Raw genomic sequence first — 55,706 nt, 5'->3', positions numbered from 1 at the left:
CCTCGCGCCATCAGAGATGTGTATAAGAGACAGACCGCCACCACCTGGGCGGGCGTGACGGCCGCGAGGCGGTCCCGGTAGCCGTCGAGCCAGTCCGGCTCCAGCCCCGCCGCGGCGAAGCCCGCCAGCGCGCTCGCCTCCTCGGCGCGGGTCGCCAGGGCGAAGCGGGTGAAGCCGGTCGCGTAGGCGCGGGCGCGGTCCACCTCCGCCGGGGACGGGCCCCGGGCGGCGAGCTCCCGGAGGCACCGGGTGATCTCGCCGGAGATCCGGTCCGCGCTGCCCGGTGCTCCCGCGCACTCGATCTCCAGCCAGCCGCCCGCCCCGTTCTCGCGGAGACGGGCGGAGACCGCGTACGCGAGCCCGTGCCGGTCCCGGATCCGACGGCCGAGGCGGGCGGAGGCGTAACCGCCCAGCAGCAGCTGAGCCAGGTGGAACGGGGCGTGCTCCGGGTCGGCGGTGGGGACGGCGGGCCCGACGGCCAGGACGAGAGCCTGGTCGCCGGGTCGGGCCGTACGGTCGCCGCCGACACCGCCGCCGCCCTCGACGACGTCGAGCCCGACCCGCCCCGGCCGGGGATCCTGACGCGTGAAGCGCGGGAGGGTCAGACCCGACGGGCCGCCCGTCCAGGGCGCGAGCCGCTCGTTGGCCAGGCGCAGCACGGTGTCCGGCTCGGCGCCCGCCAGTACGACGAGTGACGACCCGCCGGGCACGACGGCGCGCGTGTGAAGGGCCCCGAGGGCATCGGGCGCCAGGGAGACGACGTCCAGAAGCGGTGCCGTACCACCGGAGCGGGAGGTCAGCGGGTGCGGCCCGAAGCCGTGCGCGAGCGCGGCACGACGCAGCCGTACGCGGCTCGCGGGGGCACGGGGAGCGGCGGCCGCCCGGCGCTGGGCGAGGGCCACCTCCCCCGCCTCGTACCGCGGGCGCACCAGCAGCTCGGCCAGCAGGTCGAGCGCGCCGGGGAGGCCCGGCGCGAGCACGCTGACCGAGAGGATCAGGGACTCGGCGGTGACGACGGTGCTGATCTCGGCGCCGAGGTCGGCGGCCCGGTCGGCGATCTCCTGACGGGTACGGTCCCGGCTGCCCGTCCCGAGGCAGGCAGCGAGGAGCTCCTGGGCGGCGGCGAGGCCCGGTTCGGTGCGCGCGTAGGGGATGACGAGGCGCAGCTCCGCGAGCGGGGCGCCGGGGGCGTGCGTCGCGAGGACGCGCAGCCCGGTGGGCAGGACGGCGGCGGTGGTGCGGTTCATCCGGCGGCGCCTTCCCGGGCGACGAGTTCGGTCACGGTGGTGGGCCCGTCCAGCAGGGCGCGGGCCGCGTCCGCCACCTGCGCGGGAGTGGTCGCCCGCAGCTCCTCGGGGAGCCCGTCGGGCCCGGCGGATCCCGGCAGGAGCAGGGCGGCGCGGCCGAGGGCGACGGCGCGGGTGGGGAGCGAGTCGGTCTGCCGGTGGACGGCGACCAGCAGGGAGTTCACCGCCCGCCGGTGCTCGGCCCCGGAAGGCGGCCGGTCCGCGAGGGTCCGCAGGACGGACCGCCAGACGCCGGCCGCCGCGTCGACGTCGGTGCCGGGCGCCCGGCCGAGCACCGCGAGGGTCAGGTCGGGGGCGGCCGAGGCGAGCCACTGGCCGTGGTAGCCGCAGGTGACGGTCGCGGAGGTGAGGCGATGCCCGTCCCGCGCCGACCGCGCCACCGCCGGCAGCCGGGACCGGCCGAGCACCTGCGCCAGAACGACCTGGGCGAGGTACGCGGGGCGTTCGGCGACCGGGTCGGGGAGACGGTGTCCGACCGCCACGCCGGGCGCGGCGGCGGACACGGGCGCGGTACGGGTCTCCGGGTGCGGGCCGGGGGCCGGAGCGGGCGGCCGGGCCCGTACGGGCGGTTCTCCGGAGCCGTGCGGGGCCGGGGAACCGAGCGGGGCGAAGAGTTCGTGCGCCGCAGCTGAGACGCGCGCGGGATCGATGTCCCCGACGACCGAGAGGACCATCCGCCGGGGCGTGTAGTAGGTGCGCTGGAAGCGTTCGGCCTCGTCGGCGCCGATGCCGTCCAGCTCGGCGGCCGTACCGAAGCTGTCCCTGCTCCCCGGGTAGAGCCCGTCCAGCGCCGCTTCCCAGTACCGGCCGCCGGCCCCCGCCCCCCGGATCTCCTCGGCGATGACGGCGGTCTCGGTGCGGATCACGTCCCGGGTGGGCGCGAAGCCGAGCAGGCGGCGTGCCTCCGCCGCCAGGACGGCCGGCAGGAGGCCGGCGGGGACGGTGGTGTGGAAGACGGTGTGGTCGCGGTGGGTCTCGGCGTTGCAGACCCCGCCCGCGCCCTCGACCAGGGCCGCGTGGCCTTCCCCGTCGCCGGCGCCCGGGCCGGAGCGGGGGAACATCAGGTGCTCGACGAGATGCGCCGTGCCGTGCCGCCCGGCGGGGTCGTCGTCCCCTCCGGCCGCCACGGTCAGGGCGACGGCGGCGAGGCCGCGCCCGTACTGCGGGACCGCCTCCGCGCACACCCGCAGTCCGTTGGCGAGCACGCTCACCCGCCCGGCGGCCGCGTCCGGGGCGGCGGCGGTCGCGTGCGGGCTCATGCCAGCGGCCGGAACACGGACACGCACATCTTCCGGCTGTCGCCCCCGTCGAAGGGCTGCTCGCGCCAGCCCGCGTACCGGCCGACGAGCTCCAGACCGGCGATGGCGCCCAGCAGGTCGAGCTCCCCCGGCCACACGTAGCGCATCACGGTGGTGGCGGACCGGGGTGTGTCGCCGTCCAGGAAGAGCGTGCTCTGCAGCATCATGTTCTGCGAGGCGGGCAGGACGCCCACGGACTCGATGAGCGCCCCGCGCCCGCCGATCGGGTAGGTGTTGACCTCGTTCTTCTTCTGTACGTGGTAGTCGCTCGGGTCGAACGTCTCGATCACCACGTGCCCGTCCGCCGCCACGTGCCGCGCCATCGCGTGCGTCAGCGCGATCTGCTCGTCGACCGCCATCGCGCAGCACAGCACGTTGAAGGGGGCGAGGACCACGTCGAAGGTGCGACCGAGATCGAGACCGGAGAAGTCGCCGTGGACCGGGGTGACCCGGCCCTCGGGGTCCTTCTCCGCGAGGCGGGCCAGCATCCTCTCCGAGGTCTCGACGCCGTGGACGTCGAAGCCGCGCTCCGCGAGCGGGAGCGCCACCCGGCCGGTGCCGACGCCGAGTTCGAGGACGCTCGCGCCGGGCGTGGTGAGGGTGAGCAGGTAGGTGCCGATGTCGTCGAGGTCGGGCGTGCTCGGGTAGATCTCGTCGTACACCCCGGCGAGGGCGTCGCTGTAGGCGGTGGTGATCGCCGCACCGAAGCCGCCCGCCCCGGCGGGGGTTCCCGCGTCGTCGGCCGCTTCCGACGCGTCGGCGGTGGTCGTCGTGTCGGCGGTGGTCGTCGTGCCGACGGTGGCCGTGGTCTCGGCGGTGGTCGTCGTGTCCGTGGTTTCGGCGGTGGTCATCGGGCTCACGCTCCAGCGGTCGTGGTCAGGGTGTCCGCGGCGAGCTCGATCTCGGGACGCTCGGGGTCCGCGGCAAGGTTGTTCTCGGGGTGCGCGGGGTCGATGCCCGCCGCGCGGAAGGCCCGTACGACGTGACCGGCGAGGTCGTCGGCCCCGTCCAGGGCGTGGTCGACGAGCGCGGTGGCCAACGCGAAACTGCGGTGCTGCCCGAAGCTCATGCCGTCGTGTCCGGGGCGCGGGTCCCGCGGGTCCCACGCGGCGGCGACGCCGGGGGCGAGCCGGGCGGTGAAGAGCGAGGTGTCGGCGCCCAGCCCCGGCAGGTCCCGGACGGCGGCCACCACGGCCCGTTCCGCCGGTGCGTGGTCGCCGTGCAGATAGACGACGACGCTGTCGCGACGCGGGTAGTCGTCCTCGTCGGAGAGGACCTTGGCGTGGTAGCGCGCCCCGGCCCCCTCCAGCGCGGTCAGCGCCGCGGCCCACAGCACGACGGCCCCGTCCGCGTCGCGGGCGTGCAGGAAGAGGCGGCGGACCGGGCCCGCGGGGGACGGCAGGGCCCGCGATCCCATGACGTAGAAGAAGCCGGGCGAGAGAGCGGGGCGCGCCGCCTCCAGCGCGACCTCGACCAGCTCGCCGGGGGCGGGCGTACCGGGGGTGATGAGCCGGTCGGCGCCGAGCCGGGCGGTGATCTCCGGCAGCCGTACGACCAGTTCGCCGCCGTCCGTGACCTCGACCAGCCGCCCCGTGACCGGGGTCCTGGCGTGCGGCACGGCCTCGGTGAGGCGGCGCTCCAGCGCGGAGTCGCGCAGCGACCTGCGGGGCGGGGCGTCCGCGTCCCGGCGGTGCGCTCCGTTCCCGGCGTGGAACTCCTCGTACAGCGCGTTGGTGAGCCGGCCGCGCAGGTCGCGCGGGCTGTCAGCGGTCAGCTTCCGCCCGGCGACCTCCGCCGCGAGACCGTCGGCCCGTACGGACACGAGGTCGAGCGCGGCGGTGAGACGCGGTGCCGGGGACGGCTCGGCGGAGCGGGGCAGCGGACGGTCGAGGATCATCGGGGGCTCCCGGACGTGGCGGCGGTGCGGCGTGGTGCGGCGGCGGGTGCGGTCAGACGGAGGGTGGACACGGCCCCGGCCGGATTCAGCAGCAGGGTCCGTCCGATCCCGGCGGCGGCGCGCGCGACCGGGTTGAGGACGGCGTGCGCCTGTGCGGTGGCGATGAGCCGGTCGAACAGGTGCCACCCCGCGAACCCGACGGCCCGCTCCGCCAGCTCCGGGTCCGGGGTCCGGCAGCCGGTGTAGCCCTCCCAGAAGGCCGCGATCCGGGGGATGTGGCGACGCAGCCCGGCGGTGCCGCGTTCGACGATCTCCTGGTGGGTGAGGTCGAAGCCGGGCGCGACGGTGTCCCCGGCGGCGGCCTCGCCCGTCGGCGCGAAGACGGAGTAGGTGGCCTGGAAGAGCCACTCGCCGACGAACGCTCCGACGTCCCGGGCCGGATCGGCCCACCTGAACTCCTCCCAGTCGCAGAGGTAGAGCGAGCCCCCGTGGACGATGAACTGGTCGAAACGCAGGTCGCAGTGGGCCGGGGTGTGCGGCGCCGTCCGCTCCCGCTCGCGCAGCCGGTGGAGCGCGGCGACGACCTCGGTGTCGTCCTGGACCAGCTTCCAGGCGGCGATCTGCGCCATGCTGCGGTCCTGGACCTCGTTCCACGGGAACGCCCGCAGCCAGCGCATCGGCGGCAAGGGGGCCTCACCCGTGTCGATCCCCACCTCCGCCGCGCCGACGGCCGGGGCCTGCCCCGTGCTCGCCGGGCCGCCCACCGGCTCCATGGCGTGCAGGGTGGCGACGGCACGCCCCGCCTCCCGGCACAGTCGCTCGTCGAAGTCGCCGTCCAGCGCGACCTCCGAGCCCGAACGGGCCCCGGGCAGCAGCCGGAACGCGCTGACGGCGGCGGCCCGGTCGGTCCCGAGGTGTTCGGGCGTACGCAGCGGTGACCCGGCCGGGAGACGTGCGGCCGACGCCTCGAAGGCGAGCGCGCGGTCGATCTCGGGACGGCTGCCGTCGGGGGACCGGGCGACCGTCTTGACGAAGACCTGCTGACCGCGGGTCGTCGTCCCGGCCCAGTTGTCGTTGCGGCCGCCGAAGGCGGTCAGCCCCTCCGGCGCGAAGGGGCCGAGGCCCAGCCGCTCCAGCAGCGCGTTCACTTCCGGTGCGGCGTCGAGGCCGGTCGGCCGGTAGCGGATCAGCGCGGGCGCTTCGTTCGTCGTGGTCGTCATGACACTCCTCGGGGGACCGCCCGGCGGCCCTCCTCATCGATCAACTCGGCGGTGAAGGCGAGGTAGTCCAGCAATTCGTCGCTCCACTCGCAGTACGTGGCGAAGTCCCGCATGTGCGTGACGACGCGGAGCACGGCGCAGCGCCCCACGGCCGCCGGGTCGTACACCGGGCCTCCGCCGCCGGTGCGGTCGCCGCTTCCGCCGCTGTCGCCGTCGCCGCTCTCGCCGTACACGCCCAGGAACACCTGTTGGAGGACGGCCGCGGACGGCAGCCCGGCGCCCTCGTCCGGAGCCCCGGCGCCGTCGTGCGCCGCGCGGTAGAGCGGTGACGACCACGCCAGCTCGACGAGGTCGCCGAGCATCCAGCCCAGGTCCAGCTCCCGGCGCCCGGCGCCGAGGTCCTGGCCGGTCAGCAGCGCCACCCGGCCGCGGCTCCTCGGCGGTACGAGCGCACCGGTCGAGGCCCAGCCGTGGAGGAGCACGGCCGACGCCCCGGCGCCCGTGGGCCGTTCGGCGTCGTCCGCCCAGTCGAGGAGCCGCGCCGTGCGGGCACCGCCCCACACCTCCAGCGCGTGTCGCCGGAGCCGCTCCGCGGCGGGGACCAGCGGAACCGTCCCGCTCGCCCACTCCCGCAGCCGCCGCAGGCCCGGCGGCGGAGCCGGCTCGGGGCCCTGGGGCAGGGGGACGCCGTGCAGGACCCGCAGGGCCCGGGCGGCGGCGGTGAGGGAGTGGGCGACGAGCCGCCCGGCCTGCGGGCGGGGGTCCCGCAGCCAGGCGGCGGCCGAGGCGGCGCCGGCGGCCCGGTGGAGCAGCCCGGATCCGTGCGTCTGCCCGGTGGACAGCAGCGCGGCCCCCGTGACCGCTTCCTGGCCGGGGACGAGCGGGACCAGCCGGCCGGGCGCACGCAGTGGCCCGGCGTAACGGTGCCCCGGACCGTGCCACCACAGGAAGCCGCCGTCCGGTTCCTCGTACACCCGGGTGGCCTGGAGGCCCGTACCGTGCTCCGCCACGAGGACGGCCGTTCCGGTCAGGGGGCCCGTTCCGGTCAGGGAGTCCGTTCCGGTCACGCCGCCCGCTCCCGGTCCCCGGCCGCGTCGGGGCGGCCCCGCCCCGGCCCGGTCCCGGTTCCGTCGCCGGGCGCGTCCCCCGGAGCGCCGCTGCCCCCGCTCTCCTTCCGGCGCGCGACGCAGAGGTCGTACAGCTCGTTCAGCGGGGCGGAGCCACCGTCCGCCACCTCACCCGTGCGCGCGCTCCGCGCGGGGATCGTCGGCGCGAGCACCACGCCGGGCCGCTCGCGCAGCACCGCCAGGTGTTCCCGGACGACCGGGCTGCCGAGCGCACCGGGCGGCAGCGACGGCGCGACACCCACCAAGGCCCGGGTGGTGTGCAGCGCGACCATCAGCGGTGTGTCGGCGACGCCGAGTGCGTACCGGCCGACGAAATTCAGTGTGGCGGGATGGACGAGAATCAGGTCCGCCCATTCCGCGAGTTCGACATGGGGCACGTCGACGCCGGAGAAAGTGTTCCAGTCGTCGATGAGCACTTCTTTTCCGGAGAGCACGGCCACCGCGTCCCGCGAGACGAACCGGCACGCGGAGCGCGTCAGCACCACCCGCTTCTCCACCTCGGGAAAGGAATTCCCGAGCCAGTTGATCCAGAACGGCAGGAAGGCGACGCCGAGGGCTCCCGTCCCCACGACGAGAACGCGCTCGAAGTCCCGTTGCTGTTCCTCCACGACGCCTCCTGTGCGCGTTGGGGCCGGGGCCCGGCCGGAGTGTGCACTCCGGCCGGACCCCGCGGCTCACTACGAAGAGAGCCTGGTCAGCACTTGTTCTCGACGGTCTTCGCGGCGAGCGAGCCGAGAGCGGCGGCGCACTGCTGCGAGGAACGGGCGCTGATGATCGTGGCGCGGATCGCCCACGGGATGGTGGGGCTGAACGCCGGCGCGGCGTCCTTGCCGTCGTGCAGGCCCAGCTCCTCGGCGGAGGTGTAGGCGGTGTAGCCGTCGAACAGGTCCTGCTCGGTGACGTTCTGCATCAGTTTTCTCTCCATGAAAGGGAATTGACGACCGGTCATCCATGCGATGTCCGGCGTCCGTTGCGGACAGAAAGAATGATGACCCGCGACGCCGGGCCCGCACCATTGACTCTTGCGGCATTGCCGCAAGCGACAGTTCCCCCGCATGCGAAGAAGGGGATAGAACTACGAGGGTGAACCCACCTGACGCAGAACAGCCTCCGGCAGAGCGGCCCGCGCTGCGGGCGCTGCTCTCGTACGCGCGTCCGCACCGCGGCGTCCTCCTCACCGTTCTGGCCCTGACCCTTCTGGGCAGTGCCGCCGGTCTCGCTCAGCCTCTGGTCATCCAGTCGGTCCTGGCGAAGCTCATGACGGGCGAGGGGCTGCGGGACGATCTCCTCCTGCTGTTCGGCCTGCTGGTCGCCTCCATCGGGCTGACCTGGGTGCAGGCCTGGCTCAGCGAGCGGACCGCCGAGCGGGTCGTGCTCCAGGTCCGTCGCGGCCTCATAGCGCGCCTGATACGCCTGCGCAGCGCGGAGTTGGACCGCGTCGAACCGGGTGGCCTGACCACCCGCGTCACGTCCGACAGCACGCTCGTCCAGCACGCGGCGACGGGCGGTCTCATCCAGCTCGTGGACGGATCGATCCACCTCCTGGCCACGATCGTGCTGATGGGCATCGTCAGTCTGCCGCTGCTCGGCATCACGTCCGCCGTGCTGGTGGTCGTGGGCATCGCGATGGGCGTCGTCATGCCGCGCATCAAGAGGGTGACCACCGAGGCGCAGACCTCCGTCGGCGAGATCGGCGCCGCGCTCGACCGGTCGCTCGGCGCGGCCCGGACCGTGAAGGCCAACGGCGCCGAGGCGAAGGAGACCGAGCGGGCGACCGACGCAGCCGAACGCGCCTACCGGGCCGGCCTCAAGGGGGCCCGGTACCACGCGCTGATCGCCGTGCTCGCCGGGCTGATCGTCCAGGCGTCCTTCCTCGCCGTCATCGGTTTCGGCGGCGCGCTGGTCGCCATGGGCACCCTCGAACTGGCCGCGCTGATCGGCTTCCTGCTCTACCTCTTCAACCTGGGCGGCCCGGTCCTCTCGCTCGTGGGCGGGACCACGGCCCTCCAGCAGGGGCTCGGCGCCCTGGCCAGGATCGAGGAGGTGCGGTCCATGGCGGCGGAGGACGACGTGGACGGCACGCCGCCGGTGCCGTCCGGCCCGCCGCCCCGGGTCACGGTCGACGGCCTGACCTTCGCCTACGAGGGGCGCACCCCCGTCCTGAACGACACCACCTTCGTCGCACCGGCGGGGAAGGTCACCGCGATCGTCGGCCCGTCCGGCAGCGGCAAGACGACGGTGTTCTCCCTGATCCAGCGGTTCTACGACAGCGAGGCCGGCCGCATCCTGCTGGACGGCACCGACATCCGCACCCTCGGCCGGGCCGAGCTCCGGCGACGTATCGCGTATGTCGAGCAGGACTCCCCGATGCTCGCCGGCACGCTCCGGGAGAACCTCCTCTACTCCGCGCCCGACGCGAGCGACGAAGCCGTAGCCGACGTGCTCCGCAGGACCCTGCTCGACGACTTCGTCTCCTCGCTCCCGGCCGGTCTCGACACGGCTGTCGGCTCCCGCGGCCTGGCGCTCTCCGGTGGCGAGCGCCAACGGCTGGCCATCGCACGGGCGTTGCTGCGCCGCCCCCAGGTCCTGCTCCTGGACGAGGTCACCGCCCATCTCGACGGGCTCAGCGAGACGGCGCTGCGCAGGACGGTGGAGGAGGCGGCGCGGGACTGCACGGTGCTGCTCATCGCCCACCGGCTCTCGACGGTCACCTCGGCGGACCGGCTGGTCCTGTTCGAGAACGGCCGGGTCAGCGATCACGGACGGCACGAGGAGCTGCTGGAGCGCAGCGCCCTCTACCAGGACCTCACCGCCACGCAGTTGACCCCTGCCGGATCGTCCGCACCTCACTGAGCGTCCCGGGCGGCTGCCGCGCCCTGCGAGAATTCCGTGCGCCGGCACCGCCAGAACCGCATGTCCGCTCGTCGAACAACTCTCTCGCTGAACACCCCCCTCAGCACGACCGAAGGGTTCAAGGATCCAGATGACCGACACCACTCCCCTGCCTCTGCCCGCCGCGACCGAGGACGACCACTACGGCGCCATCGCCGTCGAACTCCTGGGCGAACAGCGGGAGAAGCTCGTCGTGAGCGGCGAGCGGATTCCCACGATCACCATCGTCCGCGCGCCCGAGGCCGAGGTCGACGACCACATCGTCATCGGCACCCGGGACCCCCGGCACCTCACGATCACGGTGGACGGCGAGGCCGCGACGATCAAGCCCGCCAAGGGCAGGCTGCGGAGGCAGTCCTACCGGGTCGACGTCGTCTGCGCGGGCACGCGCTACCGGCTCGTCCCCGACTCGATCCCCTGCAGCCGGCTGACCCGGGACGGGAAGCACCTCGGGGACTTCTCGTCGGACGGCGACCGCCGGGTGATCGCCGAGTGGCGGGAGGACGCCGGGACCGTCGAACCGCTCGACGCGGCCGTCGGCTACGCGCTGTCCGCGGCGTTCGGCACCGGAGGCCAGCCGATGTGGATGATGCTGGTCGACGCGATCAGCACAGCCCTGCCCGGCTGAGCACACGGTCAACGGCCACACGTGAAGTCCCCTGCTGGAAGGGATTCCCGCAGGGGACTTCGGCTGTCGTGCCGCACCCGGAGGCCGGCACGGGAGAAGGTCAGGTCACGGACGCAGACCCCTGATGTCCTCCGCGTACAGGTTCGACACGATCGCGGCCTCGAACCGGGACTTCAGGTTCAGCTTGCGCACGATGCTCGACGTATGCGCCCGGACCGTACGTTCCGTGATGCCGAGTCTCCGGGCGAGCCAGCGGTTCTGCTCGCCGCCGGCCAGCAGCGCGAGCACTTCGCGCTCGCGTTCCGTGAGCGTGGTGAAATCCAGTACCTGTCGGTCGGTCATCGCCGTCACAGCGGCCCCCTAGTTGTGATCATCCACTGGTGTCGTCTGTTGTCCGTCCCGCGTCCGTTCCTCGACCGACCGGGACTACCTGCGCCTTTACCCTTCGATTACCCTTTCCCTCATCAGTTCGACGGCTGCGTGGCATCTGACCCATGCCCCAGCCATCAGTTCGACGGGCGCGCGGCATCTGACCCATGCCGGCGCGCCGGCAGTTGTTGTGCGGCACGCGGGGGGCGGCAGCAGTGAACGACGGAAGTCTGTCGATACTCGGTATCGACGCGACGGAGGAACGCGTCTATCGGTACTTCCTGCGCAATCCCGGGACCAGCACCGAGGACATCGACATCCTCCTCCACCGCCCGCGTGAGGACGTGGAGAAGGCCCTCGCCCGGCTCGACGAGCTGTGCCTCCTGCGGACCGACGAACACGGCGCGGCGACGGCGACCGATCCGGAGACCGCGATCGAGCGGCTCACGGAGATACGGCTGCGCGAGCTGCACGAACAGCTCCACCAGGTCACCAGGTCCCGGCATCTGGTGGCCGACCTGACCGCCGAACAACAGGCCCGCCCCCTCGCCACGCAGGGCGTGGAGCGGCTCGAAGTCCTGCGGCACATCCGCGACCGGATCGACGACCTGGCCTTCTTCGCCCGGCAGGAGATCCTCTCCGTCGAGCCGTACACCACCCTCACCCCCGAGAACATCGCGCACGCGCGCCCGCTCGACACCCGGTGTCTGCGCCGGGGCGTGCGGATCCGCAGCGTGGTGCTGCGGGAGGCGCTCGACCACCCGCCCACCGTCGCCTACCTCCGCGAGCTCAGGGCGCAGGGCGCGTCGATCCGAGCCGCGGACGACCTGTCCGAGCGCATCCTCGTCTACGACCGCCGGACGGCCCTGGTGCCCGTGGACCCGGCGGACACGTCGAGCGGCGCACTGGTCACCCAGCAGGCCGGTCTGGTCTCCAACATCCTGGCCCTGTTCGAGAAGATCTGGACCGAGGCCACGGACCTCGCCGCCCTGATCGACACCGATCCCGCGCCGACGGGCGTGCTCTCGGAGATGGAGCAGCGTGTCATGGAGGAGATGTGCCGGGTCACGAAGGACGAGACGGGCGCCCGTAACCTGGACATCTCGGTACGGACGTACCGCCGTCACGTCGCTGACGTCCTGCGCATCCTGAACGCGACCAGCCGCCCGCACGCGGCCCTGCTGGCCCGTGAGAGGGGCTGGATCTGAGGCCCCCCGGCACCACGGGTGAGGGCCCGTCTCCCCGAGGCCCTACGGGACCCGCCGGCCGTCCTCCAGCGTCCAGCCCTCCAGCGTCCGGTCCTTCAGCGCCTCGGCGCAGCGCTCCCGCACGTCCTGCCGCCCGCCGCCCCGGACCAGGACGGTGATCCGGTCCTCCTCGATGCGCTGGGCGCACTCCCAGTGCGCGGGCAGCATTCCCAGGAGCCGGAGCACCGCGGTCCCGGCGGGCGCGGCCGGCACGGCGGCCCGGACCACCACGATCTCGACCTCGACCTCGACCGGACCGTCTACTGCCAGCCGTTGACGCACTTGGGCTTGCCCCTGTCCGGTCCGAGACCCTTCGGCAGCGGTAGGCCGCAGAGGACCCCGGAGACCGCGCGGGACCCCTCCGACACGGCTTGCGAGACCCCCCACGGCAGCGTGGCCGCCCCGCCGTGCCCGGACACGACACCCGTCCCGGCACTGGCGTGGGCCGGGACGGCGGCCGCCCCGACGACCAGCCCCAGGATCATTCCCCCGGTACCGACCATCCTCCTGGTGAACGCGCAGACGCCCATGTGTTCCTCCCCGTACGTCATGTGGCTCGCCGGCTTCCCTCGCCGACGCCCACAAGCTTGCCAGTGACACGTGCCCGCGCCAGGGGTGATCACTGTCAACTTGCTGCATACGCCGGGCTACTTGGTGCCAACCGTATTCCGCCGGAACACTCCGGGGATGTTCGGCCACTGAGGATGCGCGGCGACCGGGCCACGAGGGCACACGAGGGGGCACACGACGACGGGGCCGGGAGAGCGTCATCCGCTCTCCCGGCCCCGAGGCTCACGCCGGATCCCGCCGACACACGCCGACCGTGTCCTGCCGGTCGGTCGGCCGTGTCCGGTCAGTCCATCGGCCGCTTCGGCTTCGGACGCCAGACCACCAGCGCGCTGGTCTGCTGCACGTCCTGGTACGGCACCAGGTCCCGGCGGTACGAGGCGTGCACCTGGGCCTCGCGCTGCCGCATGGCGACCGCCGCGCCGTCCACCGCCGCCGAGAGCTCGGCGACGCGCTGCTGGAGGGCCGCGACCTGGTTCTCCAGCTCGATGATCCGCTTGATGCCCGCCAGGTTGATGCCCTCGTCCTGCGACAGCTGCTGCACGGTGCGCAGCAGCTCGATGTCGCGGGCCGAGTAGCGCCGGCCGCGCCCGGCCGTACGGTCCGGGGAGACCAGGCCGAGACGGTCGTACTGGCGCAGTGTCTGCGGGTGAAGGCCCGAGAGCTGGGCCGCGATCGAGATCACGTACACCGGTGTCTCATCGGTCAGCTGGTACGGATTGCGTCGACGGCCGTCCATCTCAAGCTCCCTTCGCAGCCTGGAACAGCTCCGCCCGCGGGTCCTCGTCCGCGGTCGCCTTCCGGTAGGCCTCCAGGGCGTCCCTGGCCTCCTGGCCCAGGTCCCTGGGGACCGCGACCTCCACGGTGACCAACAGGTCTCCGCGGGTGCCGTCCTTGCGCACCGCACCCTTGCCCCGGGCGCGCATCGTACGCCCGTTGGGGGTGCCGGCGGGAAGTTTCAGGGTGACCGGGGGGCCGCCGAGCGTGGGGACCTTGACCTCGCCGCCGAGCGTCGCCTCCGGATAGGTGACGGGCACGGTGACCGTGAGGTTGTCGCCCTTGCGGCCGAAGACCGGGTGGGCGTCGACGTGGACGACGACGTAGAGGTCGCCGGCCGGACCGCCGCGTTCGCCCGCACCGCCCTTGCCGCGCAGCCGGATCCGCTGGCCGTCGGTGACGCCCGCCGGAATCCTCACCTGCATGGTGTGCGCCGACTTCGCCCGGCCGCTCCCCTTGCAGACCTCGCAGGGGTCCTGGGCGATGAGGCCCCGGCCCTTGCAGTCCACACAGGGGTCGGTGAGCGAGAAGCCGCCGCCGCTGCCGCGCGAGACCTGGCCGGTGCCGACACAGGTCGGGCAGACCCTGGGGGTGCCGTTCTTGTCGCCGGTGCCGGAACACGCCTTGCAGGGCGCCTGGCTGGACATCCGCAGCGGGACCGTGGCCCCGTCGACCGCCTCGGTGAAGCTGAGCGTCACCTCGGACTCGATGTCCTGGCCGCGCCGCGGCTGGACGCGGGCGCCCGCGCCGCCGCGGTTGAACAGCCCGCCGAAGACGTCGCCGAGACCGCCCCCGCCGCCGCCGAAGCCGCCCGCGCCGCCCTGTCCGCCGCCACCCGGGGCGCCGCCTCCGAAGAGGTCGCCCAGGTCGAAGTTGAAGTTGCCGCCGGCACCACCGGGGCCGGCGCGGAAGCCGCCGTTGCCGAAGAGGGCGCGCGCCTCGTCGTACTCCTTGCGCTTCTTGGGGTCACCGAGGATGTCGTTCGCCTCGGAGATCTCCTTGAAGCGCTCCTCCGCCTTGGCGTCGCCCTTGTTGGCGTCCGGGTGGAACTCGCGGGCGAGCTTCCGGTACGCCTTCTTGACCTCGGCGTCGGTGGCGTCCTTGGGGACGCCGAGGACCTTGTAGTAGTCCTTCTCGACGAAGTCCTTCGTGCTCATCGACGTCCCTCCTTCCGGACGATCGGCCGAGCGGCCGGCCCGTGGGCCGGCCGCCGGGCCGGTCGGTGTGCACCCTGGTGGTCAGACGCGTTGCCGTCAGACCTCCTCGGTGCCACCGCTCTCCTCGTCGTCTGTCTTCTCTTCCTTGGCCGCGGCGGGCGTGGCGCCCGGCTGCGGCTCGGCCACGGCCACCCGCGCGGGGCGGATGGTGCGCTCGCCGATGCGATACCCCGGCTGCAGGATCGCCACGCAGGTCGTCTCGGTGACGTCCGGCGCGTAACTGTGCATCAGGGCCTCGTGGATCGTCGGGTCGAAGGGCTCGCCCTCCTTGCCGAACTGCTGGAGGCCCAGCTTCGCGACGATGGTCTCCATCGATTCGGCCACCGACTTGAAGCCGCCGACCAGCTCGCCGTGTTCCCGCGCGCGGCCGACGTCGTCGAGGACGGGCAGGAGCTCGGACAGGAGGTTCGCGACAGCGATCTCCTTGACCGTGACCCGGTCCCGCTCGACGCGGCGGCGGTAGTTCTGGTACTCGGCCTGGAGCCGCTGGAGGTCCGCGGTGCGCTCACCGAGCGCGGTGCGTACCTGGTCCAGCTGTGCGGTCAGACCGACGGTCGGGTCGAGGTCCCCGGCCGGGGCTGCCGTCTCCTCCTCGGAGGAGTCGGCAGCCTTCGGCTCGGCGTCATCAGGGGTGGCGCCGGAGGGGACGTCGGGCTTCTCCTCGAAGCCCGGAGTCTCCTCGGTCACGCCGCACCGCCCTTGGTGTCCTTCTCGTCGTCCACGATCTCGGCGTCGACGACGTCGTCGTCGGCCTTGGCCTGGGCGTCGCCCGGGGCGTCGGCGCCCGGGGTCGCACCCTCGGCCTGGGCGTTGGCGTACATCGCCTGGCCGAGCTTCTGGGAGACGGCCGCGACCTTCTCGGTTGCCGTGCGGATCTCGGCGGAGTCCTCGCCCTTGAGCTTCTCCTTCAGCTCACCGACGGCGGTCTCCACCTCCGTCTTCACGTCGGCCGGGACCTTGTCCTCGTTGTCCTTGAGGAACTTCTCCGTCTGGTAGACGAGCTGCTCGCCCTGGTTGCGCGACTCGGCGGCCTCGCGGCGGGCGTGGTCCTCCTCCGCGTACTTCTCGGCCTCTTCGCGCATCCGGTTGACCTCGTCCTTCGGCAGCGAGGAGCCGCCGGTGACGGTCATCTTCTGCTCCTTGCCGGTGCCGAGGTCCTTGGCCGTGACGTGCATGATGCCGTTGGCGTCGATGTCGAAGGCGACCTCGATCTGCGGGACACCGCGCGGGGCCGGCGGCAGACCGGTCAGCTCGAACATCCCGAGCTTCTTGTTGTACGCCGCGATCTCGCGCTCGCCCTGGTAGACCTGGATCTGCACGGACGGCTGGTTGTCCTCGGCCGTCGTGAAGATCTCGGAGCGCTTGGTCGGGATCGTGGTGTTGCGCTCGATGAGCTTGGTCATGATCCCTCCCTTGGTCTCGATGCCGAGGGACAGCGGGGTGACGTCGAGGAGCAGGACGTCCTTGACCTCGCCCTTGAGGACACCGGCCTGGAGCACGGCGCCGATGGCGACGACCTCGTCCGGGTTCACGCCCTTGTTGGCGTCCTGGCCGCCGGTCAGCTCCTTGACGAGCTCGGCGACGGCGGGCATACGGGTGGAGCCACCGACGAGAACGACGTGGTCGATCTCGGAGAGCTGGATGCCCGCGTCCTTGATGACGTTGTGGAACGGGGTCTTGCAGCGGTCCAGGAGGTCCGCGGTCAGCTGCTGGAACTGCGAGCGCGTGAGCTTCTCGTCCAGGTGCAGCGGGCCCTCGGCGGACGCCGTGATGTAGGGCAGGTTGATCGTGGTCTCGGTCGAGGACGAGAGCTCGATCTTCGCCTTCTCCGCGGCCTCGCGGAGACGCTGGAGAGCCATCTTGTCCTTGGACAGGTCCACGCCGTGCCCGTTGGCGAACTGCTTCACCAGGTAGTCGACGACGCGCTGGTCCCAGTCGTCACCACCGAGGTGGTTGTCACCGTTGGTGGCCTTCACCTCGACGACGCCGTCGCCGATCTCCAGGAGGGACACGTCGAAGGTGCCGCCACCGAGGTCGAAGACGAGGATCGTCTGGTCGTCCTTGTCGAGGCCGTACGCCAGGGCTGCGGCGGTCGGCTCGTTGACGATGCGCAGGACGTTCAGGCCCGCGATCTCGCCGGCCTCCTTCGTCGCCTGACGCTCGGAGTCGTTGAAGTACGCCGGGACGGTGATGACCGCGTCGGTCACCTTCTCGCCCAGGTAGGACTCGGCGTCGCGCTTCAGCTTCTGCAGGATGAAGGCGCTCATCTGCTGCGGGTTGAAGCTCTTGCCGTCCAGGTCGATCTTCCAGTCAGTGCCCATGTGGCGCTTGACGGAGCGGATGGTCCTGTCGACGTTGGTGACCGCCTGGCGCTTCGCGACCTCGCCGACGAGCACCTCGCCGTTCTTGGCGAAGGCGACGACGGACGGCGTGGTCCTGGCGCCTTCGGCGTTGGTGATGACGGTGGGCTCGCCGCCTTCGAGAACGCTGACGACGGAGTTAGTCGTGCCCAGGTCGATGCCGACCGCACGTGCCATTTCAATTCCTCCAACTGACTACTTGAGTGGATCTGACTCAAGGATGCACGACGCCCGCCCCGGAGTCAACAGACCTGAGTCCCTTACGCTCAACTTAAGTGCACACGGAGAACACACCCAGGGCCTGCCCGCCCTCCCCGGTCACCCCACGCCGCACCCGCGCACGCCACGCCCCTCACACACCACCCGCCCCACCGTCTCACCGTGGGATCGTTCTGTCACAAAATGCCGTGAGACGGTCACAACCGTCACCGACCGGCAGGTTTCACCGTGGATCGTCACACCATCGGACCTCGAACCCCGGGCGGGCGCGATGCAGAACGCGAGGAAGCCGCGCGTACGGCGGAAGAACCAGAGAAGCCAGAAGGCCCGGAAGGGCCGACAGGGCCAGCAGGACCTCAAGAACCAGAAGAAGACCAACCACAGGAACCCGCGGCCCCAGAAGACCGAACACCCCCAGCAGACCCACCAGACCCGGCCGACCCAGGGTCCGCAGCGACCACTCCCCCGCCCGCCCCAGCCCCGCTCGGAGTCACCCGAGGCGGAGCCGCACAGCCCGGCACCGCACGAGGCACATCCGCACGCGCACCCACATCCGCACGCGACCCCGCCCCCACCCCCGCACCCGTCCCCGTACAGGGCGGTGGCAGGGACGGTCAGAGGCCAGTTCCCCTCGCGCCCCGCGGCACGCCTGACCGGCCTCACCGACCGGGCCGGGCGGGTCACGGACCGCTTCCTCCCGCGCGCACCGGCCGAACGGGTCCTGGACCTGACTCTCGGCACCGTCCTGCTGATCCTGACCGCCCCCGCCGTCGCCGTCGCGGCCCTCGCCCTGGGCGCGCGGCACACTCCGGGCGGCGCCTGGGACCGCCGCCCCCGGACCGGCCTGGGCGGCCGGGTCTTCGAGCTGCGCACCCTGCGCACCCGCAGGCTCCGGCTGGACCTGTTCTCCCGCCTGCCCCACGTCGTACGCGGCGAACTCTCCCTGGTCGGCCCCGCCCCACTGGCCCCGGGCGATCCACGGGCCGCGCGGCCCGGCGCCCGGCAGTGGCGGCAGGAACTGCGGCCGGGACTGACCGGGCTGGCACAGGTGCGCGCCAGGTCCGGCATGCCGTGGGACGACCCCGCCCTGCTGGACCAGCACTACGCGGAGCACCATGGAGTAGTGCTCGACCTGGCGATTCTCGCCGAAGCCGCACGCGCCCCCCTGCGGACGCGGCTCCGGAGGGCCCGTCGAACCAAGGCACACCTGAGCGACGCAGATCACCGACGCCCCGGCTACAGCACGGTGGAATAAGTGGATAGTGTCAGCACAGACTAATTAAGTTACTGCTTAGTAGTAGTGGGTAGTAGTAACTGGACCCCGCTCTCGCAGGCCCGAGGAGCCCCGAAATGCAACTCGCCGCGATCATTGTGTCGCTGGTGCTGACGGTCGTCGGCGTTGCGCTCATCACCCGAGCCGTCGCGCAGATCTACCGCTTCGTCCGTCTCGGACAGCCGGTACCAGCAGGCAGCCGCACCGACGACCCCCAGCAGCGGACGATCACCCTGGTCAAGGAGTTCCTCGGCCACACCCGGATGAACCGGTGGGGGATCGTCGGCTTCGCCCACTGGTTCGTCGCCATCGGCTTCCTGACACTGCCGCCCACGCTGCTCCAGGCGTACGGGCAGCTCTTCCAGGCCGACTGGGTGCTGCCGATCATCGGCGGCTGGCTGCCGTTCGAGATGTACATCGAGTTCATCGGCCTGATGACGGTCGTCGGGATCGTGGCCCTGATGGCGATCCGGCTGCTGAACCTGCCGTCCCGGGCCGGCCGTAAGTCGCGCTTCGCGGGCTCGAAGGCCTGGCAGGCGTACTTCGTCGAGTACATCATTCTGGTCATCGGCCTCGCGATCCTCGTGCTGCGCGGACTGGAAGGCGCGATCCACCACGTCGAGAGCTACGACGCCGCGTACTTCGTGTCGTACCCGCTGGTCCTCGCCTTCGAGGGGCTGAGCCTCAGCACGCTCCAGACGCTCATCTACCTCGCCGCGATGATCAAGGTCGGCACCTCGCTGATCTGGATGATCACGGTCTCGCTGAACACCAACATGGGTGTCGCCTGGCACCGTTTCCTCGGCTTCCCGAACATCTGGTTCAAGCGGAACGCCGACGGTGACGTCGCGCTCGGCGCGCTCCTGCCGATGACGTCGGGCGGCAAGGAGATCGACTGGGAGGACCCGGCCGAGGACGCGGTCTTCGGTGTCTCCCAGGTCGAGCAGTTCTCCTGGAAGGGCATCCTCGACTTCTCCACCTGCACCGAGTGCGGCCGCTGCCAGTCCCAGTGCCCCGCCTGGAACACCGGCAAGCCCCTCTCCCCCAAGCTCCTGATCATGTCGCTGCGCGACCACGCGCACGCCAAGGCCCCCTACCTCCTGGCCGGCGGCGGCAAGGACATGGAGGGCAACGAGAAGGCCACGGAGGAGCAGCTCAAGGACGTTCCCGCGGCCGCCCTCGCCGAAGCCGAGCGCCCCCTCATCGGCACCGCCGAGGAGAACGGCGTCATCGACCCGGACGTCCTCTGGTCCTGCACCACCTGCGGCGCCTGCGTCGAGCAGTGCCCGGTCGACATCGAGCACATCGACCACATCGTCGACATGCGCCGCTACCAGGTGATGATCGAGTCATCGTTCCCGTCCGAGGCGGGCACGATGCTCAAGAACCTGGAGAAGAAGGGCAACCCCTGGGGGCTGGCCAAGAAGGCGCGTGTCGAGTGGACCAAGGAGGTCGACTTCGAGGTCCCGATCGTCGGGAAGGACGTCGAGGACCTCACCGAGGTCGACTACCTGTACTGGGTCGGCTGCGCGGGCGCCCTGGAGGACCGGGCCAAGAAGACCACGAAGGCCTTCGCGGAGCTGCTGCACATCGCGGGCGTCAAGTTCGCGATCATGGGCGGCGACGAGAAGTGCACCGGTGACTCCGCGCGCCGCCTGGGCAACGAGCCGCTGTTCCAGCAGCTCGGCCAGGAGAACGTGGCGATGCTGAACATGGCGTTTGGCGAGGACTCCGCCGAAGGTGAAGAAGGTGACACGACGACGAAGAAGCCCAAGTCGTCGAAGAAGATCGTCGCGACCTGCCCGCACTGCTTCAACACCATCGCGAACGAGTACCCGCAGCTCGGCGGCGAGTACGAGGTCATCCACCACACGCAGCTGCTCCAGCACCTCATCGACGAGGGCAAGCTGATCCCGGTGACCCCGGTCGAGGGCCTGATCACGTACCACGACCCGTGCTACCTGGGCCGCCACAACAAGATCTACACCCCGCCGCGCGAGATCATCGCGAAGGTCCCGGGGCTGCGGAACGAGGAGATGCACCGTCACAAGGAGCGCGGCTTCTGCTGCGGCGCCGGTGGCGCGCGGATGTGGATGGAGGAGCGGATCGGCAAGCGCGTGAACAACGAGCGCGTCGAGGAAGCCCTCTCCCTCAACCCGGACATCGTCTCCACCGCCTGCCCGTTCTGCCTCGTCATGCTGACCGACTCGGTCAACGGCAAGAAGAACGACGGCCAGGCCAAGGAGTCCATCCAGGTCGTGGACGTCTCGCAGCTCCTCCTGGAGTCCGTGAAGACCCCGGCCGATCCGGCGGGCGAGCCGGAACAGGTGGACGCGCCGGAGCCCGAACCGGCAAAGTGACGTAACGAGTCGACGCGATGAGCGGCCGGACCTGCCTCGGGGGCAGGACCGGCCGCTTTTCCGTGCCCGGCCCCGCACCCGAGCTCCCCGGCCCGGGAGTGACGACGGCCGCATGTGAGCCCGGACATGTACGCAACGGCGCATCTGGAGCATCATGTGCCCCGGAGCCGCCCGGTCGCGGGTGGGGAACCCCGCACCGGCAGAAGGCGGACAGCGAACAGCACACGACGAACGAACGAGCGACGAACGAGGCCCCGTGCGCCCACGCATCACGCCCCCGAAGGCAGCGGTCACCACCAGAGCGACGGCCGCCCTCGCCGCGGGCTGCGCCGCTCTGCTGCTCGCACTCACCGGCTGCGGAAACCCCGCGGCCGCCGAAGGACCCTCGCCCTCACGCTCATCCGCATCCGCATCCGCATCCGACGGCAAGAACGGCGACACCCCGCCGGAGGCACAAGCACAGTCCAAGTCCCGCTCCCGGGCGGGCCCGGCTCGCATCCCCGTACCGCGCGGTGCCGGCAGCCGGGTCCCGTACGACTTCAACGGCGACGGCCACCGGGACCTGGTCGTCGACGACCTGGTGAGGGCCCCCGGTGACCGTCACGGCGACGACGCGGGCATCGGCATCGTCTACGGCTCCGACGACCGCCCCCTGGACCCGGCCGCCCGGCAGCTGCTGAGCGCCCGCGCGAACGCGGCGAAGTACGGCGACACCCTGCCCGCCGCGTTCGACGCCGAGTCGGCCTGCGACCTGGACCGGGACGGCTTCACCGACCTGATCGTCTCCACCGACCCCCCGTACAACGGCGTCGGCGCCCCGCCCGTACCGCTCCAGATCCTCTTCGGCTCCCCGACCGGCCTCACCGGCAAGGCGGTCACCGTACGCATCCCGCAGAAGGCCCGGTTCGACGACGAGTGGCCCGAGCAGCCGGTGTGCGGCGACTTCGACGGCGACGGCAAGGCCGACCTCGCGGCCACCGCCGGCGACGGTCGGGTCACGTTCCTGCACGGCCCGTTCTCCCGCACCGGAGCCCCGCGCGGCGCGGACCTGCTTCCCGGGGGCGGCCCGTACCTCTACGCCCCCGAGCCCAGGGCCGACACCGACGGGGACGGTGACGACGACCTCGTCACCGCCGCCCGCCCGCACGCCCCCGGCCAGTCGGCCAAGGGCACGCTGCTGCTCGGCTCCGCGAAGGGCCCGGCCCGGCCGGGCGGCGCCTACGCGTTCAGGGCGGAGGACCTCCCCGAGGCACCGCTCACCACCACCGCCCGCACGCGCACCACCCTCCTGGACCACGGCGACTACGACGCCGACAAGAAGCAGGACACGGTGGTGCGGACGTACCGGGGCGAGCGGCAGGACCTGATCGCCCTCTACCCGGCGGGTAACACGGACAGGCCGCTCCTCACCTTCTCCACGGCGCTGTTCCTCCCCTGAACTCTCCCTGAGCTCCCCCTCCCCCGGGACCCCGGGGAGCCCTAGGGGATGTCACAGGTCGGCCGCAATGGCGGGCGGGTTCCCCCGGCCCCCACTCCCCGCCCCCAGGGACCAGGTACGTTCGACGGGTGGCTGGATTCAGGATCGGACGCGGCCGGGACAACCGCACCCCGCAACAACCGCAGCAGCAGCGGCAGCAGCCGTACGGAGGGCAGGCACCACAGCCGCCGTACGGTGCACAGCCGTGGCCGACGGCAGGAGGCCCAGGCAACGGCGGAGCACCACCGCCGTACGGCCCCCCGCAGGGCGCCGCCCCGTACAACACCGGCGGCGGCTACGCGGGCCCCGGGCCAAGCGGACACGGCGGACACGGCCAGGGCCCTCACGGCCACGGCGGTCACGGCGGTCACGGCGGTCACGGCGGTCACGGCGGTCACGGCGGTCACGGCGAACCGGAGTACTTCGGCGACCCGTACGCGGACCCCGCACCCCATGACCCGTACGCCAACAACCCGGGTCACACGCAGGCGTTCCGCGTCGACGAGGACCTCTACGGCGGCGGCGACACCTACCAGGCCGGTTCCGCGCCCGCCCAGCCGACAGGCCCGCGCCTGCGCTGGAAGGAGCTGCTGACCGGCATCGTGGCGCGCCCGGGGCCGACGTTCTGGCAGATGCGGGACTACCCGGTCTGGGGCCCGGCACTGGTCGTCACGTTCCTCTACGGCCTGCTCGCCCTGTTCGGCTTCGACCAGGCGCGCGACGAAGCGATCAACGCGACGATCTCGACGGCCATCCCGTACGTCCTGTTCACCGGCGTCGGCTTCGTCATCGGCGGCCTGGTCCTCGGCGCGGTGACCCACACCCTGGCCCGCCAGCTCGGCGGCACGGGCTCGTGGCAGCCGACGGTGGGCCTGTCGATGCTGATCATGTCGATGACCGACGCCCCGCGCCTCCTCTTCGCCGTCTTCCTGGGCGGCGAGAACTCCCTGGTCCAGATCGTGGGCTGGCTGACCTGGCTGGCGGCCGGGGCGCTGTTCGCGTCCATGGTCAGCAAGTCGCACGACCTGCCGTGGCCGAAGGCGCTGGGAGCATCGGCGATCCAGCTGATCGCGCTGCTGTCGATCATCAAGCTGGGCACGATCTGAGAGACCGCGCGAACAGAAGGCCCCCGGAGCACAGAACACGCTCCGGGGGCCTTCTCACGTACGGACACGGCGCACGGCGCACCGCCCGCTGCGCGCGTGAGTGAGGTCAGGAGTCGAGAACCTGCCCGTCCCGCCGCACGACGGGCTTCTCCACACTCCACGGGAAGTTGATCCACTGATCGGTCTTCTTCCACACGTACTCACACTTCACGAGCGAGTGGGACTTCTCGTAGATGACGGCGCTGCGCACCTCCGCGACATGGTCGACGCAGAAGTCGTGGACGAGCTTCAGCGTCTTGCCGGTGTCGGCGACGTCGTCGGCGATCAGCACCTTCTTCTCGGAGAAGTCGATCGCGTTGGGCACGGGCGCCAGCATGACGGGCATCTCCAGGGTCGTCCCGACCCCGGTGTAGAACTCCACATTCACCAGATGGATGTTCTTGCAGTCGAGCGCGTAGGCAAGCCCACCGGCGACGAACACACCACCCCGAGCGATGCTGAGGACGACATCGGGCTCGTACCCGTCGTCGGCGACGGCCTGCGCCAGCTCGCGCACCGCCTGCCCGAAGCCCTCGTACGTCAGGTTTTCCCGCTCGTCACTCGCCATGGTTGATCACACCTGGGTCCGATGGAAGTTCTGGAACGACCGCGAGGCCGTCGGCCCCCGCTGCCCCTGGTACCGCGACTCGTACCGCTCGGAGCCGTACGGGAACTCGGAGGACGAGGTCAGCTTGAACAGACAGAGCTGCCCGATCTTCATACCCGGCCAGAGCTTTATCGGCAGGGTCGCGAGATTCGACAGCTCCAGGGTCACGTGCCCGGAGAACCCGGGGTCGATGAACCCGGCGGTCGAGTGCGTCACCAGCCCGAGCCGCCCGAGCGAGCTCTTGCCCTCCAGCCGCGAGGCCAGATCGTCGGGCAGCGAGATCACCTCGTACGTGGACGCCAGCACGAACTCCCCGGGGTGCAGGATGAACGCCTCGTCGCCCTCCGGCTCGACCGTACGGGTCAGATCGGGCTGTTCGACGGCCGGATCGATGTGCGGGTACCGGTGGTTCTCGAACACCCGGAAGTAGCGGTCCAGCCGCACGTCGATGCTCGACGGCTGCACCATCGAAGGGTCGTACGGATCAATACGGACTCGGCCGGCGTCGATCTCGGCCCGGATGTCCTTGTCTGAGAGAAGCACGTCCCGAGGATACGCAGAACGCGCGAGCCCGCCCCAACCGGACCACCCGCGCGCCTGCGGAACACCTCCGCCCCGCTACTTCTCTTTCCCGCGTCCGCTCGCTACCGCTTCTCGAACGCCACCGGCACGGCCTGCCGCAACCGCGCACACCGGGGACACCGGATCAACCGCCCGGGCCCGATCCGGCCGGCCCCGAGCTGCTGCATCGGGAACGACGAGGTAGCGAAAACATGCCCTTCGGCACAACGGACGACCGTGCGCTCCATCGACTCCATCAAGTCCCTTCCCCAACCACATATGGACGAGAAAGCCACATTAGGGGATGAACGGGGTGCCACTCCACACGGCACTCCGACCACCCACGCTACGCCCCCAACTCCCGCCCATCACACCCCCGTCCACCCTCCCCCTCCCACCGGACACACGACACGGAGGCCCCACGGCTCATCCGCCGGGGGTCTGGCATGGGGTAGAGTGTGGAACGATGCAGCGCCGGTGATCGGCGCGCTTCGCGGGTGTAGTTTAATGGTAGAACATGAGCTTCCCAAGCTCAGAGCGCGAGTTCGATTCTCGTCACCCGCTCCATACGAAAGCCCCAGGCCAGCGGCCCGGGGCTTCTTTGTTGTCTAGACCTCTTACGGTGCAGCGTGCCCTCCGCGTGCCCCATCTATGGGCCCAAAGGGCTTGCGCCCAGACCGCCGGCGGAACCCTCGCAGGCGCTCACCACCGCATTGGCCGAAGCAGAGGCAGCGGGCCACGCCCCCAAACGCCTGCTGCAGCAGGCAGCGGACGAACGAGCCCTCGACGACGCACGCTCCCCGGCACGCACCCTCACCTGGCGCGTAAATCGGCTCTCGCAGAGGCCGGCTCCCAGTCGACGAGCTCTGGCGGCACAAGCTCGCAGCACCGGACTACGCCACGTGCCCTCGCCCGAACCTGCGGCGACGGCCCCACCCACCATTCCCGCGTCTCGCCCTCGGCGGAGGTGATCGTCCAGCGGCTACCCCTCAGCGTGAACGAATCAACGGCTCTTTTCTGACCGGAGCTGGGAGAGGGTGTGCACGACCGGCAAGACGTACTGGTCCTTGTCCTGCTCCCAGAAAGCGAGTACCCGAGCCGTGGCCTCGGCCATGTCCGGGGGCAGGTCGGCCGCGCGGAGGGTGTCGGCGACCTCTTCCATCTCAGGTGCCCAGCGCCAGGCTCGGGCTGCAACACTCGGCAGGTACTCCGGATCGGAGAGGATCGCGGAGATCATGATCTCGGCTTCGGCCGTGAGCTGATCACCGACTCCATGGGCGTCGGCGAGCGCGTGAGCGATGCCGGCGAGAGTGCGAGCGGCCTTCTGGTAACTGGCAAAGGCCATCTTCAGAGCCGAAGCGGAACCGACGGCGTCACCGACCCCGCACACGTGCAGCGCAGAGTCCGTGAACAGCGACGCCACCAGCTCGACGGCAGAGTCGGCCCCTGCGAGATAGAGCCGTGTGGCACGCCCCTCGCCTGGCGGCTGACCGAAAACGGCACCGTCGACAACTGCGGAGCCGGGGCGGATCTCGTCAGCGATGCGCCGTACGCGTTGAGGGCTGATGGCGTTGACGTCGGCGTACACCCCCGCGAAGCCGTGCGCTGCCACCGCCGCCGCGACGTCCTCCGCCGCCTGTGGTGGGCAGACCGAGAGAACGACCGCGCTTCGGGCCAGCGCTTCCGCGAGCGAGTCGTACGCCGTGGCACCGGCCTCTCTCCCTCGGAGCCAGGTGTTCTCACTGCGGCCCTTGGTCACCGACAGCGCCTCATGGCCGCCGGCGACGAGCTCGGCAGTGATCGCCGCGCCCATGGTTCCAGGATGGAGGACGGTCACGGTGATCACTAGCTGCCTCCGGCGGTGTGCGACGTGGAATGTCCCTCATCCCCATGATCCGCTGTCACTCGGCACCGGCGGCTTCAGGATCAATGCCTTGTGGCTGTCCGGGCGCTGAATGGCGGACAGAAGTGCCTCCGGTCTCGGACTCGCCGTTCAGGACGGGACAGCGGTACACGGGCCGTGGCCCCGACTGTCCTTGCAGCTCGTCTCACGCTGAAGCCGCGTCATGGGTACCGTGCAGGAGACGAACTCTGTACGGACAGACCGGCGGTCGCGCCGGATCGTCCGGCGGCTGGGAGGTGTCCTGATGCTGGAGGAAGCCGAGGAGATCGGCAAGCGCGCTCGCAGGGCGAGGCTGCGGCTGGGCATGCCGCAGGCCGACCTGGCGACGGCTCTCGGGAAGTCGCAGGGCTGGGTGTCGAAGATGGAGCGTGGCCTGATCGAGCTGGACCGGGTCGGCCTGCTCAACCAGGTGGCCGCAGAGCTGCACGTCCATCCGAACGACCTGATCGGACGCCCGTACAGCAGCTCCCCCGACGACAGCCAGTGGCAGATCGCCGCTTCGTCGATCCTGCGCGAGCTGCGTCGCTACGACCTCGTTCCCGTCTTCGACGGGGTTCCCCGCCCGGCCTCACAGCTATGGCGTGAGGTGACCCGGCTGCACCGCCTGCGGGACACCGCCTCCAACGTCGCGATCCTCCGAGTTCTCCCGGACCTGTTCCGGGAAGCGCGCACCCTGGCGGAGGACTCGGACGGGCACGAGCGGGAAGAGGCGTATGCCATTTACGCCGTCTGCTGCAAGTTCGCGCACACCGCCGCGCACGCCCTCGGACACCCGGAGCTGGTGGCCATGGCGTGCGAACGGGCCGCGTGGTCTGCCAGGTTGTCGGGAGATCCGGTGCTGCCGGCCGTCGCCGACTGGATGCGCGTCTGGGACATGTGGGCGACCGCTGACTGGACCGACGCTCTGACCCTCTCGGACAAGGCGATCGCCTCGGTGCAACAGCCGTACGAGCATGGTGATCCGCTGGCTGTGCGGGCTTGGGGCACGCTTCAGCTTCGGGCGGCCATCTCCGCCGCTCGGGCCAACCGTCCATCGGAAGCGGAGGACCGGATCGGACATGCGAAGGACGCGGCTGAACGCATGGACGCGTACGTCGGGGCACCGGTGTACGACCGGCATTCGCTGACGTTCTCCGCCGGAAACGTGCAGATCCACGCGATCAGCGTGGCCCTGGAAATGGGCGAGCAGGGCAAAGCTCTGGAGATAAGCCGCCGCACCAGCCCGAGCTTGGTCGGGGCGCTGCCCAACTCCCGTCAGGGTCACCACCACATGGACGTCGCACGGGCCTGGCTGTGGGACGGGAACCGGGCAAAGGCCCTCACCGAGCTGGAGACGGCTGAGCGGATCGCGCCGCAGCTCGTACGGAACCACCCCATCGCCCGTTCAACGCTTCGCAGCATCGTCTACGCGGAACGGGCAGCCACGAGGGAGAAGCTGCGGCACATGTCCGACCGCTTTCACCTGGACGGATAGGGGTCGTATTCCTCCGGCTCATATTCGAGGCCCGTCCTGTCCCTAACTTCGGGGCATGACGCGACGACGTTCTTCTCATCTTCCCTCGCAGGGAGCCGAGTTAGGTACGGCAGCACCGTTCGTTCCACGGCTCGGCGACCTCGCAACGGACAGCGCTCGCGATGGCCGTGTCGGGGTCGTGGTCGCTCTCCCCGGTGAGGGCTCCGCTACGACGTACCACCTGCGTCCGCCCGGGGGCGGGGCCCCGTGGTCCGCGCCCGCTGACGGGACGACGCTCAGTCCCGTGCCGGTGAGGGCCACCCACGCCACGCTCTCGGCCGGACGGGACGCGGTCTACGACCCGCGTGCCCGGCAGGGATCGGTTCCCATCGAGTTGCACTTGGATGACGGCTCGACCCTCGTTGGCGCGCTCATCCTCACCTCTGTCGAGCTGGAGTGGCTGCACCAGCAGACCAGCCGCCTCGTCGACGCACACGGACGGGCCCTCGGCGGCACCCTGTGAATGGAGCTCGGCGACGCCACGCCCGAAAAGCCGCGCCGCGCTCCGTACGCCCCGAAGGCGGAGGCATCGCGCTCACGCTTCTGGCGGTCGCCGGCCTGGTGGGCCCGGCCTGGGCACTGCGTGAGCAGGCCGTCCCGCTCCTCAACGGCCTCGGTCACCAGCCCGCCGCCGTCTCAACGGACGCGAGCCCGCCCTCCGACCGCTGACTCCGCTCCGCTGTCCGGGTCGTTCACCCCACCTTCCCGGCCAACGGAGCCTGCCATGCACCCGGAACATCCAGGCGTGATTCTCCAGGGAGAGATCATGGACATCCCGTACATCGTCATCGACCAGCTCACCCCCGACCAACAGCAGGTCTGGAAAACCTATTTCGGCGACGCCGACCGACCCCGCTACATCGAGGAAGGCATCTGGCGCCGTACGCAGGAGAAGGCCACGGCCGAACAGAGCGGCTGGACTGCCGACGACGACGCCCGGCGGCGGATCATCCACTACCGCTACCGGTACGGCCTGGTCCCCACCACCGCTGCGCCGGCCATCGGCCTGACCGACCTGTACCTCTACCACTCCGCTACCGCTCCCGCGGACGAGATCGACGCGCACCACGACGCCCTGTGGGACTCGCTCGCCACCGGCGGCTGGAAGGAGGCTCCCGGTGGATTCTTATGGACACGTCGGGATCTGAAGTGCCGGATCACCGAGCACGACGTCCACCCCCAGGACGCCGCTGCGGGCCGTACCTTCCCCGTCGGCTACCGGAGCCTGGACGTGCAGATCGCCTCGGTGTCCTACGCACCGCCGCCCTCGGTGCGGCAGCTGCCGTGGAACGTCCTCTCCACCGGGATCAGGTGCAAGGACCGCCCCGGTACGCCGACCCGCGTCACGGACCTGTCCGTCCTCGCGGACCTGCTGCCGTTCCAGGTGGAGATCGGATGCGGTACGTCGGTCGAGGCGGGTATCCCGCCCCTGCACCGTCTCCACGAGATCTACCGGGTCACCGACCGCCAGGGCCACGAACCGCGGGAACACCGCTTCACCCTCTCCCCGACAGCGGACACCCTCCTCCACGAGCTGCTGACAGAGCCGGAGGAGAAGGCGGCGGAATTCGTGGAGATGTTCCGCGCATGCTTCCTGGCCGAGCCGACCCCGGCCATGTGGGCGCTCAAGGAACTGAAGGACGCGGGGCACCTCGTCGGCCCTGTCATCACCAACAACTTCGACGTGCTCGCGGCGCGCGCCGGGCTCGACGAGTGCTTCATGCGCCGGTACGACCAGGCCGTACCCGATGTCGAGTGGGTCGACGGTGCCAAGGCCCTTCTCGTCGTCGGCCTGCACGCCGACCGCCGCAAGGTCCAGGCTCGCGCCCGCGCTCGCGGCATGCAGGTCGTCTACCTGGACCCGGAGGGTTTCTGGCGCGACGGCCAGTTCATGCCGTACCCGCTGGAAGGGCCCCAGGACGGCGACCTGGTGTGCCGGGCAACCGCCGCCGAGGCGCTACCCGCCCTCGTCAACCTTCTGAAGCAGCAAGCTGGTTGATCCACCTGCACGAAGAGGGCCATGCCGGGTGTTGGCGCTAGCGTGACGCACCCGGCCGGCCCGGACTCCTCTGGGCGGGCGAGAGGCAAGGAAAGGAGCGTCGACCCCATGCGCGTATCCGTCATCGGTTGTGGTCACCTGGGCATCCCCCACGCCGCTGCTATGGCCGAGATCGGCCACGAGGTCATCGGCGTGGACCTGGACCAGGCGAAGATCGACCGTCTCAACGCCGGCGAGTGCCCCATCTACGAGGACGGCCTGCCGGAGCTCCTCAGCGCCCACACCGCTACTGGACGCCTGCGGTTCACCACCAGCCTCGCAGAGGCGGCCGAGTTCGCCGACATCCACTTCCTCGCCGTGGGCACGCCGATCGACGCGGACGGACGGAGCTACGACACCGGGCAGGTCTTCGGCGCAGCCCGTGCCCTCGCCCCGCACCTGACCCGCCCGACCGTCATCGTCGGGAAGTCCACGGTCACCGTCGGCACCTCCCGCGACCTCGGTGCTCTCCTCGCCCGGCTCTCTCCGGCCGGTGAGGACGTGGAGGTCGTCTGGAACCCCGAGTTCCTGCGCGAAGGCCACGCCATCGACGACACCCTGCGCCCCGACCGCATCGTCGTGGGCGTGCCCTCGGCCCGCGCCGAGGACGCGGTACGCCAGGTCTACGCGCCCCTCCTGGCGAACGGCATCCCGCTGTTCGTGACCGACCCCGCCACCGCCGAACTCATCAAGGGCGCCGCCAACGCCTACCTCGGCATGAAGATCTCCTTCATCAACGGCGTCGCCGACATGTGCACCGCCGCCGGAGCCGACGTCCAGCAGCTCACCGATGCCATCGGCCTGGACCCCCGCATCGGCCGCGGCGGCCTGAACGCCGGCCCCGGCTACGGCGGCGGCTGCCTCCCGAAGGACGTCCGCGCCTTCACCGCCTCCGCCCGCACCCTGGGCGCCGCCGAGGCAGCGACCATGCTGCGCGCGGCGGAGGAGGTAAACGAATCCCGCCCCACCGCCGCACTGAAGCTCATCGAGCAGACCCTCGGCCGACCCGTCGACGGCGTACGCATCACCGTCTGGGGTGCTTCCTTCAAGGCCGGAACCGACGACGTCCGGGAATCCCCGGCCTTGGCGATCTCAGCGCTCATGCACCAGCGCGGCGCGACCGTCACCGTCCACGACCCGCACGCCGTGCCCACAGCACTGCGCCGCCACCCCGAACTCGACTACTGCGAAAGCCTCGAAGACTCCGTCGAGGCGGCCGAGCTGATCGTCCTGGCCACCGAATGGCCCCACTTCCGCGAGGCCGACCCCAAGGCCCTCGCTCCACTGGTCGCGGACCAGGTCCTCGTCGACCTCCGCAACCTCATCGACGCCGACGCCTGGCGCATGGCCGGATGGACCGTACGCCAGCTCGGACGACCCGCACAGGAATAGCCGAACCCATCGATCGGAGGTCCGACGTGGACACCCTGTGGGACAACATCGAGAAGCTCTCCGCCGTCTGCCGAGCGGCCGGCGCCCACCTCCCCGACGAGGAGCTCAAAGCCCTCCAGGTCGGCAAGGTCGCCGAGGAAGCCGGCGAAGCCATGCATGCCCTCCACGGCCTGAAGGGCCTCACCACCTGCGGCGACGCCCACACCTGGTCCGAGGTCCAGAACGACCTGGTCGGCTCCGTCATTGCAGCGCTCCTGGCCATGCACTACATCGACCCCACGGGCGCCCGCGCCACCTTCGACGAGATCCTCCACCGCCGGACGCGAAGGGGCCGCGAGGCCGCTGCGGCGGCCTGACGGCCTCCGGACGTGGCCGTCGATCGCTTCAGATGAGCGCGGTCGACGGCCGCGTCCGGCATACAAGCTGCGGCAGGCAGCTCCCAGCGGGGTAGAACTTTCCCTTCTTCATCAGGGCGGCTCGTCCGCTCGCCGCGCGCTCTCCTCCTACGCCGGTCGCGCGGCTGGGGCGAGCACCATGATGGGGAAGAATGCCGCTGTGGCTGGAGCGGTCGGCTCCACGGCTTTAGCCACCTCCCCGGTTAGGGTTCCGCGCCGAAGAAGACCAGGGGGCCACTTGTTCAAATTCCGGGCAGGGTCACAGCCGGCCCGAGTTGCCGGCCAGCGTACGGCCCCCTGATCATGCTCATCCCCAAACCGTGCAGGACACCGACCAAAGCCGCTCCGCCGACCACCTGGAGGCGAGTAGCCTCTAAGCGCTCTGACGAGTCAAATCTAGCGCTTCCTTAAAGCCTGCGTGGATCCGGAACACTTCAGATGTCGCATTAAAGCGAGCACGCGGATCCCGATACCTCCATACATACTCAGAGCCACCCCCGCGCCCTCCCGGCTTCAAGTACCCAACAACCGAGAATTCGAACAACTGAGAAAGTCCAACCTTTGCCGAAATATCAGCCAAAGTCGAGCGCCGTGACCAAGCAGCACTGAAGTCGACTAGAGAGAACTGCATAGCGCCCAGTTCTTTCACAACTTCCAGGTACTCCTTATACTGCGGAACATGTTTGGCGATTTCGTCGTCCAATTCATTCAGCAGGTAGTCAGAATAACCCGACCTGGCTTCATGAACCGCCTCGTTGTCGAACTGCCCTCTCGCCGCAAAAAGAGGTGACTTATACTGCTCCAGAACTTCATTGCAAAATTTAATCACATCCCTAGGCCGCAAAAACGTTCGATCGCAAATGTGTTTGTATTTTGTCTGCCGACTCGGCATTTCTTGAGTCTCATCGAACACGTCCTCCCAGGGGATCACGGGATCCCCGCCGCTGCCAAGTACGTTGGTAAACCGACTCTCCATCAACTTCTTCAGCGTCAGCCCGGAACCAGATTCGTTCCACTGGACCAGGCTGGTGAAGTTTTCCGTGATCTTATTCTTATCCTCGAATTGCAGATCTTGGTAAATGTCGTCGCGCAGAAACACGACAACGTTGAGCTTCTTGCCGCGCTCCCGGGCGGCCAAAAAGAGATCGCGGGCAGCAAGGATGAGACCAACCAGTCGCTGCGAGTAAGACTCCTGGGACTTCACAAAGCCAAGGTCGAGCTGGTCGAAACAGATATAATACGAATTATTCGGATTCAAGGCGCGCAAAACGTGCTCTTGAATTGCTCGATTCACTTCCTGAATATGCGGGGGCAATTCCCTAACTCGAACACGCTCACCCGACAACTCGAAGAACGGGACCTTTAGGACACTCTTCAGCCGCAACTCCTTCTCTGGACTAAAGAGCTGCCTAACGTCCGGGTCGCGCGACCCATAGGAATCAACAACAAAATCCTCAAGCGCTTGCACCGATTCGAAAGAATCATCGCTCCACGGCTGACTTTGATCTGAATTCAGGAGCACCTTGGCCAAACCCATCAAGGTCAAGTATTTCCAACTGTGAAAGTAACGCCTCTCCTCAGGAACTCCTACTTGGGCTTGCAGGTCGTGATGCTGCCAGGGGTAATCATCGAAGGAGTGGCCATAGGAGAACTCGTTCGGGTGACGCTCCGTAAGAATTCTTTTAAAGATGGCAGTTTTGCCTGATCCTTTCCTACCAAGGATCAGGAATTTTTTTCTGCTTCTTAGCCGCGACATAGGCTGGGTGATCCTGAAAACACTCTCGAAGAAGATCATCCGCATCAGCGTCAATAGCGCCAAAGTTTTCGACTTCAGAGATGCTGAGCACTCATTCCCCCGCTGGCGTAGTTGGTGGCACTCATGAGGTAAGCAGGGTAGCGAGCAACACTGGCATCTGGGGCCCATTCGTGGAAGCTCGCGCGCTCGATGACTGCGTTCACTGCCCCGCGCAGCGCGCTGATCAGGAACGAAGCATGCGATCGCGTCCCGCGATCCCTCAGTGCGACCGGTAGGAACCTGACTGACAGGCGTGGCTAGAGCTACGGAGCGGCACTAGCCACGCCAGAACCGTGTTAATGGGTGTGGTAAACAGCGTTCAACGACAGAGGCTGCTAAGGCCCATCCGGGTGTGGCATCCTCTGTCCGGGCCCCACAGCGGCCCTCACGGACCGTGTGGGAGGAGCGTGTGAGCCGCGAACGGCGGCGTCCTACGTCGTGCACCGAGGAGAAGCCCCCCATATTCGGAGGTTCCAGAGCCCTGGGGTTGGCAGAATGATCTCCATGGCACCACGGCAGCCCCCTACGTACGCCTGGCCCGGTCACCTAGTTCGACCCCGGACGGGACAGCGCCTCGTCTACCTGGATCTCAACCATTGGATCAGCCTGGCCAAGGCCGCTACGGGACACCGAGACGGGGCTGCCTACCAGCCAGCGCTCACCGCGGTGCGAGCTGCTGCCAGTTCCGGGCTGTACCTCTTCCCCTTGTCTCTGACTCACTACATGGAAATGGCGGGGATCCGGGATCCCCGCCAGCGAGCAGACATCGGTGATGTGATGGAAAAGATCTCGGGCTTCACCACCTTGCTCTCTAGGACGCACATCATGCGGCTGGAGGTTGAGGCAGCATTGGACCGTGCACTCGACATCACTTCGCCGCATCTTGCAGATATCGATCTGCTGGGGCACGGCATCGGTCATGCCATGGGTATGCGGGGCGGCTTGTCTATCCGTTCAGCTTCCGGTGATGTCACCGACGAGGCTCGCGCCGCCTCGCCAGATGGGCCAGTCGCTTTTGATCTGATGCTCGCGAATGCCCGTGAGCAGCTTGAGCGCTCCATGCTGCGAGGGCCCACCGACGCCGAGGTGCCAGACCTAAAGGCAAATGGGTGGGACCCTACAGCCGCTAGGAGAAGTGCGGAAAACCGAGCGGAATCGGAACGGAAGCTAGCTAAACGCCTCGACGATCATCCAAAGTATTGGAACCGTCTGCGCGACGTAGTGCAGGCCCGGTACATGTCTCTCGAAGTCATCGACATGCTCACCCAGGCACTCCTTGACCGGGGCAAGGAACTTGCTGAAGTAGTCACGGGCAGAGAGTCAATCAGGGCCTTTGCGGACTGCATGCCAAGCGCCGAAATCCATACGACCCTCACGACCGCGGCACATCGCAACCGGGAGAAGTCATGGGAGTCGAACGACATCTTCGATATTGATGCGCTAAGCATCGCGGTGCCGTACTGCGACATTGTCGTTACCGAACGCTACGCGTCCCATGTTCTGCACGCCGCCCACCTGCCGCGGTGGATGCAAACCGAAGTAGTAACCAGACTCAAAGACCTAACAGAATGGTTGGATCGCCAGTAAACACGTGGTAAGTCGAAAGTGCCGTCGCGCAACAGTGATCTCTGAGCGCCACAGGGAGGGCGGTCACCGGCCACTGTTGACAGGCTGCTGCGTCCTGCTGTTGCTGTAGGTCATGACCAGTGCAGGCAGATGCCGTCACCCGGATCCGACGTCGTGCGGTGCGGGCCGTCGCCCACGGAAGAACTCGTATGGAACTGCAAGAACAATCGAGATCTTCCCAGGTGAGAGGTCTCATGAGAAGTCAGGTTTTTGCAGTACAGGTATACGTAACTCGCTGCAAGAACCGTCTGACGTGCTCGCGTTGGAGGTCGACACCACCGCATGCTGCATGCACAGGAGCGGTATCGCGACTCCGACCTGCTGCCAGAGCTAAGGAGGGTCTTGTGGGTACTGAGGCTGATGGTGGGCCCGAGCGGTGTAGGTGCGTACCTGGTGGTCCCGTCGGGCGCGGTCGACTCGTATCGGACCTGGCGTTGGTGGTGATCGTGCTCCTTGTCCTGCACGGCACACCTGCGGAAAACATCGAGTTGCTCTTGGTGATAGTAAGCCTTTTGGCTGCACGAACTGATTCTGCGTGGCCCCGTCGCGCCGAGTCGAGGTAAGCCTCAAGATGGGCCGGCCTGAGAAGCCGTTGCCAGCTGGTTCCGGGCCGGAGCTCGACGCTGCTCGGTGGATGCGCACACTTCGAGACCGAGCTGAGTTGACGAACCGCGAGATAGCTGAATCCCTTCGCATGTCAGAGTCGACTGTGTCGAGGGCCATGTCAGGCAAGGGTTCGCGACGGCTGCATAACCTCCTGTTAGCGATGGTCTTCATGGCTGACGGGAGCGCAGAGGAAGCTATGGATCTCATGGGACGCCTGGGACGACGCAGACGTGCACACCTGGGACAACCCAATGAGGGGATTCTTGGCTCTGACCCAGACCTGGTTTCGACGCCTGCTGAACTGGTTCGGGGGATGCGAGTTCTTCGAATCCAGGCCGGCCAGCCATCCCTCGCTGAACTGAAGCGTAGGTCGCCAGGTCGGGCGCTCGCTCCGACGACGATCAATGAGGTCCTTTTGGGGCAACGCTTCCCCTCAGCATTGGTACTGGCCAGATTCGTGGCGGCGTGCGGAGTGGCTCCGCCCGAATCTGATCGATGGGCCAGAGCCTGGCAGCGAGTGATGCTCCAGGAGCAACAGAGAGGCTGGAGATTGCTCATGCATGAGGTCACGTGGGTGGGGGTGCGGGAGCGGGTTCTCCGGCTCGCCGAACACCCGCAATCAGAAAAGGTCTTCGGCGCGCAGGGGCACGGCTTTCGCCTCGGTCCGGTCATGAGCGAGGAGCAGCTCCGGGCGGTGGAGGCGGACCTGGGCGTCGGTCTGCCCGCGCAGTATCGGAGCTTTCTCCTCCATGTCGGAGCAGGTGGGGCCGGTCCCCACTACGGCCTGATGACACCGTCCTTGGGCGACGGTGGGTGGCAGTGGCGCGGCATCGGGCTCGCGTTCTCCGCCCAGCCGACCACCGCCGAGTTCGCCGGGCGGCCCTTCGTGGCCGAGGTGCTGCAGGGTGAGCTCGACGCGCTCGACGATCAGGAGCCCGTGAAGGACGCCTTTGCGACCGACGAGGAGTCCGTCATGCTCACGCGACGTGGGACGCGCGCTACGAGGAGCTGCACGACGCGCAGGAAGCGGGCGCGGTGTTCCTCAGCGAGCAGGGATGCGGCTATACGTCGCTGCTGGTGATGACAGGCCTGCACCGGGGTGCCATCTGGGAGGATCTGAGACCGATGGACCGGGGCATCGAGCCGACCGGACATGGCTTCGCGCACTGGTACCGAAGCTGGCTCGAACGCGCCGAGCAACGGCTCGATACCTGACAGGGTGATGACGACGCAGTACTGCGAACGCCACGAAATGCACAACTGCGCGGACTGCGCTAGGCCCGCACCACGCAGAAGCGCACCCATCAGCGAGTGGGAGGGCTGGCCGGCAGCCGCGATCATCATCCACGCCAGTGGCAAGGCCCACCTTCCTGGCTGCACGCACATCGTCCCGGCCGACATCCGGCCACCCCGCTATGGCTGGGTGCTCACCCCGTCACCCGGGGCCTGGCGCCGCCTGGCGCCCTCCAGCCCGCTCCGCGCCACTCAGGGCAACGCCAAGCGGGTGGCTGTGAGCCGCTGCGAGGACTGCGACGCGACGCAATAGGGGCGCGGCTCGATGTCTGAAGGAGAGAAGAACTGTCCGCTCAGGCTCAGCCAGCCGTGCCCCATCCGTGCCCAGCGGAGCGGACAACAACGGTCAGGTGCGGCCCCCAGAGCCCATAGCCATACAGTCCACCCAGCGGGAAAACACAGGTCAAAGCCACTTCAACGGCCCAAGCACAGTTGATTCCCAAGCTCAGGGCGCAAGTTCGATTCTCGTCACGCGCTCCACGACGAAGGCCCTGGTCAATGACTGGGGCCGGAACTCCGCAAGCTCACGGACAACGTCTCCGGCTACGTGGCGGAAGCCGTAGCCCGCCAGATCCGGCACCAGCTCCTGGGCGACGACCTCCGCCGTCACGAGGAGGAGCACGGACCCTTCAGCGACGATGAGCTCGCCGAGGCCCGCGGGAAGATCTTCGGCTCCGCCGGCACATCCACGGGCGCGGATGCCGCGTGAGCGAGCGCATCGAGACCGTCGTCCTGGACTCGGAAGGGCTGTCCGTCTGGATCGCGCAGGACCGCAAGCTCCTCGCGATGCTGCAGGTGTTTCACGACATGGGAGCTGACCTCGTGATCGGGGCGAACACCACCGTGGAAGTCAGCCACTCCCGCACCAACATGCCCCGCCTGAACTGGGCTCTGCCCCGCGTCAAGGTGGAACCGATCACCGAGCAGGCGGCCAAGGCGGCGGCGGAACTACTCAAAGGCGCCGGACTGCACGGCCACACGTACGCCATCGACGCCACGGTCACCGAGGTCGCGCTCCGCCAGCCGAGACCGGTCGCTTTGCTGACGTCCGACAGCGCCGACATGACCAAGCTCCGCGGCAACCAGATCCGCATCATCCCTATCTGACCCACCAGCCCACCCAGAGCACGCACCTCGGCAGGTCCCGTTGCACCGCCAGCCCTCGTGCCCCATCCGTGCCCAGCAGAGCGGACAACAGCGGTCAGGTACGGCGCCTGGAGACCACCCCGACCCCACACGCCTCGGCCGACCGTGCAGGTCAAGGCCAGAACGACCGTTCAAGAACCGCTGATTCCCAAGCTCAGAGCGCGAGTTCGATTCTCGTCACCCGCTCCACGAAAGAGCCCCAGGCCAACCGTCCGGGGGCTTCTTTGCTGTCTGGACCAGTTCAAGCGTCGCACCGGATCCGCACGAGGCGGCTCGACCTGAGCGCGACGCGGACCGCCGACGGCCTCGCCCCTCGGACGGCTCGCCGTGACCGGGGGCGCCCGGCAGCCGCCCGCGGAAGGTGCAGGCTGCCCTCCGCAACCGCCTCGCCGCGAGAGTCTGTCGCCAGATGTGAACGGTTTCACCTCACAACTGCCCGCCCGCCTGAGCGCGTCGGAACTAGACGATCTTGGTATCGCGGTGCAGGAATGAGATCCTGTTCGCATCTGCATTCAGTGAACGCAGCTTTGCACGGGGGGACTTCGTACTGTGGCCGTAACCGTGCCCGATTGGGCCGACACCATGCTTGACCTCATCGGGATCAACTGGCCGAACGTCGACGAAGACGCGTACCGGGACATGGCCGACGCGCTCCGGGAGTTCGCCGACGATGTCGAGGACGACGGTCACCTTGCCAACCAACACGTGCAACGTCTGCTGTCCTCCGGCAGCGGTGAAGCCCTCGACGCACTCAGCGGGCACTGGGGCAAGGTCAAGAACAAGCACGTGAAGGACCTGGCCAGTGGCGCTCGCACGATCGCCGGCGCACTGGACAACGCGGCCACGGCGATCGAAGCCATGAAGTACGCGGCAATCGTCCACCTGGGCGTGCTCGCCGGCAAGGCCGGCATCTCCATGGCGCTGATACCGGTGACCGGCGGGCTGTCCATGCTCATCGGCGGGGCGGCCATCGCGGTCGCCCAGCAGGCCATTCGCCGGATCATCAAGGAATGCATGGAGGAGGTCGTCGGTTACATCGTCTCCGCCCTGACCGAACCGGCCGTCGCCGCGCTGGAGAACATGGCCGCGGATCTGGCGGTGCAGGTCGGCGCCAACATGCTCGGCCTCCAGGACGGCGTCGACATGAACCAAGTCGGCCAGTCGGGCAAGGAGGGCTTCAACGAAGGAGTGGCGGGGGCCAAGGATTCCCTCCAGCTCGCTTCGGCCGACGGCCCCGGCCCCGGGCCCGCAGCCGGCAAGGGCGTCCACATCGAGCACGCGGAGCACACCCGCGCCGGCACAAAGCTGAACCTGGTCAGCGTCGACGTTCACGGCAAGACCGCGGGGAAGTTGTCCAAGGCCAGGACGCATCATGGACGAAGTCGAGGCAAGGACGACATCGCCGGCGCCCTGGACCCCGTGATCGACAAGGCCATGAAGGCGCTCGGCAAGGCCAACAAGGCCATGGGCGACCACTTCGGCAAAACACTGCCGAAAGCGGTCAGGGAGATCTCCGAGAACCAGAAGAAGATCGAACTGGACATCAAGGAGATGATGTCCAAGGGCGTGAAGGTACGTAAGGGCGACAAGGAAGACGGCCCGCGCCCCGATGCGCCCCGGAACTCCACCCGCACCAAGGCCGACGCGCTGAAGAACGCCAAGGACGAGCCCCGCCGTAACGCCATCTCGCTGGAGAAGAAGACCTGCGAGAACGACCCGGTGGATGTCGCCACCGGAGAGATGACCCTGCCGCAGACCGACCTGGCCCTGCCCGGAGTCCTTCCTTTCGTCCTACGCCGGACTCATCTCTCCGGCTATCGCTACGGCCAGTGGTTCGGGCGCAGCTGGGCCTCCACGCTGGACGAGCGGATCGAGCTGGACCCGCTCGGCGGGGGCGCGGTGTGGTCCCGGGAGGACGGTTCGCTCCTCGTCTATCCGCGACTCCCCCTGCCCGAGGACGACGACGGGGTGCTCCCCGTGGAGGGCCCACGGCTCCCCCTGCGGCACGGAGGCCAGAGCAACGGCGAAACCACCTATCTCGTCACCGATCCCCGTTCCGGTCTGACGCGCTCATTCCGCGGCGGCCCGTACAACGCGTCCCCCGCCTACTGGCTCAGGGAGATCGAGGACCGCAACCTCAACCGGATCGACTTCGCCCGCCTCGGGGACGGCAGTCCGACCGCCGTCGTCCACTCCGGGGGCTACCGGGTCGCCCTGGCCGTCGAGGACTCCCGCGTACGTGAGCTGTCCTTGCGTACGCCGGACGGTCCCGTCACGGTCATGCGCTACGGCTACGACCCTCTCGGCAACCTCGACGCCGTCATCAACTCGTCCGGTCTGCCGCTGCGTTTCACGTACGACCCGGACGACCGGATCACCTCGTGGACCGACCGTAACGACTCCACGTTCCGCTATGTGTACGACGATGCCGGCCGCGTGGTCCGCACGGTCGGCCCGGACGGCTATCTGTCGTCCACGTTCGCCTACGACGTCCATCCGGAGACGGGCGACCGCGTCAGCCGGTACACGGACTCCCTCGGCGCGACCAAGATCTACCAGTTCAACGACCGGCTCCAGGCCGTCGCGGAGATCGATGCGCTGGGCGGCGTCACCCACCGCAGCTTCGACCGGTACGACCGGCTGCTGTCCCGGACCGACCCCCTCGGTCGTACCACCACGTACACCTACGACGATCGTGGAAACCCGGTCCGGGTCGAGCACCCCGACGGCACCGACGCCCGGATCGAGTACAACGAGCTGAACCAGCTCGCCACCGTCACCGGCCCCGACGGCGCGACATCGCGGCAGGAGTACGACGACCGGGGCAACCCGACGCTCTTCACCCGGCCGAACGGTACGACGACCCGCCTCAGCCACGGCCCGCAGGGCCAGCTCATCGGAGTTGACGACTCCCTGGGCGCGCTGGACCGGCTGCGCTGTGACGCGGCCGGTCTACCGCTGGCGGTCCGCGGGCCGCTCGGTACGGTCACCCGCTACGTCCGGGACGCGTTCGGACGCCCGGTGCGCATCACCGACCCCCAAGGCCGCACGACCGAGCTGGAGTGGACGGTCGAGGGCAAGCTCGCCCGCCGGACGGACCCCGACGGCTCGCAGCAGTCGTGGACGTACGACGGAGAGGGCAACTGCCTCGCGCACACCGACACGGCAGGCGGCGAGACCCGATTCGAGTACACCCACTTCGACCTGGTCTCCGCCCGCACCTCACCGGGCGGCGCGCGCCAGGAGTTCACCCACGACACCGAGTTGCGCCTCACCCGGGTCACCAACCCCCAGGGTCTGACCTGGGACTACACCTACGACGCGGCAGGCCGTACCAGCGCGGAGACCGACTACGACGGCCGCACCCTCCGCTATTCCCACGACTCCTGCGGCCAACTCATCTCCCGTACGAACGGTCTCGGCCAGACGGTCCGCTACGAACGCGACCTCGCGGGCAGGGTCACCGCCAAGGACGCCGACGGGAGCGTCACGCGTTTCGCTTACGACATCCACGGACGCCTCGCCTCGGCGACGGGCCCGGACAGCGAGCTGTCGTACGTACGGGACAGCTCGGGCAGGGTCCTGCGGGAGGTGTGCGACGGCCGCGAACTGGTCAACACCTACGACGAAACCGGGCGGCGCACCCGTCGTGTCACCCCGTCCGGTGCCGTCAGCTCCTGGTCTTTCCCGGCCGGTCGCACCGCCGAGCTGACCGCCTCCGGCCACCGGCTGGGCTTCCACTTCGACGAGACGGGTCGCGAGACCGGCCGTCGGATCGGTGACGCGCTGACCGTCGACCTCGCGTACGACCCGGCGGGGCGTCTGATCGACCAGCTCGTCCGGACGACCGGTGACCGGGTCCTCCAACGCCGCACGTACACGTACCGTCCCGACGGCCATCTCGCTTCGGCAGAAGAGCTGACCGGAGGCCGCAAGCGACTGGAGGGCTCCGGTGACGGCCGGGTCACCGGCGTCACGGCGGAGAACTGGTCGGAGCGGTACGCGTACGACGAGGCCGGGAACCAGACCAGTGCCTCCTGGCCCGGTGCGGGCGACGCCTCCGGCCCGCGCGAGTACGCCGGAACGCGCATCACCCGTGCAGGCCGTGTCCGGTACGGGCACGACGCCCAAGGCCGGGTGATCCTGCGCCAGAAGACCCGCCTCTCCCGCAAGCCCGAGACCTGGCACTACGACTGGGACGCGGAGGACCGCCTCGTCTCGGTCACCACGCCGGACGGTACGCGCTGGCGCTACCTCTACGACGCCCTGGGACGGCGCTCGGCCAAGCAGCGCCTGGCCGAGGACGGGGCGACGGGGGTCGAGGAGGTGACCTTCACCTGGGACGGCGACACCCTCTGCGAACAGACCACGTCCACGACGGGCTCCCCGGATTCCGTCGCCCTCACCTGGGACCACGACGGCGTGAAGCCGGTGACCCAGGTGGAACGCCGGCTCGTGGACCAGGCGGAAGTCGACAGCCGCTTCTTCGCGATCATCACCGACCTCATCGGCACGCCTCGTGAACTGGTTGACGAACAGGGCGAGGTGGCGTGGCGCACCCGTTCCGCCCTATGGGGAGCCACGTCATGGAACCGCGACGCCGACGCGTACACGCCCCTGCGCTTCCCCGGCCAGTACTTCGACCCGGAGTCGGGCCTCCACTACAACCGCCACCGCTACTACGACCCCGAGTCGGGCCGCTACCTCTCCCCCGACCCGCTCGGTCTGACCCCGGCCCCGAACGCGGTCACCTATGTCGACGACCCGACGCGGTGGATCGACCCGCTGGGGCTGGCAGGATGCCCCCACCGGAGCGGGGAGCACAAGCACAGCGTGGTGCTGGGCATCAACCAGAAGCCCGACCACGCCTCGAATTCTCTCGCAGCACATCTCCGCGCCAACGGTGATCCGGGTGCCCACACCTATAACGGGTCGGACTACGCCGGGGTCGAGGCAAGCGGGCCGATCTGGATGACGAACGTCATGGCCGCAGTGGGAGATCGCGACACCACCTTGTCCATCACGCTCGACGGTATGCCCAACAGTAGAGGCGAGTACGGCAACTGGAACACCCCGGAGACCATCGTGGACGCCTTCCAAACCGCTGTCCGGAACGGGCAGCCGTTCGGCACCGCACCCCAGAACTGGCCGAGTGACGGGTTGGGGACGGCCTGGGAGATGAGCGTCGTCGCGCGCAACGTGCGCATGTACGAGTCGAGCTTGATGTTCGACGATGACGAACCGATCGGCCGCCCGTGGGAGGAAATACGGTGGTACTCAGGCAATGAGGAGATCAAGGATGTCCCGAAGCCGGACATCCCCGAGATACAACCCCCTAAGCCCCGAAGGTAATGGACTGACGAATGACAAATGATGAAGCTCTCGCGCGGGCTGCTGAGATCGTCGCGACTGAGTGGAAGGACATCCTCGACTCCGAGGACGGCCTGATCGATCCCGCCATGCCCCGGGCGGCCTACGCAAACCCTCGCCTGCGGGAACTGTTTCCGACGGTCAGCCACGGCGCGCTGTACCTCAGCCGATGCATTCGCCACCCGCGGCCGCACGACGTGGGCAGCCTGTTCCCACGCGCCGGGGGCGGGTTCATGGTCGTCCGCCAGTCCGACGGCACGGTTCTCGGGGAGCCCGAGACGGTGGAGGAGGCAGTGGCGTTGATCGCCGCGAACCTTCCCGAAGGCTGCGGCCCAGCCATCGACGGATCGGCTAACGATCTGTAACCACGGAGGCAGCCATCTTGACCGCCCCTGCCGTGAGCACTCTGGGTTGGCATGGACGAGGCTGCTTGGAAGGTGCGTGCCGCACTCGGTGAGGGACAGGATTGCGAAGCAGTCCACGGATGCGGGCACCCGTGCCCCATCCGTGCCCAGCCGAGCGGACAACAGCGGTCAGGTGCGGTTCCCAGAGACCGTAGCCAAACACCGCACCGAACGGGAGAACACAGGTCGGAGGCTCTTTCACAGCCCGAGCACCGCTGATTCCCAAGCTCAGAGCGCGAGTTCGATTCTCGTCACCCGCTCCAGACAAAGCCCCAGGCCAGGAGCCTGGGGCTTTATTGATGTCCTGGTTCCTGCTGCCTACCTCCGTAGGGCCGAAACCGTTCCCACTGCAGCAAAGCAAAGTCCTGCTGCTGCGCCGAATGCAGTTCCTGCGGACAGGATCACGTCAGGGGTGCCTGCGCCAGCCGCGTGCTTCAACGCGGCCACGCAGGTGGCAACCAGCGTGGAGAAGAGAGCGATGATCAGCAGCCAGAGCGCCCTCGTGACCGTTGCGGACGGGCGCGTGGCATCGGAGGTGGTCATTCCTGGTCTCCCTTTCGCAGCCTCTGGAGGCCGGGTCGGCGGATGGTCAGACAGTGAAGGGGCTGGAGTTGGACATGTCCGAGAGATGTCGTAGGACCAGCCCTTTGGCGTGAGTGAGGGCTCTCGACAGCTCCCGGTGGACGGCGGACCTTTCGTGGAGGAGGGCCAGCAGTGCTGCGAATTCCGCCTGCACGTCGAGGGGCGGCAACAGCACTTCCTGACGTCCCAGCGCGGCCTTGGTGATGAACGGAGCGGCGGTGGCTGCCGCGCGGTCCCTGACCCGGCCGACGGCTTCCGGGAGCCCCAGGGCGGCGTGCAGGTAGTCGGGCAGACCGCCGGTGCCCTCGCGACAACGGAGCCTGATCACGTTGGAGCTCATGAGCCACCCGGTCTGTTCCTCGGTGACCATGGCCGGCGGGCCCATGGCACCTGCACGGACACAGACGATGTCCCCAGCCTCAAGCCGGTAGGTATCCAGCCGGGCGGCACGTTCCGGCGAGACGCGTTCGTCAATGGTGTCGCTCAACCGCCCATCCCGGAGGTGCTTGGGTGAGACAACGGGCACTGTGCCGTCAGGAATTCTGTCCTTAGGTGCCAACAGCGCGTGAGACGCCCCGAGTTGGATGTCGCACAACTCCGCCAGAGTCACGCTGCGCCAGGTCGCCCGACGCACACGATCAGTGTTGAGCCGGGCCTGTAGCTGACCGGTGCGCTCGTCCATTTGCCGACACCGTGCGGTCAGCGAAGCCACCTCGGCCCAGGTCGTCTCCGCTGCACGGCTTGACTGACCGATCGCCCGTTGAACCGGGCCTCCCATGTGATCGATCGGGTTGAGGGAATATCCGGCATCGCGCAGGGCTTCTCTGTCGACCCGGGTACCGGGTACGGCCGTCGCGGGAGAATCACGCAGATCGACAGCCCCTCTCCCCCAGTGGCCCCCGTATGCGTCGAGGACGGAGCGGACGTCATCGTCCGCGAGCACGCGTCGTCCACCGCGCTGTACAGCACCCAGGTCACGTGCATCCAAGAACAAGACGTCGTCCCCGGCGTCGGCCGGGTGGCGCAGTAGCCAGACGCACACCGGCACGGAGGTTCCCGAGAAGAGCTTGTCGGGCAGGGCGACAACGCATTCCACGACACCCCGTTCCACCATCGCTCCACGGATCGCCGCCTCTGCCGCATTCCCTGAATTACCGGCCTTGTTAGGCATCACCACGGCGGCACGTCCGCCCTCGGCAAGCACGGACAAGGCGTATTGCGGGTAGGCGAAGTTGTCATTGCCGACCGGTGGGGCCCCGTACCTCCAGGTTCCTGTACGTGTGGTCTCCTGCAGGGAATCCTTCATGTTGAAGGGAGGATTCGTGAGCACCAGGTCGACCGGCTCCGGCGGCCATGCCCGTTCCCACGGCCGCCCACCTGCTCTGAGCTGAAGCGCGAACCGGACCCCACGCAACGCCAGGTTCATGCTCGCCAGTGGCAAGGTCGCACGCCTGGGTGTCTGTCCGAGCAGCCGGGGCAGAGGCACACCGTCGAGGACGTTTCCGCTCACTGCCCGCACCGACATGTCCACCGCCGCGCCAAGAAGCTCGCCACCGCGGAGGTAGGGGTCGTACACGCTCGTGGCAGAGGAACTTCGAGCGGCCAGCCCCAGCCCCGCCATCAGCTGTGCCACAGGGAGCGGAGTGAAGAATTCACGACTGCCCAGCCGCGCCGTTTCCTCGTAGCCTTTTACGATCAACTGAAAGGCACGAGGGCTCAGCAGGCCAACCAACCGCACGGCTTCCACGATGTCCTCGAACCTTCTGGGCTCCAGGCGCACCAAGGCGTCCCGTGTCTCCGGCAGCGATCCCATGGCGTGCAGTGCCTTGTCCGTCTGCGAGCCGACCAGCCTGAGCAGGTCGCTGCTCGACCGCCGATCGCCGCTGGATGTGGCGTAGCCCTTGACCGCCTGCCAGCTGGAGGGCTGCGTCACATGCAGGAAGTGCAGAGCCGCGAGCAGGTTCAGGTAGGCAACCTCCCTGTCCGGGCCTCCCACCCTCTCGGCCAACGGGCCCATGAGGTTGCCGATGATCTCGGCGTCCCTCGTGCCGAGGTCATCCCGAGTACCGGGCCCGGGCGGGAGCAGGGACGTGGGCTGAGGCTGGGCCGCGACGGAGCCGGACGCTCTGCGCCGCCGAGCACGCACACCGTAGGTGATGAACTCGTCCTCCCCCTGCGCACGCCGGTGCGAGGGCACACGTCGCCCGTCGAGCCAGCTCAGGACCTCGAACTCAAGGAAGTAGTCCTGGCCAGATGTCCGCCTAGGGGCGGGAAAGTCTGCAGCACGCCGCTCCCAGGTGGTGACCGCAGCCCGTGTCACCCCTGCCAGTACCGCGATCTGCATGCGGGTAAGCAGGCGCGTGCCCTCATGTTCATCGGTGCTCTTCTTCATCTCGTCCGACATCCCTTCGAAGTGGCCCTGGCGGGCCGTTCGTTGGGTGTGAGCGTAGAACGCCCCTCTCGAGAAAACTCCATGAGTACTTGCAGTACTCAACTCCTCAACCTGACGCTACGGCGCCAACAGGGAGACCTGGGCACACTGTTTACGCACCTCATCGACTCTTGAAAGCACAGGTCTCCCTCGCGGCGAACTCACAGATGCATCCGCATTAACACTTGACTGGCTTCGCAGCTACTCGGTCGGAACCTGGACAGCCATCGCGTTCGACTTCACGCATACTCCGGTATGCTCTGAGTATGTCATCGACGACTCGTATCACCGTCACGCTCCCCAGCGACCAGGTGGCGGAGCTCCGCAAGCTCACGGACAACGTCTCCGGCTACGTGGCGGAGGCCGTAGCCCGCCAGATCCGGCACCAGCTCCTGGGCGACGACCTCCGCCGCCATGAGGAAGAACACGGCCCCTTCAGGGACGAGGAGCTTACCGAGGCCCGCTCGAAGATCTTCGGTGCTGCCGGTTCCTCCGATAACGCGGACGCCGCGTGAGCGAGCGCATCGAAACCGTCATCCTGGACTCGGAAGGGCTCTCCGCCTGGATCGCGCAGGACCGCAAGCTCCTAGCGATGCTTCAGGTCTTCCACGACATGGGCGCCGACCTGGCGATCGGGGCCAACACCATCGTGGAAGTCACTCACTCCCGCACCAACATGCCCCGTCTGAACTGGGCCCTCTCCCGCGTCAAGGTGGAGCCGGTCACCGAACAAGCGGCGAAAGCGGCAGCAGAACTCGTCAAAGGGGCTGGGCTGCACGGACACAAGTACGCCATCGACGCCACGGTCGCCGAGGTCGCCCTGCGTCAGCAGAAACCCGTCGCCCTCTTGACCTCCGACAGCGACGACATGACCAAACTCTGCGGAGACCAGGTCCGCATCATCCCTCTCTGACGCGCCGGCCCACCCGGAGCACCCCCTGGCAGAGTCCGCAGCACCGCTGACCTCGTGCCCCATCCATGCCCGGCAGAGCGGACAACAGCGGTCAGGTACAGCTTCCAGAGACCATGGAAACCCAAGCTCCCTCATGGGAAAGCGCAGGTCATAGCCCCTCTGGCAGCCCAAGAACCGTTGATTCCCAAGCTCAGAGCGCGAGTTCGATTCTCGTCACCCGCTCTTCGATAAAGGCCCTGGTCGATGACCAGGGCCCTTTTGCGTTCAGCGCCGGCTCTGACTCGTGTGTGGAGGCCGTGCGGACAGCTGGAACCGCGTGGTTGCGGGTGGGCGTGGTGCTCTAGCGTGTGCGGAAGTGAAGGTCACAGCTCGCGGGCCGGGAGGGCTTCCAGTGGGTGACGAGGCAGCGCTGGCGGATCGGATAGCCGAGCGGCGGGCGGGGGTCGGTGATCCGCAGGCTCTGGTGGGTGAGCTACGGCGGTCGTTGGTGCTGGTGCCGTTCGACCGTGGTGGGCTCTGGACCGCCGAGTTCGGTGGGGTGCGGTGGGTGTGCGGGTTCACCGATGAAGCGGCTTTGGCCCGGTTCGTCGAGGCTCGGACCGGTATGCACGGGGCCGGGGCTACGGAGAGGGCCTGGGAGTATGCCGTGTTCCGGGGCGCGCGGTTGCTGGATGAGGTCATTCCGGCCATGGGGGTGCCGGCCGGGGTCGCGGTGAATGTGGCCGATCCGGACGGGGCGATGTTGTTTCCGCCGGTGGTGGGGATCGTTCCGGATGCCGTCGCCGTCGACGCGGACGAAGCGGACAGGGGGCATGACCTGTGAGCGGTACGGGGGCGGAGGACCTCAACGTCGATCCGATCAGTGTTCAGCAGATCACCACCGGGCTGCGTGAGGCCGTGGCGGAGTTGAAGGAGATCGGCACTGGTACGGGGGCGGTGCTGGGCAAGGGGCTTTCGGAGCTGTCGATGACCGGGATGGAGGCCGGGCATCACGGGCTGTCGGTGGACTTCGAGGACTTCTGCGAGCGGTGGGAGTGGGGAGTCCGGGCGCTGGTCCAGGACGCCAACGCGATCGCGGCGAAGCTCGGGCTCGCGGCGGGGATCGTGTGGGAGGAGGACCAGTACGTCCAGGGCACGCTGAAGATCGCCGTGAACGCCGGTGTCGGGAATCCGCACGCCTCCGAGGACGAGATCGTGCAGCAGGGGTGGGGGGATGTGCTGACCCCCGACTATCTGAGCCCCGACTACAGCCAGGAGTCGTTCGAGCGGACGGCAGACGAGGCCGGGCAGACCTGGAAGGACACCGGCCGGGCGCTCGTCACCGAGGGGAACGGCGGACGTCAGGCCGACCAGCTCAACGAGATGTTCGGTGTGGACCAGGAGGCGTTCGACCGGTCCGTGGACGACACATTCGGGCCCTCACCCGAGGAACGCGCCCGACAGCAGCAAGATCAGGGCGGCGGGGGGAGCTAGGCCATGGGGTTCAAGGATTTCGTCAGTGACATCACGCCCGATGTCGTCGAGGACGCGATCGAGGACGGCGTCGAGTGGGCCGGTGACCGGGTCGAGGACGCCGGGAACTGGACCGGTGACCGCCTGGAGGACGCCGGCTGGGAGTCCGGGGCGGACTGGGTCCGGGAGAAGTCCCGGTCCGTGGCGAACCGGATGGGCGCCGAGGTCGACGAGATGGACCTCGGGCAGACCGAGGACAAGACCAAGCTCATCTACGGCAGCCCGTCCAAGGTCCGTTCCAGCGCCACCCATCTACGCAACCTCCAGGGCTCGTTCGACAAGGTCGGCGGCGGGCTCAAAGGCGTGGACTCCTCCGCACTCAAGGGGCAGGCCGCTGATGCCTTCCGGAACTCGGTCTCGATCGAGCCGCCCAAGTGGTTCAAGGCCGCCGACGCCTTCGAGAAGGCCGCCGCCGCGCTCGACTCCTTCGCCGGGACCGTCGAGTGGGCGCAGGGGCAGGCGCAGACCGCGATCGACAAGTGGAAGGCCGGGACCAAGGCGTCCGAGGACGCCAGGGACGCGTACAACGAGAAGACGACCACGTACAACAAGGCCGTCGACGCCTACAACGCCAAGCCCTCCGACGAGCGCGATCCCTCCACTCTGCCGCCGAAGCCCGGCGCGTTCAGTGATCCGGGCACGGGGCGGATGGAGGAGGCGCAAGAGCTGCTCGCGGAGGCGCGTAAGCAGCGCAACACGGCGGCCGATACCGCCCGCAAGGCGGTAACGGCGGCGCGGGACACCGCACCGGCGAAGCCCCGGTACGCCGAGCAGGCCATGGACGGCCTCACCGAGTACCAGGTGATCCAGACCCACATCGCCGGCGGCGTCGTCAAGGGCGCGGCCGGCATCCTGAACTTCGCGCGCAGCGTCAACCCCACGGACCCGTACAACATCACCCACCCCGCCGAATACGGGCTCGCGCTCAACAACACCGCCGCCGGGCTCGTCCGGGTCGCCAACGACCCCTGGGGCACCGGCAAGCAGATGATCGACGACTTCATGAAGGACCCCGCCGAAGGCTTCGGCCGGCTTCTCCCCGATGCCGCCCTCACGGTTGCCACCGGCGGCGCCGGGGCCGGCGTCAAGGGCGCCCGGGCGGTGAAGGAGGCCGCCGACATCGCCTCCGACGCCCGCAAGCTGGAGAACCGTTCACCCGAAGGAACTCACAACCGGCCCGACAGCGAGCGCACCAGCGGGGGAACCGACCCGGTCGACCTCGCCTCCGGCCGCATGTTCCTTCCTCAGACCGACGTGAGGCTCCCCGGCGTACTGCCCCTGACATTCACGCGTCGCTTCGAGTCCGGATACACAGCTGGCCGGTTCTTCGGACCCTCCTGGTCCTCCACCGTCGACGAACGCCTGGAGATCGACGCCAACGGCGTCATTCACGTCACCGCCGACGGCCTGCTCATCACTTACCCCCACCCCTTGCCCGGGTTGCCCACCCACCCGGAATCCGGCACCTCACGGAATTCCCTGAACCGTGATGAAACCGGTGACTACACCCTTACCGACCCCGACACTCGACTGACCAAGTACTTCTCCGCCCCTCACGGAACGGAACCCGGCCAAGACGGAACCGCCTGGCTCGTCCAGATCGGTGACCGCAACGACAACGCCATCAGCATCGACCGCACCGACGACGGGACACCGCAGGAACTCGTCCACTCCGCCGGGTACCGCCTCTCGCTCACCAGCACCGAAACGGGGATCACCGTGCTGAGTGTGAGAGATGAGACCGGGGCAGCCATCCCCATCAGGTCCTACGGCTACACGGGTGGCGATCTCACCACCGTCACGAAACCGTCCGGCGCCACACTCACCTTCATCTACGACGATCGGGGGCGGATCACCGCCTGGATCGACTCCAACAACCACCGCTACGACTACACCTACGACAACAACGACCGCGTGATCGCACAGGGAGGTGAGGGCGGTCACCTGCAGATGACCCTCGCCTACAGCGATCCGGACACGGCAACCGGCCACCGCACGACCTCTCTGACGACCGCGCGCGGTCACACCACCCGCTATCTCGTCGGCAGAGGCAGCCGCATCCTCTCCACGACGGACCCGCTCGGCCGTACCACTCGCTTCACTCACGACGCCCGCGGAAGGCTGCTCACGCTCACCGACCCACTCGGTCGCGCCACAACTCACCAGTACGACGGGGAGGGGAGACAGACCGCGGTCCTCCATCCCGACGGCAGTGAGGAGCGCATCGTCTTCGATCAGCTCGGCCTGCCGACTCAATACACGGCTCAGGACGGTGCTCGTTGGCTGCAGGAGTTCGACGACCGCGGTAATCGAACCGCCGTCACCGATCCCATGGGCAACACAACGCGCTACACCTATGACGCTGCCGGATTCCTGACCGGGAAGACCGACCCGCTCGGAGCGGTCACCTCGATACGGTGCAATGCGTCAGGGCAGCCCGTGGCGGTCACGGACGCCGTCGGTGCCACCACCCGCTACCAGCGGGACCTCCTGGGTCGCCCTGTCCGGATAACCGACGCACTGGGTGCGACCACGGTCCTGGAATGGTCAGCCGACGGAGAACTGGCCGGTCGCACCACCCCTGACGGTTCCAAGGAGTCCTGGGCCTACGACGGCGAAGGGAACTGTACGCGTCACGTCGACGCGCTCGGACGGGAATCCCACTTCGAGTACACGCACTTCGATCTTCTCTCGGCGAGCAGGTCACCTGACGGAGCGAGTTTCGAGTTCCAGCACGATGGCGAACTCAACCTCACGCAGGTCCGGAACACGCTGGGCTCGGTGTGGTCGTACACACGCGACCCTGCGGGGCGGCTCGTTTCGGAGACGGACTTCGACGGCCGCACGCTCACTTACGAGTCGGACGCTGCCGGACAGGTAGTCACGCGCACCAACCCGCTGGGTGAGTCCATCACGTACGAACGCGACGCGTGCGGCCGAGTGACCCGCAAGGACGCGGCGGGCGCGGTGACGACCTTCTCCTACGACCGAGCCGGGCGCCTGCTCCATGCTGCGGGGCCGGAGAGCGAACTGCTCTATCAGTACAACCGAATCGGCCGTGTGAAAGCAGAGATAGCCGACGGCCGTGTCACCACCTATACCTACGATGCGCTGGGCCGCCGGACCGAGCGCATGACACCCACCGGTCAGCGCACCAGGTACGCCTATGACTCCTCCGACCGGCTCACCGAGCTGATCAGCGGCAGCCGGACCATCGCATTCACCCACGACCTGGCGGGCCGCGAACTGACGCGCGCCTCGGGCCCGAGCTGACCTTCGACTCGGCGTGGGACGACGCTGGAAGGCTGGTCGCACAACACATCTTCCGTGGCGAAGACACAGTGAACCGCCGGTCCTACACCTACGACGCCGACGACCGGCTCACGGCAGTCGACGACACACTGCGCGGCATGTCGCGCTTCACCCTGGACGCTGTCGGCCGGGTCGTGTCCGTTACGGCGGACCGGTGGGCCGAGAACTACGCCTACGATGCCGACGGAAATCAGACTTCCGCGTCCTGGACTGCCTCCCATCCCGGCCAGGAGGCTACGGGGCCCCGTTCCTACACCGGCACGGAGATCATTCACGCCGGCGCGATCCGGTTCGAGCACGATGCTCTGGGCCGGGTCACCGTCCGCCGGAAGACACGGCTGTCCCGCAAGCCCGACACCTGGCGGTACACGTGGGACGTCGAGGACCGCCTGACATCGGTGACCACCCCGGACGACATCACGTGGCTCTACCGCTATGACCCCCTTGGCCGCCGCACAAGCAAAGTCCGGCTGTCCGACACGGGTGACCCCACGGGTGAGGAGATCCGTTTCTCCTGGGACGGCACCACGCTCTGCGAGCAGACCACGTTGTCTCCGGAGCTTCCTCGACCGGTCACCCTCACCTGGGATCACGACGGCATTCGCCCTCTCGCCCAGACCGAGCGCATTCTTTCCTCGAACACGCGCCAGGACGTGATCGACGAGCGATTCTTCGCGATCGCCACCGACCTGATTGGCACCCCCACCGAACTCATCGATGAGACCGGGAACGTGGGGTGGCAGTCCCGCGCGGCTCTCTGGGGCAGCACGACATGGCCGAGGGACAGCACGACCTACACGCCGCTCCGCTTTCCCGGCCAGTACTACGACCCGGAGAGCGGCCTGCACTACAACCACCATCGGCACTACGATCCGCAGACCGCGCGCTACCTCACAGCCGACCCTCTCGGTCTTTCGCCCGCGCCCAATCCCCGTACCTACGTCCACAACCCCCACACCTGGTCCGATCCGCTGGGGCTCGGACCCTGCCCCCGAGGAGGGTGGGAAGAAAAAGCCGACTTCTCCAGCCAGAGCGTGATGAGCAAGAAATTTCACGCCCATGCGGGAGACTTCTTGGACGAGCCGGGCAATCTCAAAAAGGCGAATCTCCAGAGGTTCGAAGATAGCATGCGAGCTCACATAAAAGCGGATGACACGAAGATTTACCGATTCGACTACAGAGGCCAAGGGCAAGCGATCGGCTTCATTGACCCGACCACTCAGAAGATGGTCATGCTGCACGCGGACACCGGAAAATTCTGGTCGGGCTATAAACTGGGCGACAAGCAATTTCAAAGCATCATCGATAAAGGGTTCCTATGGTGATTGGGTCGAACGAGGGCGGAACTGGAAGTGCCATGACTGTTCTCGACAGGCAGGGCGCCTTCAGCGGACAATGGCTCGCGGCAGGAGAGAAGAAGGTCACCCCGGTGCCGGCAGGCAGTCGCACGGACGACTCTCTCGTCAGGCGTATCACCCAGGGATGCCGGACTGCGGGCGCCGACGCCGTCCTGGTGATTCACCCCTCCGCCGGGGCAATCGCCTCTGCGGAGAGTCTTCCGCCGGCCGATCCGGGCCTTGTCTCGCTGCCTGCGGATCTTCTGCTCGTCGCTGCGAACCTGGAGGGCGCGGTCCTCTTTCCCGGGCCGGGCTACGCCTTGGTCGCCGGTACGTCGGAGTTCCTCGCGGGAGCGGCGCCGGAGGGAGTGGACCAGGCGCGTGCTCGCTTCGCCCGTTACGCTCGGTCAGCAGCACGGAAATGGCCCGCTCTGGAGTCGACCGCGCGATCGTTTCCTCCCGGACACATCGCCTGGAAGTACCCGAGGGACGTTCCTGAGGCCACCGCCACGGGCCTGCAGCTGGCACTTATGAGAGATCTAGCAGCCGGACGCTGCACGGGGGCGGAATTTGCCGTCGGTTGGCTCGACGCACGTCGTCGTTCGCAACAGCAGGGCGAGCGGGTCCGCGATCCGTTGGAAACTCTTCTCGATCGTGTCTTCTCGCTGCTGGAGGACTACTCCATCGATCCGCAGTTCAAGGAGCCGGAGGATTTGTCGGATGACGACCTGAAGGACGCCGTCATCAAACTGCTAAGCAAAGCGGAATGACCAGCGTCAGAGACCTCTGGGGACCGGGCGCAGTGGAGGCTGGTGCCGGGCACGGCTCCGCGCGGGCGAGAGCCGGGCGCCTCCGGACGTGGCGTCCGATCTCTCCGGGTCGTGCCCCATCCGTGCCCAGCGAAGCGGACAACAGCGGTCAAGTACGGCGCCTGGAGGCCAGGCCAACCTCGCGCGTCTCGACCAAACATGCAGGTCGTAGGGGATGCGACCGCCCAAGCACCGTTGATTCCCAAGCTCAGAGCGCGAGTTCGATTCTCGTCACCCGCTCTTCACGAACCCCCAGGTCATCGACCCGGGGGTTCGTCGTTGTCCAGACCTCACCAAGCGCCTTGCACCAGCTCCGCACCACCTGACCCCTTGTCGCGGCACTCGCGGTCGCTCTTTGCCCGCCCTCGGGATTGCCGCGCATGCTCGCAGCCCTATCGTTATGCCGGTCGGGTGGGCACGCCTGGCCACGTGCTGAGGTGGCGCGTCCTCGGGAGCGGGGAAGCGACATGGGTGACAAGGCGCGGGCGATGGTGCTGGAACTTGATGCGTACCGAGGCGAGTTGGCTCGCTACTGCTATCGCATGCTGGGGTCGTACGCAGAAGTCGAGGATGCCGCTCAGCAGACCCTCGTCCGCGCTCGGCAGAATGCCGGGCAGTTCGCGGGCAGGTCGTCCCTGCGCTCATGGGTGTACCGCATCGCCACCAACGTGTGTCTGGACGCCCTAGGCGGTGTCTTCAAATGATCGTCGCTGGTGGATCATGGTTTCGTGATACGTCGCCATGAACTGTCGGATGCTGAGTGGGAGTTCGTCCGGCCGCT

The 55,706-nt window shown here is 68.6% G+C and carries 43 protein-coding genes, 1 tRNA gene and 3 pseudogenes; 27 read left to right on the top strand and 20 right to left on the bottom strand.

Going from position 1 to position 55,706, the window contains the following annotated elements; translation table 11 throughout:
• The 8 genes from CR470_RS05760 to lxmA all read right to left on the bottom strand — a co-directional run.
• The coding region (locus CR470_RS05760; protein WP_097866487.1) for a M16 family metallopeptidase at positions 1-1,247 on the bottom strand (1,247 nt) is incomplete at its 3' end.
• Complete coding sequence (locus CR470_RS05755; protein ID WP_097866486.1) at positions 1,244-2,566, bottom strand: M16 family metallopeptidase; 1,323 nt, start codon at positions 2,564-2,566, stop codon at positions 1,244-1,246. The genes CR470_RS05755 and CR470_RS05760, both read right to left, overlap by 4 nt.
• Positions 2,563-3,456 (bottom strand): class I SAM-dependent methyltransferase, encoded by an 894-nt coding sequence (locus CR470_RS05750; RefSeq protein WP_097866485.1) that lies wholly within the window; start codon positions 3,454-3,456, stop codon positions 2,563-2,565. Before CR470_RS05750 ends, CR470_RS05755 begins: the two co-directional genes overlap by 4 nt.
• 5 nt (positions 3,457-3,461) lie before the next feature.
• Positions 3,462-4,502, bottom strand: coding sequence for a T3SS effector HopA1 family protein (locus CR470_RS05745; RefSeq protein WP_097866484.1), 1,041 nt, complete (start codon positions 4,500-4,502; stop codon positions 3,462-3,464).
• The gene (lxmK, locus tag CR470_RS05740) at positions 4,499-5,722 is read right to left on the bottom strand and encodes a class V lanthionine synthetase subunit LxmK (RefSeq protein WP_097866483.1); all 1,224 of its coding nucleotides are present in this window, start codon (positions 5,720-5,722) and stop codon (positions 4,499-4,501) included. Before lxmK ends, CR470_RS05745 begins: the two co-directional genes overlap by 4 nt.
• A complete protein-coding gene (locus CR470_RS05735) occupies positions 5,719-6,789 on the bottom strand; it encodes a hypothetical protein (RefSeq protein WP_097866482.1) in 1,071 nt (356 codons plus the stop codon). Before CR470_RS05735 ends, lxmK begins: the two co-directional genes overlap by 4 nt.
• Entirely contained in the window at positions 6,786-7,457 is a 672-nt protein-coding gene (locus CR470_RS05730; protein WP_097866481.1) for a flavoprotein, read from the bottom strand. Before CR470_RS05730 ends, CR470_RS05735 begins: the two co-directional genes overlap by 4 nt.
• Positions 7,458-7,543: 86 nt before the next feature.
• Positions 7,544-7,759 (bottom strand): lexapeptide family class V lantibiotic, encoded by a 216-nt coding sequence (gene lxmA, locus CR470_RS05725; RefSeq protein WP_018960897.1) that lies wholly within the window; start codon positions 7,757-7,759, stop codon positions 7,544-7,546.
• Positions 7,760-7,932: 173 nt separating this feature from the next.
• Between lxmA and CR470_RS05720 the strand changes: the two genes are divergently transcribed.
• Both CR470_RS05720 and CR470_RS05715 read left to right on the top strand, forming a co-directional pair.
• Complete coding sequence (locus CR470_RS05720; RefSeq protein ID WP_097866480.1) at positions 7,933-9,702, top strand: ABC transporter ATP-binding protein; 1,770 nt, start codon at positions 7,933-7,935, stop codon at positions 9,700-9,702.
• Between the two features lie 130 nt (positions 9,703-9,832).
• Positions 9,833-10,369 carry a hypothetical protein gene (locus CR470_RS05715; RefSeq protein WP_097866479.1) on the top strand — a complete coding sequence of 179 codons (537 nt, stop codon included), beginning with the start codon at positions 9,833-9,835 and terminating at the stop codon, positions 10,367-10,369.
• A 105-nt stretch (positions 10,370-10,474) separates the two neighbouring features.
• On the opposite strand, the gene CR470_RS05710 is transcribed toward CR470_RS05715, so the two are convergent.
• Positions 10,475-10,711 carry a helix-turn-helix domain-containing protein gene (locus CR470_RS05710; protein ID WP_257138450.1) on the bottom strand — a complete coding sequence of 79 codons (237 nt, stop codon included), beginning with the start codon at positions 10,709-10,711 and terminating at the stop codon, positions 10,475-10,477.
• Between the two features lie 242 nt (positions 10,712-10,953).
• Here CR470_RS05710 and CR470_RS05705 point away from each other — a divergent pair, with 242 nt between their 5' ends.
• A complete protein-coding gene (locus CR470_RS05705; RefSeq protein ID WP_179892159.1) occupies positions 10,954-11,946 on the top strand; it encodes a helix-turn-helix transcriptional regulator in 993 nt (330 codons plus the stop codon).
• A 42-nt stretch (positions 11,947-11,988) separates the two neighbouring features.
• Here CR470_RS05705 and CR470_RS05700 read toward each other — a convergent pair whose 3' ends face one another.
• The 6 genes from CR470_RS05700 to dnaK form a co-directional block, all read right to left on the bottom strand.
• Positions 11,989-12,267 carry a hypothetical protein gene (locus CR470_RS05700; protein WP_097866476.1) on the bottom strand — a complete coding sequence of 93 codons (279 nt, stop codon included), beginning with the start codon at positions 12,265-12,267 and terminating at the stop codon, positions 11,989-11,991.
• Positions 12,246-12,536, bottom strand: coding sequence for a hypothetical protein (locus CR470_RS05695; RefSeq protein ID WP_097866475.1), 291 nt, complete (start codon positions 12,534-12,536; stop codon positions 12,246-12,248). Before CR470_RS05695 ends, CR470_RS05700 begins: the two co-directional genes overlap by 22 nt.
• Positions 12,537-12,838: 302 nt before the next feature.
• On the bottom strand, positions 12,839-13,291 hold the full coding sequence (locus tag CR470_RS05690; protein WP_097866474.1) for a heat shock protein transcriptional repressor HspR: 453 nt from the start codon (positions 13,289-13,291) through the stop codon (positions 12,839-12,841).
• Position 13,292: 1 nt separating this feature from the next.
• Positions 13,293-14,486, bottom strand: a complete 1,194-nt coding sequence (gene dnaJ, locus CR470_RS05685; RefSeq protein WP_097866473.1) for a molecular chaperone DnaJ — start codon at positions 14,484-14,486, stop codon at positions 13,293-13,295.
• Between the two features lie 96 nt (positions 14,487-14,582).
• Positions 14,583-15,233: a nucleotide exchange factor GrpE gene (gene grpE, locus CR470_RS05680; RefSeq protein WP_097866472.1), complete on the bottom strand. Its 651-nt coding sequence runs from the start codon at positions 15,231-15,233 to the stop codon at positions 14,583-14,585.
• Positions 15,230-17,083 (bottom strand): molecular chaperone DnaK, encoded by a 1,854-nt coding sequence (gene dnaK / locus CR470_RS05675; protein WP_097866471.1) that lies wholly within the window; start codon positions 17,081-17,083, stop codon positions 15,230-15,232. Before dnaK ends, grpE begins: the two co-directional genes overlap by 4 nt.
• A gap of 643 nt (positions 17,084-17,726) precedes the next feature.
• Here dnaK and CR470_RS05670 point away from each other — a divergent pair.
• The 4 genes from CR470_RS05670 to CR470_RS05655 all read left to right on the top strand — a co-directional run bounded on the left by CR470_RS05670 (position 17,727) and on the right by CR470_RS05655 (position 23,341).
• Entirely contained in the window at positions 17,727-18,380 is a 654-nt protein-coding gene (locus CR470_RS05670; protein WP_097866491.1) for a sugar transferase, read from the top strand.
• A gap of 95 nt (positions 18,381-18,475) precedes the next feature.
• Complete coding sequence (locus CR470_RS05665; protein ID WP_097866470.1) at positions 18,476-20,758, top strand: (Fe-S)-binding protein; 2,283 nt, start codon at positions 18,476-18,478, stop codon at positions 20,756-20,758.
• 256 nt (positions 20,759-21,014) lie between these two features.
• A complete protein-coding gene (locus tag CR470_RS41105; RefSeq protein ID WP_097866469.1) occupies positions 21,015-22,196 on the top strand; it encodes an FG-GAP repeat domain-containing protein in 1,182 nt (393 codons plus the stop codon).
• Positions 22,197-22,324: 128 nt separating this feature from the next.
• A complete protein-coding gene (locus tag CR470_RS05655; RefSeq protein WP_097866468.1) occupies positions 22,325-23,341 on the top strand; it encodes a Yip1 family protein in 1,017 nt (338 codons plus the stop codon).
• A gap of 106 nt (positions 23,342-23,447) precedes the next feature.
• On the opposite strand, the gene CR470_RS05650 is transcribed toward CR470_RS05655, so the two are convergent.
• Together CR470_RS05650 and dcd are read right to left on the bottom strand one after the other, a co-directional pair.
• Positions 23,448-23,948, bottom strand: coding sequence for a phosphoribosyltransferase (locus CR470_RS05650; protein WP_097866467.1), 501 nt, complete (start codon positions 23,946-23,948; stop codon positions 23,448-23,450).
• 6 nt (positions 23,949-23,954) lie between these two features.
• Positions 23,955-24,530 carry a dCTP deaminase gene (dcd, locus tag CR470_RS05645; RefSeq protein WP_050358434.1) on the bottom strand — a complete coding sequence of 192 codons (576 nt, stop codon included), beginning with the start codon at positions 24,528-24,530 and terminating at the stop codon, positions 23,955-23,957.
• A gap of 511 nt (positions 24,531-25,041) precedes the next feature.
• Between dcd and CR470_RS05640 the strand changes: the two genes are divergently transcribed.
• Both CR470_RS05640 and CR470_RS40335 read left to right on the top strand, forming a co-directional pair.
• A tRNA-Gly gene (locus CR470_RS05640) sits at positions 25,042-25,115 on the top strand.
• A 125-nt stretch (positions 25,116-25,240) separates the two neighbouring features.
• A pseudogene (locus CR470_RS40335) lies at positions 25,241-25,519 on the top strand (mobilization protein); the annotation flags it as partial.
• 32 nt (positions 25,520-25,551) lie between these two features.
• On the opposite strand, the gene CR470_RS05630 reads toward CR470_RS40335, so the two are convergent.
• Positions 25,552-26,394 carry an NAD(P)-dependent oxidoreductase gene (locus tag CR470_RS05630; RefSeq protein ID WP_097866466.1) on the bottom strand — a complete coding sequence of 281 codons (843 nt, stop codon included), beginning with the start codon at positions 26,392-26,394 and terminating at the stop codon, positions 25,552-25,554.
• Positions 26,395-26,695: 301 nt separating this feature from the next.
• Here CR470_RS05630 and CR470_RS05625 point away from each other — a divergent pair, with 301 nt between their 5' ends.
• The 5 genes from CR470_RS05625 to CR470_RS05600 all read left to right on the top strand — a co-directional run bounded on the left by CR470_RS05625 (position 26,696) and on the right by CR470_RS05600 (position 31,750).
• A complete protein-coding gene (locus CR470_RS05625) occupies positions 26,696-27,925 on the top strand; it encodes a helix-turn-helix domain-containing protein (protein WP_097866490.1) in 1,230 nt (409 codons plus the stop codon).
• Positions 27,926-28,208: 283 nt separating this feature from the next.
• On the top strand, positions 28,209-28,427 hold the full coding sequence (locus tag CR470_RS05620) for a hypothetical protein (protein ID WP_097866489.1): 219 nt from the start codon (positions 28,209-28,211) through the stop codon (positions 28,425-28,427).
• 303 nt (positions 28,428-28,730) lie between these two features.
• Positions 28,731-29,963 carry a hypothetical protein gene (locus tag CR470_RS05610; protein WP_097866488.1) on the top strand — a complete coding sequence of 411 codons (1,233 nt, stop codon included), beginning with the start codon at positions 28,731-28,733 and terminating at the stop codon, positions 29,961-29,963.
• Positions 29,964-30,071: 108 nt separating this feature from the next.
• On the top strand, positions 30,072-31,394 hold the full coding sequence (locus CR470_RS05605; RefSeq protein ID WP_097866464.1) for a UDP-glucose dehydrogenase family protein: 1,323 nt from the start codon (positions 30,072-30,074) through the stop codon (positions 31,392-31,394).
• Positions 31,395-31,420: 26 nt separating this feature from the next.
• The gene (locus CR470_RS05600; RefSeq protein WP_097866463.1) at positions 31,421-31,750 is read left to right on the top strand and encodes a MazG-like family protein; all 330 of its coding nucleotides are present in this window, start codon (positions 31,421-31,423) and stop codon (positions 31,748-31,750) included.
• 412 nt (positions 31,751-32,162) lie between these two features.
• Here the strand turns inward: CR470_RS05600 and CR470_RS39060 are convergent, their stop codons facing one another.
• Complete coding sequence (locus CR470_RS39060; RefSeq protein ID WP_143663777.1) at positions 32,163-33,584, bottom strand: P-loop ATPase, Sll1717 family; 1,422 nt, start codon at positions 33,582-33,584, stop codon at positions 32,163-32,165.
• Positions 33,585-34,088: 504 nt separating this feature from the next.
• On the opposite strand from CR470_RS39060, the gene CR470_RS39055 reads away from it, so the two are divergent.
• The 6 genes from CR470_RS39055 to CR470_RS05570 all read left to right on the top strand — a co-directional run bounded on the left by CR470_RS39055 (position 34,089) and on the right by CR470_RS05570 (position 43,990).
• Positions 34,089-35,171, top strand: coding sequence for a hypothetical protein (locus tag CR470_RS39055; RefSeq protein WP_179892157.1), 1,083 nt, complete (start codon positions 34,089-34,091; stop codon positions 35,169-35,171).
• Positions 35,172-36,372: 1,201 nt separating this feature from the next.
• The gene (locus tag CR470_RS05590) at positions 36,373-36,897 is read left to right on the top strand and encodes an SMI1/KNR4 family protein (RefSeq protein WP_143663775.1); all 525 of its coding nucleotides are present in this window, start codon (positions 36,373-36,375) and stop codon (positions 36,895-36,897) included.
• Between the two features lie 714 nt (positions 36,898-37,611).
• The gene (locus CR470_RS05585; protein ID WP_097866460.1) at positions 37,612-37,818 is read left to right on the top strand and encodes a hypothetical protein; all 207 of its coding nucleotides are present in this window, start codon (positions 37,612-37,614) and stop codon (positions 37,816-37,818) included.
• The gene (locus CR470_RS05580; protein ID WP_097866459.1) at positions 37,815-38,216 is read left to right on the top strand and encodes a DNA-binding protein; all 402 of its coding nucleotides are present in this window, start codon (positions 37,815-37,817) and stop codon (positions 38,214-38,216) included. The genes CR470_RS05585 and CR470_RS05580 overlap by 4 nt, the downstream gene beginning before the upstream one ends.
• Positions 38,217-38,804: 588 nt before the next feature.
• A complete protein-coding gene (locus CR470_RS05575) occupies positions 38,805-43,607 on the top strand; it encodes an RHS repeat-associated core domain-containing protein (protein WP_441350774.1) in 4,803 nt (1,600 codons plus the stop codon).
• Between the two features lie 11 nt (positions 43,608-43,618).
• Positions 43,619-43,990: a DUF6193 family natural product biosynthesis protein gene (locus CR470_RS05570; RefSeq protein ID WP_030815760.1), complete on the top strand. Its 372-nt coding sequence runs from the start codon at positions 43,619-43,621 to the stop codon at positions 43,988-43,990.
• A 628-nt stretch (positions 43,991-44,618) separates the two neighbouring features.
• Here the strand turns inward: CR470_RS05570 and CR470_RS05565 are convergent.
• Positions 44,619-47,003 (bottom strand): type I restriction-modification system subunit M/S, encoded by a 2,385-nt coding sequence (locus CR470_RS05565; RefSeq protein WP_143663773.1) that lies wholly within the window; start codon positions 47,001-47,003, stop codon positions 44,619-44,621.
• A 305-nt stretch (positions 47,004-47,308) separates the two neighbouring features.
• Here CR470_RS05565 and CR470_RS05560 point away from each other — a divergent pair, with 305 nt between their 5' ends.
• The 7 genes and pseudogenes from CR470_RS05560 to CR470_RS05530 all read left to right on the top strand — a co-directional run.
• Positions 47,309-47,557 (top strand): type II toxin-antitoxin system CcdA family antitoxin, encoded by a 249-nt coding sequence (locus CR470_RS05560; protein ID WP_097866456.1) that lies wholly within the window; start codon positions 47,309-47,311, stop codon positions 47,555-47,557.
• Complete coding sequence (locus CR470_RS05555) at positions 47,554-47,955, top strand: type II toxin-antitoxin system VapC family toxin (RefSeq protein ID WP_097866455.1); 402 nt, start codon at positions 47,554-47,556, stop codon at positions 47,953-47,955. The genes CR470_RS05560 and CR470_RS05555 overlap by 4 nt, the downstream gene beginning before the upstream one ends.
• Positions 47,956-48,346: 391 nt before the next feature.
• Positions 48,347-48,778, top strand: coding sequence for a hypothetical protein (locus CR470_RS05550; RefSeq protein WP_097866454.1), 432 nt, complete (start codon positions 48,347-48,349; stop codon positions 48,776-48,778).
• The gene (locus CR470_RS05545) at positions 48,775-49,428 is read left to right on the top strand and encodes a hypothetical protein (protein WP_097866453.1); all 654 of its coding nucleotides are present in this window, start codon (positions 48,775-48,777) and stop codon (positions 49,426-49,428) included. The genes CR470_RS05550 and CR470_RS05545 overlap by 4 nt, the downstream gene beginning before the upstream one ends.
• Positions 49,429-49,431: 3 nt before the next feature.
• Positions 49,432-54,104: pseudogene (locus CR470_RS05540) on the top strand (putative T7SS-secreted protein).
• A 32-nt stretch (positions 54,105-54,136) separates the two neighbouring features.
• On the top strand, positions 54,137-54,886 hold the full coding sequence (locus CR470_RS05535; RefSeq protein WP_097866452.1) for a hypothetical protein: 750 nt from the start codon (positions 54,137-54,139) through the stop codon (positions 54,884-54,886).
• Positions 54,887-55,392: 506 nt separating this feature from the next.
• Positions 55,393-55,611 (top strand): annotated as a pseudogene (locus tag CR470_RS05530) (sigma factor); the annotation flags it as partial.
• Positions 55,612-55,706: the final 95 nt, after the last annotated feature.

This window comes from Streptomyces sp. rh34, from assembly GCF_002551245.1.
Classification (GTDB): Bacteria; Actinomycetota; Actinomycetes; order Streptomycetales; family Streptomycetaceae; genus Streptomyces.
Note: the sequence above shows the minus strand (reverse complement) of the source record. Positions and strands in the feature narration are given on the sequence as shown.

Bases quoted from the DNA above. Each gene is read 5' to 3' on its own strand.
- CR470_RS05755 (WP_097866486.1), bottom strand. From the start codon at position 2,566: ATGAGCCCGCACGCGACCGCCGCCGCCCCGGACGCGGCCGCCGGGCGG.
- CR470_RS05750 (WP_097866485.1), bottom strand. From the start codon at position 3,456: ATGACCACCGCCGAAACCACGGACACGACGACCACCGCCGAGACCACG.
- CR470_RS05745 (WP_097866484.1), bottom strand. From the start codon at position 4,502: ATGATCCTCGACCGTCCGCTGCCCCGCTCCGCCGAGCCGTCCCCGGCA.
- lxmK (WP_097866483.1), bottom strand. From the start codon at position 5,722: ATGACGACCACGACGAACGAAGCGCCCGCGCTGATCCGCTACCGGCCG.
- lxmA (WP_018960897.1), bottom strand. From the start codon at position 7,759: ATGCAGAACGTCACCGAGCAGGACCTGTTCGACGGCTACACCGCCTAC.
- CR470_RS05715 (WP_097866479.1), top strand. From the start codon at position 9,833: ATGACCGACACCACTCCCCTGCCTCTGCCCGCCGCGACCGAGGACGAC.
- CR470_RS05710 (WP_257138450.1), bottom strand. From the start codon at position 10,711: ATGACCGACCGACAGGTACTGGATTTCACCACGCTCACGGAACGCGAG.
- CR470_RS05695 (WP_097866475.1), bottom strand. From the start codon at position 12,536: ATGACGTACGGGGAGGAACACATGGGCGTCTGCGCGTTCACCAGGAGG.
- CR470_RS05690 (WP_097866474.1), bottom strand. From the start codon at position 13,291: ATGGACGGCCGTCGACGCAATCCGTACCAGCTGACCGATGAGACACCG.
- dnaJ (WP_097866473.1), bottom strand. From the start codon at position 14,486: ATGAGCACGAAGGACTTCGTCGAGAAGGACTACTACAAGGTCCTCGGC.
- dnaK (WP_097866471.1), bottom strand. From the start codon at position 17,083: ATGGCACGTGCGGTCGGCATCGACCTGGGCACGACTAACTCCGTCGTC.
- CR470_RS05665 (WP_097866470.1), top strand. From the start codon at position 18,476: ATGCAACTCGCCGCGATCATTGTGTCGCTGGTGCTGACGGTCGTCGGC.
- CR470_RS05650 (WP_097866467.1), bottom strand. From the start codon at position 23,948: ATGGCGAGTGACGAGCGGGAAAACCTGACGTACGAGGGCTTCGGGCAG.
- CR470_RS05625 (WP_097866490.1), top strand. From the start codon at position 26,696: ATGCTGGAGGAAGCCGAGGAGATCGGCAAGCGCGCTCGCAGGGCGAGG.
- CR470_RS05610 (WP_097866488.1), top strand. From the start codon at position 28,731: ATGGACATCCCGTACATCGTCATCGACCAGCTCACCCCCGACCAACAG.
- CR470_RS05605 (WP_097866464.1), top strand. From the start codon at position 30,072: ATGCGCGTATCCGTCATCGGTTGTGGTCACCTGGGCATCCCCCACGCC.
- CR470_RS39060 (WP_143663777.1), bottom strand. From the start codon at position 33,584: ATGATCTTCTTCGAGAGTGTTTTCAGGATCACCCAGCCTATGTCGCGG.
- CR470_RS39055 (WP_179892157.1), top strand. From the start codon at position 34,089: ATGGCACCACGGCAGCCCCCTACGTACGCCTGGCCCGGTCACCTAGTT.
- CR470_RS05590 (WP_143663775.1), top strand. From the start codon at position 36,373: ATGCATGAGGTCACGTGGGTGGGGGTGCGGGAGCGGGTTCTCCGGCTC.
- CR470_RS05570 (WP_030815760.1), top strand. From the start codon at position 43,619: ATGACAAATGATGAAGCTCTCGCGCGGGCTGCTGAGATCGTCGCGACT.
- CR470_RS05565 (WP_143663773.1), bottom strand. From the start codon at position 47,003: ATGAAGAAGAGCACCGATGAACATGAGGGCACGCGCCTGCTTACCCGC.
- CR470_RS05560 (WP_097866456.1), top strand. From the start codon at position 47,309: ATGTCATCGACGACTCGTATCACCGTCACGCTCCCCAGCGACCAGGTG.
- CR470_RS05535 (WP_097866452.1), top strand. From the start codon at position 54,137: ATGACTGTTCTCGACAGGCAGGGCGCCTTCAGCGGACAATGGCTCGCG.